Source organism: Vibrio sp. TRT 2004, from assembly GCF_050113735.1.
Lineage (GTDB): Bacteria > Pseudomonadota > Gammaproteobacteria > Enterobacterales > Vibrionaceae > Vibrio.
Genome location: NZ_JBNJOH010000021.1, coordinates 1 through 57,671 on the forward strand (window position 1 = coordinate 1; position 57,671 = coordinate 57,671).

The window sequence follows — 57,671 nt, forward strand, 5'->3', positions numbered from 1 at the left end:
AAGCGAGAAGCGAGAAGCGAGAAGCGAGAAGCGAGAAGCGAGAAGCGAGAAGCGAGAAGCGAGAAAATCTTGGAAGGTTGACGTTAAAGCGTCAACCTTTTTTCTGCATTTGAGATATAAGTCCTTAACATAAACCTCAGTATTATAGGCTTACTAAGCAGTTGAAGCGCTCACCTTTCGGAGCACGAAGTCCGGTCTCGCCCTACTTCGCCTCGATATGATCTATCATCAACTGCAGCGACTGATTACCACGAAACTCATTGATATCGAGCTTATAAGCTAAGCGAACCGTTTTAACTGATGCATCAGGCCAACGACGCAAGTCGACATTAAAGGCAATACCATCGATCAGAATGTTGGTCGGATGGCCTTTATGCAAAGGCTCGAGCATTAGTTTGAGGTGTTTTTCCCCCACCAGCTTTTGATGCAAAACTTTAAACTCTCCATCAAAAACAGGCTCGGGAAACGCCTGCCCCCAAGGACCACCTGAGCGCAACATTTCAGCAATATGCATTGAGAACTCCTCTGGCGCCAATTCGCCATCGGATAAAATCACACCTTTGAGCGCTGCATCATCTAAGTCCTGTTTTACCGCCTCATCGAATAACTGAGAGAAACGTGCAAAGTTTTTTTCCTCGATGGTTAAACCTGCCGCCATTGCATGGCCACCAAACTTAATGATCATTCCAGGATTCTGGGTATCAATGCGATCCAATACATCTCTCATGTGCAAACCGGGAATTGAGCGACAAGATCCCTTTATCGTCCCCTCACCTCCATCAGCAAACGCGATGACCGGACGGTGAAACTTTTCTTTGATACGTGAGGCCAGAATACCGATCACGCCCTGATGCCAGTCTCTTTGAAACAACACCAAACCATGTGGCATATCAGTTTCACCGAATTGCAGACGCTCACAGAAAGCCATCGCTTCCTGTTTCATGCCTTCTTCGATCTCTTTTCGTGTCTGATTCAGACCATCCAGTTCACTCGCCATACGACGAGCAGCATGAATATTGTTACTCAACAGCAACTCAACGCCAAACGACATGTCATCCAAACGTCCAGCCGCATTGATGCGCGGCCCTAGGGCGAAGCCGAAGTCAGACGCAACCAGCCGACGAGCATCACGCTTGGCTACCTCGATTAAGGCTTGAATACCTGGTCGCGCTTTACCTGCACGAATCCGCTGCAAACCTTGATGAACTAAGATTCGGTTATTTTCATCCAGTGGCACCACATCGGCAACCGTGCCTAATGCCACTAAATCAATCAGTTCCATCAGCTTCGGTTCAGCCATTCCTTGTTGGGTAAACCAACCATTTTTGCGCATATGTACACACAGCGCCATCATCAAGTAGAAGGCAACACCAACGCCCGCCAAAGCTTTAGAGGGAAAAGCGCACTCCTGCAAATTAGGATTGACCATTGCGTCAACCTCAGGCAACTGATGACCCGGAAGATGGTGATCAGTGACGAGAACCTGTAGACCTTGTTGCTTCGCATAGCGAACACCTTCAATCGATGATACGCCGTTATCGACCGTCATGATGACCTCTGCACCAAGCTCAATCGCTTGGTCGACCACTTCAGGGCTGAGGCCGTAGCCATCTTCAAACCGGTTTGGTACCAAGTAATCAACATTGCTTGAGCCAAGCATACGCAACGCCAGTACAGATAACGCGGAACTGGTAGCGCCATCGGCATCAAAATCACCAACAACAATGATGCGTTTGTTGGCTTGCAATGCGTTAAACAGCAACTCAACCGCTTTATCTATCCCATGTAACTTTTGATACGAATGTAATCCGCGGGCGGTGGTTTCCAACTGTTCGATGCTACGGATACCACGGGATATGTATATGCGCTTCAGTAAAGGAGCGATGGAGTCAGGAAGTAAACTTAAATCAGCTTCAGGTCTGCGTTGAATTTCTATCATAATAAATATTAGAGCCTCTAATTAGAGGCTCTTTTCAAATCATTGAGTTTGTTGAAGACGTTGGAGTAACTGTGCAGGAGGAAGATACCCTCCGACCATTTCACCATTTGGAAGGAAAATCGCTGGTGTACCGCTAATACCTAACTCACGTCCCAGTGCAAAGTGCTGCTTGATGATTTGCTGGTATTTCGCATAGTCCTCGCCTTGCTCAGGAAACTCACGATTCACTTTTCCGTTATGCATCGCTGACTGAGGATCTTTTGCGCCCCAGATTGCCGCCATTTGATCAGCAACAGAACCCGTCGCACCTTGGCGAGGGTATGCCATGTAGCGAACAGTAATACCAAGTTCGTTGTAACCCTTCATCTGGTTGTGCAGGCGAACACAGTAACCGCAAGTAATATCAGTAAATACGGTTACAACATACTTCTCGTTATCCGCCTTGAACTCAATCATACTGTCTTTGAATGCTTCAATCTTCGCCGCATTTAGGGGCGCCTGACGCTTAGCAAGAACATCTTCATATTGACCTTCTGCATCCAGCTTATACAAGGTACCCGCTAAAAAGTAATCACCCGATGGCGTTGCAAATAAAACACCACCACTGGTTTGAACTTCAACCAAACCTTCAACTTCAGCAGGAACCACATCTTTGACTTCAAGACCAAGCTTGGCAAAACGCTGCTCAAGCTGTTCCTTGTCAAACTTAACTTCAGCGGCAGAAACGGTCTGAGTAGCCAAAATAAATGGTAATGTCAGTAACGTCATTCGGCGTAATACGCTCATTCAATTCACCTTAAATCAATCATGTTATAACCAAGAGACACTATGCTCTTGGGTGGTGTTCACTATGCAGCTGCTTCAATCGCTCCGTCGCTACATGAGTATAAATTTGTGTTGTCGACAAGTCACTATGCCCCAATAGCATCTGCACGACACGCAGATCAGCTCCATAGTTGAGCAAATGTGTCGCAAAAGCATGTCGTAAAACATGGGGAGAAAGCTGCTCAGTATCAATCCCGGCTAACACAGCATAGTGTTTGATTCGATGCCAAAATGTCTGGCGCGTCATTTGACGAGCTCGCTTACTCGGGAAAACGACATCCGAAGTTGTTTCTCCAAGTAATTCAGACCTACCTTGCTGCAAAAAAGTTTCAATCCACTCGATAGCATTTTCACCCAGCGGAACTAAACGTTCCTTGCCACCTTTACCTGTGATTCTTACCACCCCTTGTCGCAGACTGATGTTTTCCATTGTCAGACTGACGAGTTCAGTGACACGCAATCCAGTAGCGTACAATAACTCAAGCATCGCTTTGTCACGTAACTCCATTGCATCATTGGGATCTGGCGCATTGAGAAGTGCTTCAACTTGTTCTTCACTTAAGTCTTTGGGTAGTCGTTTTGGCAGTTTGGGACTGATGAGTAGTGCACTGGGATCATCACCGCGAATTTTTTCTCTGTGTAGATACTGAAAAAGACGACGAATCGCTGATAGCATTCTTGCTCGCGAGGTTTGTTTATAGCCTGAGTCAGCAAGCCAAGACTGATAGTCTTGAAGTCCAGAGAGGCTGATAAAATCGAGACGATAGTTGTTTGCTGCCATCCACTTCAATAGTTTTACCAGATCATTACGGTATGAATCTAAAGTGTTTTCTGACAACCCTCTCTCCATCCACATTGAATCTAAAAACTGCTCAACTATTCCTTGATCAGGTGACATTTGTTCAGACACAGCAAACCTCTTTATTTCGTTATGCGCTCAAATGTAAGTTCCTAAGAGTAATAAAGCTATAAAAATTCATCCTACCGACGGATATTCGCTGCAAAGCTCGCCATTTTGTGTTTAGAATTCACCATCAATTCTCCAATACAGAAAAGAATACTATGAAAATCGGTCTATTTTACGGCTCAACCACTTGTTATACCGAAATGGCAGCAGAGAAGATCCGTGCCATTATTGGTGAAGACCTTATTGATATTCACAATGTTAAACAAGCGCCTCTGTCTTTAATGGCTGACTATGATTTTCTGATTTTGGGGATTTCAACATGGGATTTTGGCGAGATCCAAGAAGACTGGAACGAACTTTGGGATCAAATAGAGAGCCTGCCACTGACAGGAAAAACCGTTGCTCTGTTTGGTCTGGGCGATCAAGAAGGTTACGGCGAATGGTATTTAGATGCCATGGGCTTTCTGCACGATGAAGTGAAAAAAGCGGGGGCTAACGTCGTTGGATATTGGCCAAACGATGAAAACTATCAGTTTGAAGCTTCGAAAGCTCTCACTGAAGACAAAAGCCATTTTGTCGGCCTTGCACTAGATGAAGACTCACAATATGAGTTAAGTGATGAACGTATCGCTACTTGGGTTGAGCAAATTCTGGTTGAATATCAAGAGACGCTGTAGCGTCGAGCGTCGAGCGTCGAGCGTCGAGCGTCGAGCGTCGAGCGTCGAGCGTCGAGCGTCGAGCGTCGAGCGTCGAGAAAAGCTTGAAGGGTTGGCACACTGCGTCAACCCTTTTCTTTTAAGTAAAATAAACAACAATGTCCGTAAACGGAGGTTCACGCTCAATAACCGCCTCTCGAAAGGCGAAGCCCGCTCTAAATTCTCGCAGGACGAAGTCCGTTCTCGACTCTCTAAGCGCTGCGCTCTAGCTATCTATAGAGCGCAGTCCGTTCCTAAACCTAGCCCAATCAAACACTAGCCCAGGGTCTGTCTTACGCAGTGGCGCTATATACTGATGTCCTGTGATGCGCGGAAGTGTGATTAAAGGATACTCGTGCTGAATCTGCTGAGTTAGTTCAGTCAATGCTTGATATTGCGCATCGGTGTAGGCGACAAAGTCACTGCCTTCTAGCTCAATGCCTATCGAATAATCGTTACACTTTTCACGCCCAGCAAAGCTCGACTTTCCCGCATGCCAAGCTCTAGCTGTAAATGGAACAAACTGTACGACCTCACCATCACGACGAATTAAGCAGTGCGCCGAAACCCCCATTTGATGGATGACCTTAAAGAATGGGTGCTGCTCAGGATCCAACTTGCCAGTAAAAAACTGCTCAATATAAGGACCACCGAACTGCCCAGGCGGGAGGCTGATGTTATGTACCACCAGCAAAGAGATGTCTTGTGGCTCGCTTCTTTGATCGAAGAATGGAGATTCAACTCGTCGCGCTTTACTGTACCAACCCTGCTCATCAATCATTTTGCTGCTCGTCATATTATCAGTCCTCACGATTTTATCTGTTTGACCATGAAATGCGAGATTAATGGCTGAATTTCACTCTCAGTCAGCGTATCATGCCCACCTCTTGTCCAACTGCGTATTAGATTTGCGATGAAAAACACACACAATAGCCAAGAACGTCTCGAATATTTGAAACAACAACTTCCCCTAGAGATCTCCCGAGCAGTCGCGGATACCATCAAAGAAGATCTTGGTGGCACACTTGACCCTGCTGCTGATATTACCGCAAGTCTAATTCCCGCAGATGCCCACAACGAAGCAACCATTATCACCCGCGAACACGGTGTCTTCTGTGGCAAAGCTTGGGCTGATGAAGTGTTTAAGCAGCTAGGTGGCGAAGTCACCATCGAATGGAATGTCGAAGATGGTGACAAAGTAGAGCCAAATCAGGTTCTTTGTACTCTTTCAGGTCCTTCTCGCGCGCTACTTACAGGTGAACGTAACGCGATGAATTTCATCCAAACACTTTCTGGCTGTGCAACTACCACCGCTCAATATGCTGAAAAGCTGGAAGGTACTGGCTGTCGTTTACTTGATACCCGCAAAACCATTCCAGGTCTACGCAGCGCACTAAAATATGCGGTAGCTTGTGGTGGTGGCTTCAACCACCGCATCGGAGTTTTCGACGCCTACTTGATTAAAGAGAACCACATCATCGCTAATGGTGGTATCACGCAAACAATCAAAACGGCTAAAGAGCTAAATCCAGGTAAACCTGTCGAGGTTGAAACAGAAAGTCTTGCTGAGCTACAAGAAGCGATTGAAGCAGGTGCAGACATCATTATGTTGGATAATTTCACAACCGATATGATGCGCGAAGCCGTGAAAATTAATGCAGGTCGTGCCGCACTAGAAAACTCCGGTAACGTCACTTTAGAGACTCTACGTGAGTACGCGGAAACGGGTGTGGATTACATCTCTGTTGGAGCATTAACTAAACATATCAAGGCGATGGATCTTTCCATGCGCTTTAAATAAAAACATCAGCACTAACTGATCACAATAGAGGCCTTCAAGCCTCTATTTTTTCCCACAACGTCAAATCCTTCTGACACTTATGTGCAAAAAAGGATTATTTTGCTCTCTTCTTGTCCAGAACAACTCACTGCTACATACCTTATCCATTCTCTCCCTCGTATTCTTTTGCCACACCCCAAAAAAACTAGAGATGAGAAAGATGGCAACGAAGCAAAAGAATAAAGGCTTTACCTTAATCGAATTGATGGTCGTTGTTGCGATTGTGGCGGTACTTGCAACATTAGCGATCCCCAGTTATCAAAACTACGTAACCCGCGCTCATGCCAGTGAAATGCTCAATGCATCCATGACCATCAAGACTGCGGTTTCCATTTGTCTCATCCGAGGGGAGCCCAATTGCACCTCTGGTAATGGCGACGTTCCTTTAGCACAAGATCTTGGCGACTTTTCAGTCGCGTCAATTACCGACGCAACAAGCGGGCGACAGAGAGTGCGAGCGTCAATCAATCCCTCAAAAACAAAAGGTAGGTTAAAAAATGGTGATATGGTGGACTTAATCCCTGAAGTGTCTTCTGGGGGAGTGATATGGAGTGTTGTATGCACATCGATTGATGGTACTGCGGATAACTGGTGCCCTAAAAACTAATGCTAACCACATTGCCTTCAATATTAAGACAAGCAAGTATTCTTAATCACCAACAAGAATCCTTACTACTTAATCACATCAAAGCTTCTGGTCAGTCGGCACCCGAAGCTTTGATATCATTGAAGTTATTGAGCTCTGGTCAGCTAACTAAAGTGCTCTCCCAGCTTTTCGAGCAGCCAGAAACCAACCTCGAACAATTTGAATATGCGAAGTTGTGTAACACGTTAGGCTTAAGGGAACTCATCACACGATTTTCTGCGTTACCAATTGAGCAAATTGGACAAGTTCTAACGGTCGCCGTCACCGATATTACACATAGTGAAATTGAAGAGGAGTTTCGTTTTGCTACCGGATTTCAAATAGATCTCGTCTTAGCCGACTTCCAACAACTTCAAGGCGCTATACGGCGCGTTTATGGAAAAGCAGATGTCACTCTGCACGCTAATTTTGGACGAGACATTAATGAGCAGGAACTGGCTTCATTGGTTGACATTACTCAGGAGGAAATGGCATCGGTTGAAGATCTTAGCCAAGATGACGCGCCTGTAAGTCGCTATATCAATCAGATCCTTTTAGATGCGGTCAGGAAAACCGCTTCAGATATTCATTTCGAGCCCTATGAACAATCATATCGTGTCCGTATGCGTTGTGATGGACTACTGGTAGAAAGTCAGCAGCCACCTCATCATTTAAGCCGACGACTCACCACCCGACTCAAAATACTTGCCAAGCTCGATATTGCGGAGCGACGGCTTCCGCAAGATGGCAGGATAAAACTGAAGCTAAGCCAACATGCAGCAATAGATATCCGAGTGTCTAGCTTACCGACATTATGGGGAGAAAAAATTGTGGTTCGTCTGCTAGATAGTCGTTCTACGACCCTCGACCTTGATTCACTGGGATATACGCCTCATCAAAAGCAGATCTATCTTCAAGCCCTCAACAAACCTCAAGGACTCATTGTGGTTACAGGACCGACAGGAAGCGGGAAAAGTGCCTCCCTGTATACTGGCTTAAAAATTCTCAATACCCCCCAGATTAATATCTCCACAGCAGAAGACCCGGTAGAGATCAACCTAACGGGTATTAACCAAGTTCAGATTCAACCGCATATCGGTCTCGACTTTTCTAAGACTCTTAGAGCATTTCTGCGCCAAGACCCAGATATTATTATGGTGGGTGAAATACGAGATCGTGAGACAGCAGAAATTGCCGTTAAGGCCGCTCAAACGGGCCATCTGGTATTAACCACGCTTCATACCAATTCCGCTTCCGAAGCCGTTTCTCGATTAAAAAATATGGGGATTGAATCTTATAATCTTTCTTCATCGCTGAGTCTGGTGATTGCACAACGCCTCGCTCGCCGTCTATGCCCTCACTGCAAACAACGCCTCAATCCGTCAGCGTCTATAAGAAAACAGTTTGAACTACCAGACGACACCACTCTCTACCAAGCTCACGAGCAGGGATGCAGTGAATGCAACAACGGTTATTCCGGCAGAGTAGGACTCTATGAGTTGATGGCATTCAACGAGGCTTTACTTAATGCGGTCGGTGCTGAGAGAAGCAGTCAAGAAATTGAAAACCTTGCCAGAGAACAAGGCATGATGACTCTGAAACAAGCAGGTGTGGAAAAGTTGCTCTGCGGAATCACAAGCTACCAAGAACTTCAACGTGTGCTCTATTTATAACGTGGAGAAATGATGACGCTTAAACACCGACCTCAAATAAAAGCCTTTATCTGGAAAGGCATCAACCACTCTGGGTCAAGAGTTACGGGGCGTAGTTTTGCCTATAGTGACTTCGAGGTAAGACGTGAACTCAAGCTGAATCATATAAACGAGATTCAAATAACCGTACGTCCATTATCCATGGTCGAACGCTTCACTCAGCAAGTAAAAGCGAAAGATATTACGATTGTGACCCGTCAAATCGCGACTATGCTCTCCACTGGCATGCCGATTATCTCAGTCCTTAAATTGGTCGCGACGAACCAGAACAAAGGAGAAATGAAATCGATACTCATGAAACTTTCCGCAACAATTGAAGTCGGCGTTCCTCTGTCTCAGGCACTGGGGATGACCAGCGTTCATTTTGATCCTATGTATCGCGATTTAGTGGTAACTGGAGAGCAGACCGGCAAACTCACTGACGTATTTGAGCGATTGGCCAGCCATAGAGAAAAATCCGATCAACTCAAATCCAATGTGGTTAAAGCATTAATATACCCAAGCATGGTAGTGCTAACCGCGCTAATCGTCTGTTACTTAATGCTGACACTGGTTATCCCTCAGTTTGAATCTATATATGCTGGCTTCGGAGCCGACCTTCCTTGGTTAACTAAGCAGGTACTGCACATATCTTCGCTCAGCCAAGATTATCTCTGGGTGATCTTGCTACTCTTCTTTCTGATCTGTCTGACTTTCAAGTCTGTTAATAAGCGCTCTACGCGCTTCACCTTACTATGGAATCAATGGCTACTCGCTGCACCTATCCTTGGCAAAGTACTAGGACAAGCCGCCATCGCTAGATTTAGCCGCACAATGGCGACAAGCTTTAGCGCTGGCCTACCTATTCTTTTATGTTTGGAAACGGCGGCGCGAACAGCGGGAAATCTCTACTATCAAAAAGCACTGGAGCGTGTCACGACAAACACTGCATCGGGTATGCCGATGTATGTCGCGATGAGACAGTGTGAAGCATTTCCAGAGATGGTTTTACAAATGGTCATGATTGGTGAAGAAGCAGGAAAATTGGATGATATGCTCAACAAAATAGCGGATATATACGAGGCAAGCGTAGAAAGTAGTATTGACACCCTTGGCAAAACGCTAGAGCCACTTATCATTATTTTCCTTGGCTCGACAGTCGGAGGGCTAGTTGTGGCAATGTACCTACCAATCTTTAACTTAATGAATGTCTTAGGGTAGTATACTCAGGATATATGTGTGAAATTGGACAGTTGACTCCTATATGGACATTTTTGACTTCAATCCTTGGCTTTTCCCTACTTTGGCGACAGTGTTTGGTCTGATCATTGGCAGCTTTCTCAACGTGGTTATTCATCGCCTGCCGCTCATTATGGAACGGGAATGGCGTCATGAATGTGCTGAAAGCTTTCCTGAGTACAATATCGAGCCACCACAGGGGACTTACAATCTGAGCGTACCACGCTCGAGCTGCCCAAAGTGTCAAACGCCGATTCGTTTCGTTGATAATATTCCTATCATCAGCTGGCTGATACTCAAAGGTCAATGTCATCAATGTCATGCGAAAATTAGCGCACGTTATCCATTGGTAGAACTGATCAGTGCTGCGCTCTCATTCTTGGTTGCCTATCAACTTGGCTTCAGCTATTTCACGATTGCCCTAATTTTCTTCACCTTTGTTCTGATTGCAGCCACATTCATTGATCTCGATACCATGCTGCTTCCCGATCAACTCACCCTACCTTTGACTTGGGCCGGTATCCTACTCTCTCTGCTCCACATTAGCCCTGTATCACTGCAAGATTCAATTATAGGCGCGATAGCTGGTTACCTATCTTTATGGTCTGTTTATTGGTTATTCAAATTGATAACTGGCAAAGAAGGCATGGGGTATGGTGACTTCAAACTTCTTGCGGCGCTGGGGGCTTGGCTGGGATGGCAATATCTGCCAATGGTTATACTGCTATCTTCTGGCGTAGGACTCATTTTTGGTTTAATCCAACTCCGACTGAAGCAACAAGGTATCGACAAAGCATTTCCATTTGGCCCGTACCTAGCTATCGCAGGCTGGATTTGTATGATGTGGGGAAATGACATTTTGGATTGGTATCTGAGCAATTTTCTAGGAATTTAATATGACACTCGTCATCGGACTCACTGGCGGCATCGCGAGTGGAAAAACAACCGTCGCAAATATTTTCCACCACGAATTTGGAATTGAAATTGTTGATGCAGATATCGTCGCTCGTCAGGTCGTAGAGCCAGGTAGTGATGGATTACAGCAGATTGCGCAACATTTTGGATCTGAAGTTATTCAATCAGATGGTGCGTTAAATCGTGCTAAGCTGAGAGAAATTATCTTTGCCGATCCCACTCACAAGGAGTGGCTTAACAACCTACTCCATCCAATGATCAGACATAAGATGCTAAACGATCTTGAAAATGTCCGCTCTGAATACGCACTGCTTGTCATTCCATTGATGGTAGAAAACAACCTGCAAACCTTAGCTGATAAGGTGATTGTGGTGGATGTCGACCCAGAAACTCAAATTCAGCGTACGGTTAAACGTGATCACGTAGGCAGCGAGCAAGCCAAAGCAATTCTCGCCTCTCAAGCGACACGCGAGCAGCGACTCGCTATCGCCGATTACGTGATTAAAAATAATACAAAAAACCAAAAACTTTTGTATCAAATCACAGAATTACATAAAAAGTTTCTAGAAATATGTAGGGTAAATCTGTGAGAATAAAGGATGAATAATCCAGAGCTGCCGATTAATGACAACGCATTATTTTGAACATCCACTGAACGAGAAAACCCGTATATATTTGAGGGTTGAGGCTTTACTCAACCAACTAAATATTGCCGCTCAGTTCAGCGATAATATGCAGCATCTGATCTTCTACCGTTCACTGTTTGACTTACTGGAAATCTTTGAACAGATTCAGTTGAAAAGTGAGTTGGCTAAAGACATCGAAAAGCAGCGCCTCGCTTACCGTTCTTGGTTAAATGTCGAAGGCGTCGATCAAGAGATGCTGCGAGAGGTTCTGAACGAAGTTGATAGCGTTCACAGTGAACTGATGGCCGCCGAGCGTTTTGGACAAAGTCTCAAAGAAGATCGCTTTCTTAGCGCCATACGCCAAAGGTTTAATCTTCCTGGCGGCTCATGCTGCTTTGATCTTCCGGCTCTCCATCATTGGTTACACCTACCACTTGAGCAGAAAAAAACTGATGCTCATCAGTGGTTGAGTACCCTTCAACCCCTAGTAAAAGCACTGAATCAGTGGCTAAAACTAACCCGAGAAGCTGGCCATTTTAGAACCATACATGCCAACTCTGGTTTCTACCAAAGTGACGCTGACGAAGCCAATATCTTACGCCTTGAAATACCGATGCATTTCGGCGTCTATCCTATGATTTCTGGCCATAAGAACCGTTTTGCGATTAAATTTATTGAATTCAAAACAGGCCAAGCTTCCATCGCGAACGTTGAATTTCAACTTGCCGTTTGTTGCTAAACACAATCACTAGTTAACGCGTTATACTACTTCAATACTATTTTTGGGTATTTAGAGAATCATCATGTCAAAAATTACTACCGTACCCTGCCCTCAATGTGGCACCGACGTTATTTGGGGAGAGCAAAGCCCTTACCGTCCATTTTGCAGTAAACAGTGCCAAATGATTGATTTTGGCGAGTGGGCTGACGAAGAAAATACGATTCCCGGCGCACCGGATATGTCAGATGCTGACGGTTGGTCGGAAGACCAATATTAAGTAGCGAATAGCGAGTAGCGAGTAGCGAGTAGCGAGTAGCGAGTAGCGAGTAGCGAGTAGCGAGTAGCGAAAATACTAAACATTGAAGAGCTGATGTGAAAACATCGGCTTTTTTCTTGCCTATCTTTCTATATTTTATAGCGATATGCGCAGGAGAATTTTACGAGAGCAAGAAGGAGGAACGGAGTTTACGCCAGTAAATGAGTACCGACGCCGACGCTATCGTGAAATGCCACCAGCATAGTGCCTAAAATAAAAAAACGGAGCCATATGGGCTCCGTTTAATATGAGAACGCTAGTTATAGCATTACTTCTTAGCAAGTTTCTCTTTGATACGAGCTGACTTACCAGAACGCTCACGTAGGTAGTACAGTTTGGCACGACGTACTGCACCGCGGCGTTTAACTTCAATGCTATCAACCATTGGAGAGTGTGTTTGGAACGTACGCTCTACACCTTCACCGTTAGAAATCTTACGTACTGTGAATGCAGAGTGTAGACCACGGTTACGGATTGCGATTACAACGCCTTCGAAAGCCTGTAGACGCTCACGCTCACCTTCTTTTACCTTAACTTGAACAACAACTGTGTCACCAGGTGCGTAGTTAGGTAGGTCTTTTTTCATTTGCTCTTCTTCAAGAGCTTTGATGATGTTACTCATTTTCAATATTCCTAGAATAAACTGATACTAAATTTAATAGGTTACTAAGTTCGAGATTCAGAAATGAATTCGGCTAGTAATTGTTCCTGTTCGTCAGTCAGAGCTAGGTTTTCCAGGAGCTCTGGTCTTCTTAACCAAGTGCGGCCTAACGACTGTTTTAGTCGCCAGCGACGAATATCCCTATGGTTTCCAGATTTGAGTACCGCTGGCACTTCTTTACCATCTAGAACCTCAGGCCGCGTATAGTGAGGGCAATCTAACAAACCATTTGCGAAAGAGTCTTCTTCCGCTGACGCAAAATCTCCAAGCACACCCGGAACAAACCGAGAGACTGAATCAATTAGCGTCATGGCTGGTATTTCACCACCCGTCATCACAAAATCACCAATCGACCATTCTTCGTCGACTTCAGATTGAATGACACGCTCATCTACCCCTTCGTAGCGGCCACAAATCAGAAGCAAGTTCTCGTTTGTTGCCAGCTCTTCGACACCTTTTTGGTCAAGTTTTCGACCTTGAGGTGACAGGTAGATTACCTTCGTCTTACCTGGTGATGCCTGTTTGGCTGCGTGGATAGCATCGCGCAAAGGCTGAACCATCATAAGCATGCCAGGACCACCACCATAAGGTCTGTCATCGACAGTGCGATGTTTGTCGTGCGTGAAATCACGAGGATTCCATGTCTCAATCGACAAAAGACCTTTTTTAACCGCTTGACCTGTTACTCCGTAATCAGTAACGCTGCGGAACATCTCAGGAAATAGGCTAATTACGCCAACCCACATTGTTCAATCGCTCCGTTACTTGGAGTTAGAATCCAGGATCCCAGTCAACTTCGATCCGTTGAGCTTCGCGATCAATATGTTTGATCACTTGCTCTTCAAGGAACGGAATTAGTCGTTCCTTTTGCCCAAAAGCATCTTTTAGATTTGCTTTAATCACCAAAACATCGTTGGAGCCAGTTTCTAGCATGTCAGAGACAATGCCTAGATCGTAACCTTTATCGGTTACTACTTGCATACCAATCAAATCACGCCAATAGAACTCGTCTGATGGCAATTCTGGTAATACAGCAGGGTCAATAGAGATTTCAAAGTTAGTCATCAGTTGCGCGTCTTCACGTACATCAAGACCTTCCAGCTTTACCACCAAACCTTTGTTATGGCGCTTCCAGCTTTCTACTTTGTACTCGACCCACTTTTCACCTTGCTTGATAAACCAAGGAGTGTAATCAAATATGCTTTCGGTATTGTCTGTGTAGGAAAAAACCTTGAGCCAACCACGAATGCCGTAAGTAGCACCAAACTTGCCTACAACAATCTTTTCGTCACTCATTGTTTCTTTACCTTTCATCGACATAAGCTAATTTCTACTTCTAAAAAGAATTAAGCCGCTTTTTGAGCGTCTTTAACTAGCTTAGCTACGCGGTCAGATAGAGATGCGCCTTGACCAACCCAGTGGTTAACGCGATCTAGGTCTAGACGTAGACCTTCTTCTTGACCTTGAGCTGTTGGGTTGAAGAAACCAACTTTCTCGATGAAACGGCCAGTTGCTGCATTGCGGCTGTCCGCTACTACGATTTGATAAAATGGACGCTTTTTAGCGCCGTGACGTGCCAAACGAATGGTTACCATGTCGTCCTCTTTGCTTTCTCAAAAATAAAATTAACCCCAGAAACCATTTATCTCTAAATAGTTTGGGGCTCGTGCCAAAATAAAGCTCCGGAATTTTACTCTTATTCCGGAGCAATGCAAGGTCTTTAGCTACTTTTTCACCAACATAAAACGAGTTCTAAGTTTGTGACACAGCTAACACCTTGAAATATTGTTGCTGACTAAGTTTAGCGACCAAATGGGTTGAAGCCACCGCCCCCCATTCCGCCCATGCCACCCATCATGCCTTGCATGTTACGCATCATGCCCTTCATGCCACCTTTTTGCATTTTCTTCATCATCTTCTGCATCTGGGTGAACTGTTTCAGCAAGCGGTTAACGTCTTGTACCTGAGTACCTGAACCCGCTGCGATGCGCTTTTTACGTGAGCCTTTAATCAATTCTGGGCGTTGACGCTCTTTCATCGTCATAGAGTTGATGATCGCTTCCATCTGTTTGAACATCTTGTCATCAACTTTATCTTTGATGTTGTCTGGTAAGTTGCTCATACCTGGCAACTTATCCATCATTCCCATCATACCGCCCATGTTTTGCATTTGACCTAACTGTTCACGGAAGTCTTCGAGATCAAAACCTTTTTTCTCTTTAAACTTCTTAGCGAGCTTTTCGGCCTTTTCTGTATCTACGTTGCGCTGCAGGTCTTCAATCAAAGACAGTACATCGCCCATACCCAAAATACGAGAAGCAACACGATCAGGATGGAACGGTTCTAGTGCATCGTTTTTTTCACCGACACCTAAGAATTTGATTGGCTTACCTGTAATATGACGAACAGAGAGGGCCGCACCGCCACGCGCATCACCATCAACTTTTGTCAGGATGACACCCGTCAGAGGCAATGCATCACCAAATGCTTTGGCCGTATTCGCCGCGTCTTGACCCGTCATGGCATCAACAACGAATAGGGTTTCTACAGGATTAATCGCAGAGTGGAGGTCTTTAATCTCCGCCATCATTAGCTCATCTACTGCCAATCGACCCGCAGTATCGACAACAAGAACGTCGTAGAACTTTTTCTTTGCGTGATCAATTGCAGCATTGGCAATATCAATCGGCTTCTGGTCAGCAGAAGATGGGAAGAAATCAACACCAACATCAGCAGCAAGGGTTTCTAGCTGCTTAATTGCCGCTGGACGGTATACGTCGGCAGAAACAACCAAGACTTTCTTCTTGTCTCTTTCTGTCAGTAGCTTAGAAAGTTTACCTACCGATGTGGTTTTACCCGCACCCTGCAAACCTGCCATTAAGATAACAGCAGGTGGTTGAGCCGCTAAGTTTAGCGCTTCATTTGACTCACCCATGACACCTTCAAGTTCATTTTGAACAATCTTAATGAACTCTTGGCCAGGAGTGAGCGATTTCGACACTTCTACACCAACGGCTGCTTCTTTAACGCGTTTAATAAAATCACGTACAACAGGCAATGCAACGTCCGCTTCAAGAAGTGCCATTCGCACTTCGCGCAACGTATCTTTAATATTATCTTCGGTCAGGCGACCTTTACCGCTGATATTTTTCAGCGTTTTGGATAAGCGATCCGTTAAATTATCAAACATCTTAGTCTCTTTACCTAGACGGTTTGCAAGGAGCTTCGCCCTTTAAAATGGCGACAAATTACTATGAGTATACCTTAGCCAACCCATGCTTGACACTGCCTAGATGAGTTTTGACCTCTCAAGTCACGCAAATGAACGAGATAAGTCATAGCTCAAGCCGTTGATGCAGGGTATAATTTGTTAAAAATCCACCAGCTTATAGAGAATAATGGACAACCTAATCGCCGTTGTTGCTGCAATACTCTATCTATTAGCGATTGCAACTATAGTCCCGGGCCTTGTTCACCAAACAGGCATCCGTGTCAAAACTGTCTTTGTCAGTGCATTTGTTGCGTTGGCATTTCATGCTTGGCTGCTTAGCGATCTCATTTTAGGTAGTTCGGGGCAGAATCTTAGTATTCTAAATGTCGCCTCACTAATCAGTTTTATCGTGTCGCTGGTGATGAGCGGAGCGATGCTCAAAACTCGCCTGTGGTTTTTATTGCCAGTCGTCTACAGCTTTGCTGCGATTAATCTTATTGCCGCCGCTTATCTACCAAGCACCTTCATTACTCATCTTGAACAAGATCCAAAGCTGCTGATACATATCTCGTTCGCTTTGTTCTCCTATTCAACCTTGACCATTGGTGCACTGTACGCTCTGCAATTAGCTTGGCTTGATCATAAATTAAAAGCGAAGAAAGCGTTGGCGATTAATCCAAATCTGCCACCTTTACTTATGGTGGAGAGACAGCTCTTTAATATCATTTTGATCGGAAACCTGTTACTCACCGGAACACTTCTAACCGGTTTTGTCTTCGTGCAGGATATGTTCGCACAAGGTAAAGCACACAAGGGCATTCTTTCCTTCATTGCTTGGATTGTTTACTCAGTGCTTCTATGGGGCCACTATCGTAAAGGTTGGCGTGGTCGTAAAGTTACATGGTTTGCCGTCGCTGGCGCAACCTTACTGACCCTTGCCTATTTTGGCAGTCGCTTTGTTCGCGAGATAATCTTGAACTAGTTGATTAAGAAAGGTGCATCTGATGCACCTTTCTTTTACAATGTTCAGTTCTTTTTTTGAAATTGACTTCACTGACAAATTAGGTCATAAATTAACCAAACATAACAAGGAAAAGATAAGCTTTGGACGACATATCAACGGGTATCTTATTTGCGCTACTCGCGTGTCTTATTGTTATTTCAGGATATTTTTCAGGTTCAGAGACAGGGATGATGTCTCTAAACCGCTACCGACTCAAACACCTTGCCAACCATGGTCATAAAGGTGCTAAACGCGTAGAAAAACTGCTTGATCGCCCTGATCGACTGATTGGTTTAATCTTAATCGGCAATAACCTAGTAAATATTCTTGCCTCAGCGATTGCCACTATTCTCGGTATGCGTTTATTTGGGGATTTAGGCGTCGCTATTGCGACCGGTGCCCTCACCCTCGTCATACTCGTCTTCGCAGAAGTGACCCCAAAAACCCTTGCTGCTCTGTATCCTGAAAAGGTTTCTTACGCTAGTAGTATCTTGCTCACGATTCTAATGAAGGTGCTGTCACCTCTTGTTTTACTGGTCAATTTTATCACCAATGGTTTTATCCGCTTACTTGGCATAAAGGCAAACCACGGTGCCGAAGACCCGCTGAGCTCTGAAGAATTAAGAACCGTTGTAAATGAAGCCGGCAGTTTAATCCCTCGCCGCCACCAAGACATGCTGATATCGATTCTCGACCTCGAGCATGTCACCGTTAACGACATTATGGTGCCTCGCAATGAGATTACCGGTATTGATATCAACGATGACTGGAAATCTATCGTACGTCAGTTAACCCACTCTCCGCATGGTCGAGTTGTTCTATATCGCGATAAGATAGATGAAGTGGTGGGTATGTTACGTTTACGTGAGTCTTACCGCCTGATGTTGGAAAAAAATGAGTCGACGAAAGAGACACTTTTGCGTGCGGCGGATGAAGTCTACTTTATTCCAGAAAGTACGCCTCTCAATGTCCAATTACTCAAGTTCCAACGCAATAAAGAGCGCATCGGTTTAATTGTCGACGAATATGGCGATATTATCGGCTTGATTACCTTAGAAGATATTCTTGAAGAGATCGTAGGGGAATTTACCACCTCTATTGCACCAAGTCTGTCCGATGAGATCAGCCCACAAGGTGATGGTAGCTTCCTGATTGAGGGCAGCGCCAATATCCGAGATATCAATAAAGGACTTAAGTGGTCTCTACCGACTGATGGACCTAGAACCTTGAACGGCCTAATCCTTGAGCATTTAGAAGATATCCCAGAAAGTCACCTCAGCGTGCAAGTATCTGGACACCCGATGGAGATCGTCGAGTTGGAAGAGAACCGCATCAAGCAGGTAAAAGTCTTTCCAAAACTGAAGTCGAAATAAATCGATTTCATTGAACCACATTCAAGATCAAAAAAGCCTTGGACTGACCAAGGCTTTTTAATACTCAGAGGAAAACGTTAGTCTTCAGTAACACTGAATAAGTTTTCCATATTCAGACCTTGCTTGATAAGAATTTCTCTTAATCGACGTAGGCCTTCTACCTGAATTTGGCGCACTCGCTCGCGAGTTAGATTGATCTCACGTCCTACTTCTTCGAGCGTTGAAGGCTCATAGCCAAGTAGGCCAAAGCGACGGGCTAACACTTCTTTCTGCTTAGGGTTAAGTTCGTCTAACCAATGAATCAGAGAATCTCTAATATCGTCATCCTGCGTGGAGACCTCTGGATCTGAGTTATTGACATCCGGAATGATATCCAGCAAGGCTTTTTCGCCATCCCCACCGATCGGTGTATCAACCGAGCTTATACGCTCATTCAAACGCAGCATCTTACTGACATCATCAACTGGCTTATCGAGTTGTGTTGCAATCTCTTCAGCGGTTGGTTCATGATCGAGTTTCTGTGATAGTTCACGCGCTGTGCGCAGATAGATGTTTAGCTCTTTGACAACATGGATAGGTAAACGGATAGTGCGAGTTTGATTCATCAAAGCACGTTCAATGGTTTGGCGGATCCACCAAGTCGCATAAGTAGAGAATCTAAATCCACGTTCTGGATCAAATTTCTCAACCGCTCGGATCAAACCAAGATTGCCCTCTTCGATAAGATCTAATAGAGCAAGGCCACGATTGCTGTAACGTCGGGAAATTTTTACAACTAGACGCAGATTACTTTCTATCATGCGTTTACGTGCAGCCTCATCGCCACGAAGAGCGCGCCTCGCGTATAGAACTTCTTCTTCTGCTGTGAGTAGTGGAGAAAAGCCAATTTCGCCTAAGTAAAGCTGTGTCGCATCCAAGCTTTTGCTTGATGCATCAAACTCTTCTTTGACGTCCTCAGTTAAATCTAATTTGGTGGATTCGGTAGTTTGAAACGTATCCATCGTTTCGTCACTAACTTCGAATGGTTCGACTTTCGTTGCTGCATTGCTGATACTCATAGCGCCTCCCCCTGGCGAGCTAGCAAGACATTACTACGTCTAATGTCGCTATTTTACTCTAAACAGTAAATTTTATGGTAAGTAGCGTTTTGGATTGACTGACTTACCTTGATAGCGAATTTCAAAGTGCAAACGAACACTACTGGCTCCGGAGCTGCCCATTGTTGCAATCTTTTGGCCTGCTTTTACACTCTGTCCTTCGTGTACTAGCAACCGATCATTATGTGCATATGCACTGAGGTAATTGTCGTTATGTTTAATAATCACGAGATTACCGTAACCGCGTAGCGCATTGCCTGAATAAACGACGGTGCCACCTGCTGTTGATACGATAGATTGACCACGCTGTCCTGCGATATCAATACCTTTGTTCCCTTGATCTCCAGCAGAGAAGTTTTTGATTACTCTCCCTTTTGTTGGCCATAACCACTTGGAAATTTTGTTGTTGTTTGAAGTTGATTTACTGGCTGTGTTGGTCACTTTTTGTTTGTCGTTAGAACCAACATACTCCTTTGATTTCGATTGATCAACCTTCTTAGGAGGATCTTTTTTAACCTGTGTTTGATTGTTTTTTGTACTACTTGGAGTAACCTTTTGATTAGAGTTTTTACTCGATACCGTGCTCGTTTGTGGTTTCGACGGTACTGCTGCAACCGCGATTGCAGCTCCAGCACCTGTGCCACCATAGGCTGGAGCATTGTATGCAGGTTGCCATAGCTTAAGCTTCTGACCGGGGTAAATCGTGTAAGGCGCTTTTAATGAGTTGTAGCTAATTATCTCATTAACATCCTTATCAGTAACATAAGCAATGAAATATAGCGTGTCGCCTTTTTCTACCTGATAGTAACTACCTCGATAACTGCCACGAGAAACAGAGCCATAGTCTTTTTGAAGACCAGATACTGGTGCAGGCGAATGAGCAGCACATCCAAATAACATACTGCTTAATCCAAGAATGAGAAGTAAGACGATACAACGCTTCATTACTATGCAAGGTCACCCGCGACTAAAGGAACAAAACGCACCATCTCAATGATCTCTGAACTGAATTGATCATCTTGGCGAGTGATCTTTAACAGTTGCTGCTCTTCTGTTCCAACCGGGATAACCATAATACCTTTATTATTCAGTTGCTCTAGTAATGCAGAGGGCACCGATTCGGCTGCCGCTGTGACGATAATGGCATCAAACGGTCCCTTGGCTGGCCAGCCTTGCCAACCATCGCCATGCTTAGTCGATACATTATATATATCTAACTGTTTAAGGCGCCTTTTCGCTTCCCACTGCAATGCTTTAATACGTTCGATAGAGTAAACATGATCGACAAGCTGCGCTAACACCGCAGTCTGATAACCCGACCCCGTTCCTATCTCAAGAACACGACTGTCTCTGCTTAGCTCTAACATTTCTGTCATTTTAGCGACAATGTAGGGCTGTGAAATTGTCTGTCCCTGACCAATAGGCAACGCGTTATTATCATAGGCTTGGTGCATCATCGCTTGAGAGACAAATTGCTCTCTAGGAAGGCGATAAATAGCATCAAGTACCTTTTTATCTTGTATGCCACTCGCGACAAGAAAGTCGATTAATCTGTCAGCATGTGGATTGACCATTGTTACTTATCCTTTAACCAATTATCCATACTCGCAAGAGACTCATGGGCCGTAAGATCGACTTGAAGCGGAGTGATGGACACGTAACCGCGTTCAATGGCAAAAAAGTCGGTACCTTCACCCGCATCTTGTTCTTTGCCTGGAGGACCAAGCCAATAAATATCATGACCACGCGGATCTTTCTGCTTAATCATTGCTTCTGCGTGATGGCGCGCACCAAGTCGAGTCACCACAGTGCCTTTCAGCTGTTCAGGCTTCACATCAGGAACATTAACATTCAGTAAACGGTTCGTTGGGATCGGTGATCGAGCATGCTGAGCAACCATTTGACGCGCAATATTGGCGGCAGTTCCAAAATGATGTTTGCCAACTAAAGAGAAAGCAATGGCTTGAACACCAAGAAAATGACCTTCCATCGCTGCCGCAACCGTGCCTGAATAGAGCACATCATCACCGAGGTTCGCACCATGATTAATGCCCGTTAAAACAAGATCAGGCAGTTGATCTTTCATCAATTCGTTGAGAGCAAAATGAACACAATCCGTCGGCGTACCTTGCACAGAATAGACCTGTGGAGCTATTTGATTCACTCGCAAAGGCTGCTCTAACGTCAGAGAGTTGGAAGCTCCTGAACGGTTACGGTCAGGGGCAACAATCGTCACCTCTGCCATATCACGTAGCGCATCTGCCAGAGTATGAATGCCTTCTGCATGCACGCCATCATCGTTACTGATCAATATTCTCAGACGTCTATCGCTCATTGGTATTGGCGCTCCACTTCGATCTCTTCAATGAGTTCTCGAATAATCGCTGTCGCGAAACAACCAGCGTCCAGAGAGAAGGTTAGCGTTACATTATCTCCCTCGACTTCCCAACTCAGATCTTGAGGCATCAAGCCAATTTCACGACGATCATGGCGCATTCTATTGCCACGAATCAATGCCATCAGATCGGGTTCCGCATCTAAATGAGGTTGCTCAAGCGTTAAAGCCTGATTCTTGGTAGGCAGTTCATTGTCACCGGCCAAAGCCGCTGTAAGCTGGACATCCCCTTGCATCAACTGGCTATTGACTTGATCTAAGCTGTCAAGTTCAACGGTTTGTAATGCGTTATCTTGTAGGATCAAATCACCATCGACAGCTTGCGTGAATAGACCTTTTTCAATCCGCTCAGAAACAATGCGGTTAAAAATCCATGAACGAGCCGCAGAAAGGTACAGACTGCGTTTGTTTTGGTTGCGCGTGCGAACATTTTCACGTCCCCAGCGTCTTGCCTCGCTAAGGTTGTTGCCTTGATTACCAAAACGCTGACTACCAAAATAATTTGGCACACCGGCTTTACTCACCGCTTCTAGGCGCTGTAAAACATCAGCGACATCGGTGACTTCCGAGAGAGTGATAACAAATTGGTTCCCAACCAGATCGCCTGGACGTAACTTCTTGTTATGTCTATCTGTCGCCAATATCTCTATGTTCGGATATTGAGCAAGGAACGAAGAGAAGTCAGGCGTATCACCTTTAGGTAGATGAATGCTCAACCACTGCTCTGTAACAGCATGGCGATCTTTTAGACCAGCCCAACTGACATCCTTAGATTTTACACCACATACCTTTGCCAACTCGTTAGCGACAAAGCTGGTGTTTTCCCCACTTTTACGGATGCGCACCATTAAATGCTCACCACTGCCAGTAAACTCAAAACCAAGATCTTCATTAACTTGGAAATGTTCTGGTTTGGCTTTTAGCTTACCTTTAGACGTTGGCTTACCATTTAAGTACGCCAATGAAGATAGAATATCAGACATAGTATTTTCCATACTGAACGAAGGATTGCTGTCGCATCCCCACGTTCAATAAGCTTTGTTATTCTTTAACAAGCAACACAACTGCTTCCGTTGCGATGCCTTCTTTTCGCCCAGTAAAACCAAGGCGTTCTGTGGTTGTTGCCTTGACATTAATATTAGTCAAATCGGTCTCAAGGTCTTGGGCTATAACTTGACACATAGCGTCGATATAAGGCGCCATTTTAGGGGCTTGGGCAATAATCGTAATATCCACATTACCTAAAATATAGCCTTGTTGACGTACTCTCCGGTACACATCACGCAGCAAATCTCGACTGTTGGCGCCTTTCCATTTGTCATCCGTATCTGGAAAGTGTCGACCAATGTCTCCAGCAGCAATCGCACCAAGCAATGCATCACATAAAGCATGTAAAGCCACATCACCATCGGAATGAGCAATCAACCCTTGTTCATAGGGGACCTCGACACCGCCAATAACAACGGGACCTTCTCCACCAAATTTATGTACATCAAAGCCGTGGCCAATTCGAATCATGAGTTATCCTTTATTTCTCGTCAGATAAAACTCGGCTAACGCTAAATCTTCCGGTTGAGTTATTTTTATATTGTCAGCTCGGCCATGAACCAAAGCTGGCTTCTCCCCAAGCCATTCAATAGCAGACGCTTCGTCAGTAATTGGGACACCTTGGTCTAGTGCTTGCGACAAAGCATATCTAAGCGGTTGAGTTTTAAAAAGTTGTGGTGTTAATGCATGCCACAATGCTTCCCTATCAACGGTGTGGTCGATATTTTGTTGAGCATTCGCTCGTTTCATCGTATCTCTGACTGGCGTAGCAAGAATGCCACCGAGTTGATTGGTAACCGCTACTTCAATCAGATTATCGATGTCATTTAGGTCAACACAAGGTCTCGCCGCATCGTGAACCATTGCCCACTGCGCTAACTGATTACTCTCGATGTAATCAAGGGCTGATAGCACAGAGTCCGCTCTTTCCTTGCCTCCAGAGACTCTTATCACCTCTGGATTATTCGCCAAACTGAGTTGAGGAAAATATGGGTCATCATCACTGATGGCGACAATAACTTTGTCGACTAATGTGTGAGTTAAGAGCTTCTCAACAGTATGCTCAAGAATGGTTTTTCCTGATATTTTAAGATACTGCTTTGGACGATCTGCCTGCATGCGACTGCCGACACCCGCAGCAGGAACCACCGCCACAATGGAGAGTGAAGAGGTTAACGTCATTTAATTATTCTCTCCAACGATACGATAGAAAGTCTCACCTTCTTTAATCATACCTAGCTCATGCCTAGCACGTTCTTCGATAGCATCTAGGCCTTGGCGTAAATCGTCTATTTCTGCGAACATTTCATTGTTTCTAGCTTGAAGATTGTTATTCACTTGATGCTGAACCTGCGTTTCAGCGTTCACGGCTTGAAAATCTGAAATACCGTTTTTGCCAAACCACAGTTCAAATTGTAGCCAGCCAAGAATCAAGCATAAGGTCAGTGCAAAAATTCGCATATGATTAATCAAAGAAGAGAAAGATCAAGACCACATATATACCACAATGTCGCTGCTGGCGCGAGATTGGGCTATGTGGTCTTAGTTAAGATCATGTTGAAAATGAGTTCGTTAGTTCAGTGTCAAAAACGCAATAAGTCCGACACCAAGTAGCAAACGGTAAATCACAAATGGGGTCATTCCCATACGAGAAATTAATTTCAAGAAGAAGTGAATACAAATATATGCACTAATAAATGACGTAACGATTCCCGTCATCAGGAAGCCGAAATGAATGGGCTCACCACTAGTTACTAATTTGAGACCTAAGTAACCACCCGCAAGCAGAATAATTGGGATAGACATTAGAAATGAGAAACGCGCTGCCGCTTCTCTAGTAAATCCGAGATAAAGTGCGGCGGTAATTGTCGCACCTGAGCGAGAGGTTCCAGGGATCATTGCCAAAGCCTGGCTGATACCGATAAACAGAGCTTTCTTCCAATCGGCACTATATTCATCATCCACTAACTTGGCATTTTTATCGACAAACCACAGCAGCAAGCCAAAAACGATGGTTGTTGTCGCAATGACCCATGCGCTACGCAAGTAGATTTCAATAAAGTCCTTCATCAGTAGGCCAAAGACACAAGCCGGAATCGTCGCTAAAACTATCATCCACGACAGTTTTGACTCTTTGCTTCGCTCTCCCTTAAAAATGGAGGCAAAGAAAGCAGAAAGAAGACTAATAACTTCATTGCGGAAGTAAATCACCACCGCGGCTAACGTACCAACATGGACGGCAACATCAAAAGCCAGGCCTTGATCTTCCCAACCTAAAATTGCCGAAGGTAGAATTAGATGCGCTGAACTCGAAATGGGCAAGAATTCCGTCAAACCCTGAATTAGAGCCAGAATAAAGGCTTCAAAGTAACTCATTAAAATCTCATCTTTTTTATTAGCTAAACCACATAGGAACAGGCTCTAGAACAACATCAAAATGGGATTGCTGCCAGATTTGTTCAATCGTTCGTCCATCTTGAGGCACAACCAGCTGTGGACAAAGCTCCACCAAAGGCTCGAGAACAAAAGCATATTTAAAAATATCGCTGCGTGGTAATTGCGGCTTTTCGCTGGAAACCTGTTCACCAAACAAAATAATGTCGAGGTCGACCGTTCTTGGCTCAAACTTACCCGCGTCCACCGCGCGCCCCCATTTCAGCTCAATATCTCTCAATTGACGTGAAAATTCTGTCAATGTAAGTGATGTTTTGATCTCTGCCACTAAGTTGTAGAAGGCATGGCTTTCAAAACCAACGGCTTCGCATTCGAAAATCGTCGAAAGACGAATATCCTGCCCGAGAGCGCTAAGCTCTTCAATCGCCGCTTGAATATGCTTGCGTCGATCGATATTCGATCCTATGCCAACATAAGCGGTTATCATGCAACGCCTCGTTCGATGATAACACCCACTCCTTTAGCTTGTGGTACAGCTCCTGGCTTGGTTAAACGAATCTTAATCCAAGGCACATTGAAACGCGTCATGATCAACTCAGCGATCTCTTCTGCAACACGCTCAACAAGCAGGAAACGTCCACCTTCAATATACGATAGAACGGCGGAACTCACCTGAGCATAATCGAGAGCATCAACAACATCATCGCTTTTACCTGCCGGACGATTGTCATGAGCCATTTCAATATCAAGCACTAACTTTTGCTTAATCTCTTGCTCCCAGTCGTATACACCGATCGTAGTAATTACTTCCAATTGCTCGATAAATACTTTGTCCATCTGTTACTTCCTTAGAGGTCGGATACCCAAATCAGGTAAAAAGTCGTACAATTTCTGCCTCAAACCTCGTACATGTGTAGTTTGAGAGCGTCAAGCGCGATATGATATCAGTTACTTGCTTGGCTAACACCTGTTTCGGACGAGTTCTCTACTATGACCCCACTAGCACTGGTTATGATCATTTCAGCCTATCTACTAGGCTCGATCTCGAGTGCGGTTTTAATTTGTCGTATTTTGAGATTGCCGGATCCACGAGGAGTGGGTTCGAACAATCCGGGCGCAACGAATGTTCTTCGAATCGGTGGCAAGAAAGCCGCGGTTGCTGTCTTACTCTGTGACATGCTGAAAGGCACCATACCCGTTTGGGGTGGTTACTTTTTAGGTATTGATCCCATTATGCTAGGCGTGATTGCCATAGCGGCTTGCTTAGGACATATGTACCCTATTTTCTTCCATTTTAAAGGCGGAAAAGGCGTAGCAACTGCACTGGGCGCGATCGCTCCTATTGGATTAGATCTGACCGCTATGATTATTGCTACGTGGATCGCTGTTGCTTTTTTGTTTCGATATTCTTCACTCGCGGCACTTGTCACTGTATTGCTCGCACCGTTCTACACTTGGATGATAAAGCCACAATATACTCTGCCAGTCGCCATGCTGTGCTGTCTGATCATTTTCAGACACCATCAGAATATAAAACGCCTATTGGAAGGTACTGAACCTAAAGTCGGTGAAAAGAAGAATGGATTAAATAAAGCCTCATAACGAGGCTTTATTTTTGGATGGCGAACAACTTTAAGCGTGAATTCTGTCTAGGAAATTTTTCAGCATTTCTGTGACAAATTCCGGCTGTTCAAGATTCGAGATATGCCCAGCCCTCGGGATCTGAATGAGTTCTGAACCACTAATGCAATCGTGCATAAGATAAGACTCTAGCACTGGGCGAGGTTTATCTTCCTGCCCAACTGCAATCAGCACCGGCAGAGCAAACTTCTCAATATCCTCAATCTGATCTCGACGACCAAACACCATTCGCCCTACGCGTGCGACCTCTACAGCTTTCTCACCTTTCAATGCCAGCAGAGATTGAACGAACTGATCCATCAATTGAGGGTTATCTTGTTGAACATTATTGGCAAAAAATAGCGGCGTGACGGCTTCGGCAATCGGTGCAGGCACCGCTTGTGCCTGACAGATGGCATCGAGCATCGCAAAATACTTTTTATGGGTAACTTCAGGCTCCAAGCCAACAAATGTATCCATAAGAACTAAGGCATTCACACGCTGCGGCGCGAGTGAGACAAGTTCAGTCCCCCACATTCCCCCAACCGATAAACCAACCAGTGAGAAAGTTTCAATATCTAGGTGATCCATCAACGCAAGAATTTGCTGAGCGTAGTCAGTCAGTGAGCGTGTTGAACTAGGAGCAAAGTCAGAATCACCATGTGCCCACAACTCAGGGACAATACAACGATAGTGTTGGCTCAATGCCTCAACCTGCGGAGCCCACATTTGGCTGTCCCACAAGTAGCTGTGACCAAAAACAATCACAGGTCCTTGACCTACATCCTGATAGGCCATTTCACAGCCATCAATGGCAAACTTATTCATCTTTTGTATTCCAGATATTATTTCAAAAGTGCAGCCTATCATTATTTGGGTAATGAAGAGCTCGGAGCTTAGATATAGCAAGGTCGCCCAATGAGGCGACCTTTTTTATGCATCGTTAGATTATGCAATAGACTCAAGTTGGTCGATCGGCCAACGTGGCACCGCTTGAACGGAAAGATCGGCGACTTCACCATTTTTTAGACGCTGCATACCTGCGTAAGCGATCATCGCGCCATTGTCGGTACAGAACTCGGTTCTAGGGTAGTAAACTTCGCCGCCGATTTTCTTCGCAAGATGTTCTAAATCGGCACGTAATCTGCGGTTAGCACTAACGCCACCAGCAATTACGATACGCTTGAATCCTGTTTGTTCCAGTGCACGCTTACACTTGATAGTTAAGGTTGCACACACTGCCTCTTCAAACGCAAGGGCGATATCTGCACGCGTTTGCTCATCATCGCCATTCGCTGCAATGGTATTCGCGGTAAAAGTTTTTAAACCAGAAAAACTCATATCTAGACCCGGACGATCTGTCATTGGTCGTGGAAACTTGAAGCGACCAGGCGTGCCTTTTTCGGCCAATTTCGATAGCAGTGGACCTCCAGGATAATCGAGCCCCATCAGTTTCGCGGTTTTGTCGAACGCTTCACCTGCTGCATCATCAATCGATTCACCCAGAATCTTGTATTCACCGATGCCTTTAACTTCAACCATCATAGAGTGTCCACCCGACACTAACACCGCAACAAACGGGAAAGGAGGTGGATTGTCTTCCAGCATCGGAGCAAGTAGGTGGCCTTCCATATGATGCACAGGAACCGCCGGAACTCCCCAAGCATAAGCAAGGCTGCGACCGATTGTTGCGCCGACTAACAACGCCCCCACAAGACCAGGGCCTGCCGTGTAAGCAACGCCGTCAATATCTTTTGGAGTCAGATTTGCCTCAGCCATAGCGGCCTTGATCAACGGAATTGTTTTCTTAACGTGATCACGAGAAGCCAGTTCAGGAACGACACCACCGTAATCGGCGTGAAGTTTTACCTGACTATAAAGCTGATGAGAAAGTAGCCCCTTCTCATCATCATAAATAGCAATTCCCGTTTCATCACAAGAGGTTTCGATACCAATAATGCGCATGGTTTACCCTGGATGTCTTTGTCTCAAATTCAAAATTGGCGCAATCTTACCGCGCCTTAGCTTCTCAAACAAATTTTGTGCAAACTCTACCCAACAAAATACTTTACAAAGCCAGTGTGATCGGATTAAAATTCCGCACCATTTTTGATCAAGCTGATTGTAGACCTAGCGACTAAGTTAGGTACTGTGAAGTCAGCATTAACGAATTAACCCCTGAGGTGAAAGGCATATGCCAGTAGTTAAAGTACGTGAAAACGAACCGTTCGACGTTGCACTACGTCGTTTCAAACGCTCTTGCGAAAAAGCAGGTATCCTTTCTGAAGTGCGTCGTCGTGAGCACTACGAAAAACCAACTACAGTTCGCAAACGCGCTAAAGCAGCAGCTCAAAAGCGTCACGCTAAGAAGCTTGCTCGCGAAAACGCTCGTCGCGTTCGCCTGTACTAATAACTAAGTCCTAAAGGATTCTAGTTATGGCTCTGATTGAAAAACTCAAAGAAGAGCAAAAATTAGCGATGAAAGCCAAGGACAAAGCGCGCCTTGGCACTATCCGTTTAGCTCTGTCAGCAATTAAGCAACGTGAAGTAGACGAACAGATTACTCTGAACGACGACGACATTCTTGCTGTTCTGACTAAAATGGTTAAACAACGTCGCGACTCTGTCGCTCAATTTGAAGCAGCTAATCGTCAAGATTTAGCTGATGCAGAGAAAGCTGAAATTACCGTACTTGAGGAATTTATGCCTCAACCACTCACTGACGATGAGGTAGCAGCATTGGTTGACAATGCGATTGCTGAATCAGGTGCTGCGGGCATGCAAGACATGGGTAAAGTAATGGGCGTTCTTAAACCTCAAATTCAAGGGCGTGCAGATATGGGTAAAGTAAGTGGTTTAGTTCGCTCTAAACTGGCTTAATCTCCCAAATCAATTGCAACAAGCCGTGCTATCCTTCGGAATGCGCGGCTTGTTTGTATCTACTCTTTCATTTTTTGTTAGTGCGTTTTTCTAAGGTTTTATGGCAGGACACATCCCTCGTAGTTTCATTGATGACCTCCTCGCTCGACTCGATATTGTCGACATTGTTGACGCTCGCGTAAAACTTAAGAAAAAAGGCAAAAACTACGGCGCTTGCTGCCCTTTCCACAACGAAAAAACGCCGTCTTTCAGCGTCTCTCAAGAAAAACAGTTCTATCATTGCTTTGGCTGTGGTGCACACGGTAACGCCATTGATTTTATGATGGAGTATGAACGCTTAGAGTTTGTCGAGGCGATTGAAGAACTCGCCTCTTACCTCGGATTGGACGTTCCTAGAGAACAAAGACAAGGCGGTGGTTTTCAATCCAACCAACCGCGAGCCAATACGGAACAAAAGCGTAATCTATACGACATTATGGGCAGCATTGCTCAGTTTTATCGTGATCAGCTCAAACTGCCTAAAAGCAAAATAGCCATTGATTATCTGAAAGATCGTGGGTTGTCCGGCCAAATTGTACAGAAATTTGGTATTGGATATATAGCCGATGAATGGGACTTAGTACGCAAGAATTTTGGTCAAACACAGCAAACGCAAGATATGTTGGTTACTGGCGGTATGCTGATCGAAAACGATAATGGCAATCGCTACGACCGTTTTCGTGGACGTGTGATGTTTCCAATTCGAGATCGCCGTGGACGAGTGATTGGATTTGGTGGCCGTGTTATTGGCGACGGCACGCCTAAATACCTAAACTCTCCAGAGACGCCGATCTTCCATAAAGGCAAAGAGCTTTACGGCCTTTATGAAGTCATGCAAGCATACCGAGAGCCACCACAAATCTTAGTGGTTGAAGGCTATATGGATGTGGTTGCTTTGGCCCAGTATGGCGTGGATTACTCCGTCGCTTCGCTAGGTACATCGACAACAGGTGATCATATACAGCTGCTTTTCCGCCAAACAAATACCGTGGTGTGTTGTTATGATGGTGACAGAGCGGGTAAAGAAGCCGCGTGGCGCGCTCTTGAAAATGCGCTTCAGTATTTAAAAACCGGTAACACGCTTAAATTTTTGTTCCTACCTGATGGCGAAGACCCCGATAGCTTTGTCCGTGCACACGGTAAAGAAGCATTGGAACAAAAAATTGAGCAGGCTACTCCACTTTCAAGCTATCTATTTGATAACCTGATCGAAATCCATCAGTTAAACCTTGGGAGCCATGAAGGTAAGTCGGCGCTAAGGGCACACGCCAGTGCGCTTATTGACAAGATTCCAGATCCCTATTTTCAAGAGTTACTTGAAAAACTCTTAGATGAAAGAACAGGATTTGATAATAGGCTTCGCCAAGCTCGCAAAAAAAACACAGAGACTCGACCTCAGCCACATAAAGAGATCAAGCGCACACCAATGCGTGAAGTGATCGCTTTGCTTATTCAAAATCCGAACTATGCTGATATGGTACCGGATCTCTCAACTGTGAGAGAGTTAACAGTGCCTGGTCTAAGTTTATTTGTCGAAGTGCTTGAATATTGTCACCAGCACCCCAATATAACTACGGGCCAGCTACTTGAGCGCTGGCGAAATAGTAGCCATGAGGCATTGTTGTCACGTCTAGCTGGGTGGGAAATCCCCCTCGACGAAGACAACGAAAAAGATATATTTTTAGACTCGCTGGACAAAATTCTTGCCCAGTGTGTTGAAAAGCAAATTGAAAATCTGCAGGCCAAAGAAAGAAGCGTCGGTTTATCAACCGAAGAGAAACGGGAGCTACTAGCGTTAATGCTAGATTTAAAAGCGTAACCCTATTCAGATAGTCAGCAATCAATTAATTTGTTAAGATGTGTGGTTTGCAACTCGCATACTAATTCCTTCACCAGATACTAAGTTGGATACCGTCTATGGATCAAAATCCGCAGTCACAGCTAAAACAACTTGTCATTAAAGGCAAGGAACAAGGCTATCTGACCTACGCAGAAGTAAACGACCACCTGCCAGCAGAAATCGTCGATTCAGAGCAGGTCGAAGATATCATTCAAATGATCAACGACATGGGCATCCGAGTAGTAGAAACTGCTCCTGATGCTGATGATCTTGCACTGAATGATGACGATACAATTACCGATGAAGATGCTGCAGAAGCCGCAGCGGCTGCGCTATCTAGCGTAGAAAATGAGATCGGCCGTACTACAGACCCTGTTCGCATGTACATGCGTGAAATGGGTACTGTTGAACTATTGACTCGTGAAGGCGAGATCGATATTGCTAAGCGTATTGAAGATGGTATTAACCAAGTTCAAAATGCAGTGGCAGAGTATCCGGGCACTATCCCATACATCCTCGAGCAATTTGATAAAGTTCAAGCTGAAGAGCTACGTCTGACCGACCTAATTACCGGTTTCGTTGATCCAGATGCAGATGAAACAACAGCACCGACAGCGACGCACATCGGTTCTGAGCTTGCTGAATCTGATCTTGAAGATGAAGACGCAGATTCAGACGACGAAGATGTGGATGACGACGAAACCGAAGAGGAAGAAGATACAGGTATTGATCCTGAACTTGCTCTAGAGAAGTTTACTTCGCTACGTAACACTTTCCAAAACTTCCAGCTAGCGTGCAATGAATACGGTGGTGAAAGTTCAAAAGCACAAGCCGCTCACGAGCTTGTGTTAGATGTGTTCAAAGAGTTCCGTCTAACTCCAAAACAGTTCGACTACCTAGTTGAAGAGCTACGCACTTCAATGGAACGTGTACGTACTCAAGAGCGTCTTATCATGAAGGCAGCGGTTGAGTATGGCAAAATGCCGAAGAAATCATTCATCACGCTATTCACGGGTAATGAATCAAGTGATGCATGGCTTGACGAGATCTTAGCGTCTGATAAACCATACGCCGAAAAAATTCGTCGCAGTGAAGAAGATATTCGCCGTTCAATTTCAAAACTGAAAATGATCGAAGAAGAAACTTCTCTGACAGTTCAAAGCATCAAAGATATCAGCCGTCGTATGTCTATCGGTGAAGCGAAAGCTCGTCGTGCGAAGAAAGAGATGGTTGAAGCGAACTTACGTCTGGTTATTTCTATCGCTAAGAAATACACCAACCGCGGCCTACAATTCTTGGATCTTATCCAAGAAGGTAACATCGGCCTGATGAAAGCAGTAGATAAGTTCGAATATCGTCGTGGTTACAAGTTCTCAACTTACGCCACTTGGTGGATTCGTCAGGCAATTACTCGCTCGATTGCAGACCAAGCTCGTACGATTCGTATTCCGGTTCACATGATTGAAACCATCAACAAACTGAACCGTATCTCTCGTCAAATGCTACAAGAGATGGGCCGTGAGCCTCTGCCAGAAGAGCTAGCAGAGCGCATGCAAATGCCTGAAGATAAGATTCGTAAAGTACTTAAAATCGCTAAAGAGCCAATCTCTATGGAGACACCAATCGGTGACGACGAAGATTCGCATCTAGGTGATTTTATCGAGGATACTACGCTAGAACTGCCTCTAGACTCTGCAACCGCAACCAGTCTAAAAGTAGCAACTAAAGATGTTCTAGCAGGTTTGACTCCGCGTGAAGCGAAAGTACTGCGTATGCGTTTTGGTATCGACATGAACACTGACCATACTTTAGAAGAAGTAGGTAAGCAGTTTGACGTAACTCGTGAACGTATCCGTCAGATCGAAGCAAAAGCACTGCGTAAACTTCGTCACCCTAGCCGCTCAGAAACTCTACGCAGCTTCCTAGACGAATAGTCGATAGCTTATTTTCTCGACAATTGATTAAAAGGTGGGCTAAAGCTCACCTTTTTTATATCTATTCGATTTAAGTGGATAAAAACTAAGCGCATTTATACCCGTTACTGGCTAGACAGCTAGATCCTCATCCCCTATAATCATTGCCCTATAAGGCCCCTTAGCTCAGTGGTTAGAGCAGTCGACTCATAATCGATTGGTCCCCAGTTCAAGTCTGGGAGGGGCCACCAAATTCTAGAAGGTTAGTAAGCCTAGTGTTTACTAACCTTTTTTTTGTACCTGACGATTTTGGGTCAGGTAAGCCCCGATCGCGCACTCTTCTCTGTTTTCTCCGAATACTACGCTGTTGCCAAATGTGTCCTTCTGGATGATAAAACTCTCTCATAGAGAACGAAGAGAGGTATTAAACTCGCAAACCAACCATAAGTAACTTAAATTGCACTTATAGACAATTTCTTATACAGTCAATACAAAAGTGAGTTATAGTGAACTTATATATTAAGACGAACCCAATAGTGACAAAAGTACATTAAAAGGCACTTATGAAAAAAGGCAAGATGGTAAAGGCACAACCTATGCCTGATTTGAATACCGAGTTCAGTATGGAAACGCTGGGGAGCGCCATTCGCTCAAAGCGTACCGATAGAGGCTGGCGTATTGATGATCTCGCTTCAAAAGCCAACTTATCTCGTAGAACCGTCATGAAGGTAGAAAAAGGCGATACCAGTGTCACCTTTGCCAATGTACTCGTCCTCATGGACATCTTAGGGCTATCGCTACGCCTTATCGATTTAAACCTATTTGTTCGTCCACATAGCCAAATAACCTCCCAAGCTGAAAACAGCGTGAGAAGCAATGAGGACGGTTGGTATGAGTAAGTTACAACAGTTAGACGTGTTTATCGGTACGAATACCAAAATTGGTCGCTTGATTCTTCCTGTCGGAACAGAGACAGAATTCTCATTCATCTATGAAGATGAATGGAAACACACTGGTTTCCCGATTTCGCCACACATCCCTTTCGATGATCGGGCTTCGCCACGTAGTATTGAGAACTACCTCAGAAATCTCCTTCCTGAAGGAGAAGCCTTTGAGGAAATGATACAAAACACCACTATCTCCAAAAGCAACACGTTCGGGCTGATTCGTAAGCTTGGTGCGGAAACATCTGGCGCACTATCTTTTCGAGTTCCAAGCTCGGAACTTGGGGAAACCAGTTTTAGATCTGTTCCTGATGATGAACTAATAGAACGACTAGAGCGAAATCTAGCGCCATTAGTGTATTGGGACGGTAAGGTTCGCCTTTCGGTTGCTGGTGTGCAAAACAAGTTAAACTTACTTAAGCGCGGTGATGAATGGGGGTTTGGTGAAGGCAAATTAAGTTCGAACTACATTCTGAAGTTTGAAAGCGGTAGAGCACCGTGTATTGCTGTTAATGAGTTCTTTTGCATGACATTAGCCAAGCTAGCAGGTTTGGACGTCGCTAATGTTGAGTTAACTCGCATTGGGAGGACTAGGACACTGATCATAGAGCGGTTCGATCGTGCCTATATCGAGGCTCGTGATGTCGTTCAACGAAGACATGTGATTGATGGCTGTCAGGCAACTGACTTACCTCCAGGTTACAAATACGAGCGTCAGAATGGGGATGAAGGCGATGGCGTATATATGCGTGATGGCGTTTCTTTCCCACGCCTACTGAGCGTCAAAACCATAGACACGGTCATCACTAACCTAAAGCTCACTCAATGGATGCTCTTTAATCTAGCAACGCTAAACTACGATGCTCATGGTAAAAATATTAGCTTCTTCGTCACCCCTAAAGGCCTTGAACTGACCCCTTTTTATGATTTAGTCAACATAGAAGCTATCGCTCAAGAGGGAGCAAAACGCAACTCACAAAGCGGTAAATTGTCTGCTGATGAGGGGCGTGCCGCCAGTATCCCTCAATATTTTGCAATGTCGATTGGGGATTGGGAAAGCGAAGACTTTCAAAATCCGCCGAAAGGTAACTTCAAACGTCCTATCACCAGCTATGATCTAGCTGAATTCGGCGCTCTGCTGGGTTATTCAGGCCCCAAAATGGCTTCCATAATGGTAGAAACCGTTAGTGTTATAAAAAATGCCCTGAAGAAAGCGATTGATCTTACCGAAGCTCAAGGAATCGATGACGGAGAGCGTGAACACATAGAACTATGTGTCTCACTAATCCAAACAGAGTGTGAATACTTGCTAGCGCAAGCCGACAGCGTGCCAGAAATGAGTGAGCTTCTTTAATGGAAAAAAATACTAAAATACTAAAGACAGTACTAAAAGGACAGGTACTGAAGTATCCCCACATGTCCTTTTTTGATGTGTCCTTTTTTGCTAATACAACCCTTCTAATGGGTCTCTCTCAGGATAACGCTGGATGATCGTATCAAGTTGGATTTGGTGCTTACGTAGAGCATTAACACAGTCCGCATCAAGCTTGCTATCAAAAACCATTTTCTCCAGCTCTAAAAGAGCGTAAGGCACGGAACAAGCCTGTTTATAGGGTTTATGGGTGGTAAGGGCATCAAATATGTTAGCAACACACACTATCTTCGCACTGATAGGAATCGCTCCGGCACATAATTGATGAGGGTAACCGCTCCCATCTAAGAACTCGTAGTGAAAAGAAACAATATCTCGAAACAGCTCAGCACTGCGGTGATTCTCTGCTCCAAGCTCAGTGATAAATTTCGCGACTAAATCTTCACCATAGGTAACATGGCGACGTAACTCAGCGACTTCTTCCGCTGCAAGCGCTTGCTGCTTACAAAGTAATTCAGGTGATATAATTACTTTACCCAAATCATGATATTGAGAGAACAAAGTTAAGTGCTCCACAAATTCATCGTCAAAGTCGTATCTATCCGCCAATTCTAAAGCAATGAGGTTGGTGTAGCGTGAAACACGCTGCTTATGGCTAATTGATTCTCTTTGATAAACAGGAGAGCGCGCTACCAGCTTGTTAGCTTTTTCGACCAACCGGTCAACCAACTGATACTCAGAAAATATGGTCGCCTCAAGCATGCTAAGGTAAGGCTTAACAGCTTCAATCCCACTTTCATTAAATGCGCCTTTGTGATGAGAGTTGAGGAACACAAAACCTCTAAATTGCTGAGCATTAAACGCAGGGATAGCGACTGAAGATTGATAACCGTCTTCGACAAGTGAATTGATATAAGGGGAAGAACGCAAACAATCGATATCAGGCAAGATCGTCGCTGTTCTACTTTCTATACACCGCTTAAGATACGGTAGTGAACTCAGTGGAGCTTCAAAATGTATCAGACTCAACGACAGAGAAGAACTATCGGCATAACTTCTAAGCAGATGCTCTCGAGTATCATAAAGTGCAAAACATATTTTATCTAATTTCGGTAGATGGACTTTTATTCGCTCCTGGAGGTGAGCTAACTGCCGATTAAGCAGGTGATGACAAGTGATGTTTGCCTCTACTTTCCTAGTTGTTACTTCCATTGTTTCTAACCGCTCTAGCTTCCATTCAAAGGTAAGTGTAGATGCAGTTTTCAGCTCCTTACCAAGAAGATGCTGCCTAATCTTAGACTAAATTGATCCAACACAAAAAGCGTCATAAAAAGAGCCTCGATCGTTAACCATCTAACCGGTTAAAACATCGATATATTCAATGAAATTACTGTGAGAAAGGGAACAAGAGAGTGCTAAATCGCACTCTCAGGGGGGCACTTTATGAGTATAAACCAGCAGCGGTCAGAAACCTTTGGCTTTCTTAATGACATCATAAGCATTCTGGATCTCTTGAGCCTTCTCTTTAGCAACATTCATCATCTCAGGGGGTAGACCTTTTGCCATCAACTTATCTGGATGGTGTTCGTTCATCAGTTTACGATAAGCACGTTTCACACTCTTAGCATCTGCGCTGCTATCAACGCCCAAAAGTTTATACGCGTCACTCAACTGGTCTGCTGTTGAAGCCTGCTGCCAACTACCGCCTGACTGATTAGAATAGCTGCCACCGGATTGGCCGCCAAAACCGCCTTGCTGAAAGCGGAATGCCGCCTCTTGCATACGTAATCGTTGTTCTAGCTGATCAGACGAAAAACCAAGGCCACGGGCTATCTTATGTAAGACGTTACGCTCACTAGGGTGAACATCTCCATCGGCAAATGCCGCTGAGATCTGCAGTTCGAGAAAGAACTGCATTAGATCGAAACGACCACCAGCAGAAATCCGCACGCGTTCTAAAACGGTCTCCAGTGGGAAGTCACTCTCTTTGCCTTCTCGAAATGCATCTTGGGCAGCTTTGCGCTGTGAACCATGCAGATTCATGCGATCCATCATGGTTGTAGCAAGTTGAATCTCTTCGCGCGTAACTTGCCCTTTCGCTTTGGCAACATGCCCCATCACCGCAAATGCCGCTTTAAAAAACTCTTCTTGCCGTTCGGCTTGACTCGGGCCACTGCCAAAACCGCTATTAAAGCCCGCCATACGTAAACGTCGTGCTTTATCGAATTGGTGCCCTAAAAATAAACCAAATACAGCACCAAAGGCTCCCCCAAATAGGAAACCGAAAAATGTGCCGAGAATTTTGCCGAAAATATGCATTATGTGCTCTCAATCTCTGAATTTTTTCTTCACGAAGCGGTCTGATAGTGCCGTAAGCTGTAAATTACTTTATTATAAGGACCGTTTTATTCTACATTCGGTCACCTATTCACCGGATATATCAAGTTCAACAGGATAGTAAAACTCGATGTTACGTTTTCCACGCACCTTGTTAGCCGCTTCAATCAGTGCTGCTTTTGTAGTGCCTCAGACTCAAGCAGAAACTATGTTAGACGATAGTGTGCAGGAACTGCCCGCTATAGATCAATGTTTGATCAACGAACCTGAGCCAGATAACCCAAATCAACAGCCGGTCAATGTTGAAGCCGATAGTTTAGAAGCCATAAATGGTGATAAAGCAACCTATCGGGGTAATGTTGTCGTTGTTCAGGGCAAAAAGCGCATGCAGGCTGACAACGTGACTTTGCACCAGAAAGAAAACATCGTCGTCGCTGAAGGTAATGTGACTTTCAGCGATGGTGAAGTCAAAACTATTTCTGATAAAGCGACCAACAACCTCAACACTGATTACGTCACTTTAGAAAATACCAACTATCAGTTCTTATGTGAGCCTGGCCGAGGTGAAGCCGTATATGTAGCGAAGACTGGCAAAGCTGTCTATGAAATTGAAGACGGCACCATCACTTCATGTCCAGAAGGTGATAGTTCGTGGCGCATGCGTGCTTCAAGCATTGATATTGACCAAGATGAAGAAGAAGCCACTTTCTACAATCCACGCTTTGAGATTGTCAACGTACCTGTATTTTATCTGCCATTTCTCACTGTACCTATTGGTGATACGCGTAAAACGGGTTTCCTCTATCCAACCGTTTCGTATGGTTCGAGTGATGGCTTTGAAATGGAAGTTCCAATCTATTGGAACTTAGCGCCAAACTACGATTTGGAAACCACGCTCAAGTATATGCAGGAACGTGGCACTCAGTTAAACAGTGAATTTCGTTTCTTGTCTGATTTTGGCTACAGCACGCTGAAATCTGAATACCTCCCAGATGATAAAAAGTATCCTGAGTACGGCGATCGCTGGGGCTTCCAGTTAGAGCACAGCGGTATTTACCAAGAGAACTGGAAGTTTACTGCTGACTACTCCAAAGTGAGTGATATCCGTTATTTCACCGATATCGATTCAAGCATAGGTAATAAAGAAGATGGTCAGCTTATCCAAGAAATGGAGGCCACTTACCGCTCTGATAACTGGGATGCGTCATTGTTAGCTCGAGACTTCCAAGTGCTAACAACTAGCAATAACTTGCCTTATCGCTTATTACCTCAATTACAGTTTAACTATTACGCACCAGAATTGATGCGCTATTTAGACTTTGATATGACCAGCCATATCTCTCGTTTTGATACCGATGCCCAAGGTAAACCATCTGCGACTCGCGTTCACGTAGAACCTGGGCTGACGGTGCCAATTGGTACGACTTGGGGAACTTGGACAACAGAAGCGAGACTACTTGGTACCTACTATCAACAGGACTTGGATGGCGTTGACACTATAAGTGGTGACAAAATATCTAACCCTTATTACGGCCTTGAAGAGAATGTATCACGTGTGATTCCTGAGTTTCGCTCTCACGCAGCCGTTGTATTGGAGCGAGATACGGTAGTGTTTGACAATTACACCCAAACACTTGAACCGCAAATTCAATATGTGTACGTGCCTGAAAAAGATCAAAACAATATTGGTGACTACGACACAACTCTATTGCAAACCGACTACTATGGGCTATTCCGCAGCCGCAAATATAGCGGCGTAGACAAAATTGCGGAAGCAAACCAATTTAGTTATGGTGCTTCCACTCGCTTCTTTGATAACGGATATAAAGAAAGACTCAATATCTCATTTGGTCAAATTTTCTACATCGACAAAAACGTCAGAAAAAACACTGGTGAAACAGACAAACCAGATACTACATCTAAGTCCAATTATTCCGCTTGGGCGGTTGAAGTCGACTTCAACTATGATGACTATTTGTTCTATCACGGTGGGGTTCAATACGATATTGACACAAGCGAAGTTCAGTTAGGTAACAGTACACTAGAATACCGTTTCAATGGCGGTTACCTCCAAAGCAACTATCGTTATGTATCCAAAAAGTATCTAGATTGTACAGTGGGTGAATGTGCTGATGAAGGTAAAGGAAATATCAATGTAAAAGATATAACCGTTGATGGCATCTCTCAAGTAGGCTTGCTCGCTGGATATCAGATTAATCGCAACTGGAATACCAGTGCACAATACTTCTATGACTTAACGACCGAAGAAGCGTTAGAGTGGCTAGCACGCTTGAACTACACATCAGATTGTTGGTACATCGGCTTTACCTACAGCAAGCAGCTGCAAAATTGGGATCCTAGCTTCTCAAGTTACCCCAATGCTAACCCAACCTACGAAAACAACTTTAGTCTGAACTTCGGCATCATAGGCTTTGGGACTAAGATTGGTGCAGGTTCTGGTTTAGCGGGTCTAGACAGTGCTGGTAACTCTCTAGGTTACGGTCGCCCATTTTTCTTAAACAACTAATTCGAGAGCCTGCTGTCTAACCCCGCAGGCTCGATATATTTTATAGGTTCTTGAATGAAATTTTGGAAACACGCGTTATTGGCTATGTTTGCAAGCAGTACGGTAAATACTGTTTATGCACAGCCCGTTGCACTAGATAACATCGCTGTCATTGTGAATAGCGGTGTTGTGCTACAAAGTGATATTGAAACATCACTAAAAACGCTAAAGGCAAATGCAAAAAAAAGCGGTCAGGCTTTACCCTCTGAGCAGATACTAAGAGAGCAAGTCACTGAAAAACTGATTGTCGACACCATTCAGCAGCAAGAAGCGCAACGTATCGGTGTGCGTATTGATGATAGCCGCTTGAATGAAGCAATCGCAGAAATTGCCAAAAATAATCAGCAAACAATCGAACAACTTAGTGTCTCTATTGCAGAAGAGGGTCTGAGTTATGCTGAGTTTCGTGAACAAATCCGCAAAGAAATCGCCGCAAGTGAAGCGCGTAATGCTCTTGTCCGCCGCCGCATTAACATTTTACCCGCAGAAGTGGATAACCTAGCCAATATCTTAGCCAAAGAAACGAATGCAACGGTTCAATACAAAATTGGGCATATCCAACTGCGCGTCAATGATGGTGACGATAAAGCCGCCATCGAGAAGCAAGCCAAGCAGTTAGCGGAGCAACTGAAAAACGGGGCCGACTTTAGCACCATGGCTTACACCTACTCTAAAGGCCCTAAAGCACTACAGGGTGGTGACTGGGGGTGGATGCGTAAAGAAGAGATGCCGACTATTTTTGCTGACCAAATCAATTTACAGAATAAAGGCAGTATTATCGGGCCCTTCCGTAGTGGCGTTGGCTTCCATATCCTGAAAATTGAAGACATCAAAGGCTTAGAAACGGTCGCTGTGACTGAAGTTAATGCTCGCCATATTCTGATTAAGCCAACGGTCATCTTAAGCGATGAAGGCGTCCAGAAAGAGCTAAAAGAGATCACTCAACGTATTACTTCAGGTAAGGCGACATTTGGTGAAATGGCACAGCAATATAGCCAAGATCCAGGTTCAGCCGCCCAAGATGGTGAACTAGGCTATCAAACTTCAGAACTCTATGTACCTGAGTTCAAACATCAGATTGATACTCTGCCTGTTGGTCAAATCAGCCAACCCTTTAAAACGGTTCACGGGTGGCACATTGTAGAAGTTCTTGATCGTCGCGAAGTAGATCGCACGGATTCAGCATTAAAGAACAAAGCTTACCGCATCTTGTTTAACCGTAAGTTCAACGAAGAAGCGAGCGCTTGGCTTCAGGAAATGCGCGCCAGTGCCTACGTTGAAATCATTAAAGATGAGACTCAAGATGAGCGTTAAACGCATCATAGTTACCGCTGGTGAACCTGCGGGTATCGGCCCTGATTTGGTATTGGCTCAGTCGAAAGAGAGTTGGGCTCACCAAATCGTGGTTTGCGCAGACAAATTTATGCTGGCAGAACGAGCTAAGCAGTTGAATATTGATGTCGAGCTGATTGACTACCAGTCTGAATCGCCGATTGTCCCTCAGCAAGCAGGCTCATTGGTGGTTGACCACATACCTTTAACCAACCCAGCCGTTGCGGGGAAGTTGGATGAAGCCAATGGCCATTACGTGTTAAAAACACTAGAAAGAGCCGCTTTAGGCTGTATGAATGGTGAATTTGATGCTATTGTCACCGGCCCTGTGCATAAGGGGGTCATTAACCGCGCAGGCGTCGCCTTTAGTGGTCATACTGAATTCTTTGCTGAGAAGTCAAACACACCACTAGTCGTAATGATGCTTGCAACGGAAGGTTTACGTGTCGCTTTGGTGACAACGCATATCCCACTGGCTTATGTATCTAAAGCGGTGACAGAGGAAAGGCTAGAACTCATCATAGATATTCTGAACAAGGATCTCGTTGAGAAATTTGCAATAACGTCACCTAAAATCTATGTGTGTGGACTTAATCCACATGCAGGAGAAGATGGCTGCCTCGGAAGAGAGGAAATAGAAACCATCACTCCCACATTAGAAAGACTGCGTCAGACGAAAGGAATCAACCTAATTGGTCCTTTACCTGCCGATACTATCTTCAATGAGAAATATCTTGAAGATGCTGATGCCGTACTTGGGATGTACCATGATCAGGTACTTCCTGTATTAAAATACAAAGGCTTTGGCCGCTCAGTGAATATCACTTTAGGCCTGCCATTTATTAGGACCTCCGTTGATCACGGCACCGCTCTTGACCTAGCAGGGACAGGCAATGCGGATACAGGAAGCTTCCGAACGGCTTTAGCTCATGCAATAGAGCTAGTCGATAAGAAATCGAATTAACTTGAGAATACTATGAGAAACGATGTCCACTTAGGGCACAAAGCAAGAAAACGCTTTGGTCAAAACTTCCTTAACGATCCATACATCATTGATGGAATAGTCTCTGCGATCAACCCAAAACCGGGTCAGAACCTAGTAGAAATCGGCCCAGGTCTTGGTGCTATCACTGAACCTGTTGGTAAAGAAGTAGACAAGTTTACGGTTATAGAGCTTGACCGCGATCTTGCTGAACGTCTGCGCAATCACCCTGACTTGGGCGACAAACTGACGATTCACGAAGGCGATGCGATGCGCTTTGATTTTGCGCAGTTAGTGAAGCCAAACAACAAGTTACGTATTTTTGGTAACCTGCCATACAACATCTCAACTCCGCTGATGTTCCATCTTTTTGAATTCCATAAAGACATCCAAGACATGCACTTTATGCTTCAAAAAGAGGTGGTAAACCGCCTAGCCGCAGGCCCTGGTACGAAAGCTTACGGTCGTCTTACCGTCATGGCACAATACTTCTGTAAAGTCGTACCAGTACTCGAAGTACCCCCTACGGCGTTTGTTCCACCACCTAAAGTCGATTCAGCGGTAGTTCGTTTGGTGCCTTATGAAAACCTTCCTCACCCAGCAAGCAGTCTAAAATGGTTAGATCGCGTTTGCCGTGAAGGCTTCAATCAGCGCCGTAAAACCGTGCGTAACTGCTACAAAGGCTTATTAAGCGCTGAGGAACTAGAGCAACTAGGCATTAACCCAGGAATGCGCCCTGAGAACCTAACGCTAGAACAATTCGTTGGAATGGCAAACTGGTTAGATGCTAACCACAAATAATTTCAGCTAATATAAAAAGGTGGTAGACCCATGGTTTATCACCTTTTTGACTTTACATAGGAGTTCACATGGAAGCTACCCCGTGTATAAAAGTCCAAGTTCATACCAAATACATTGCCGACCAATCCCATCCGGATGCAAAACGTTACGTTTTTGCTTATATCATCACCATCAAAAATCTCAGTCAGCAATCAGTACAACTCATCGCTAGACGCTGGCTAATTACCGACGCTAATGGCAAACAGATGACCGTAGAAGGTGAAGGTGTTGTAGGTCAACAACCCGTCATCGCGGCCAATGATGAATACACCTATAATAGTGGCACCGTTATCGAGACCCCTGTTGGTGTAATGCAAGGCCAATACATTATGCACGATGCCACTGGACAAGAATTCGTTACCGAAATCGAACCTTTCAGACTCGCTATCCCAAATATTTTAAATTAGGACATCACTGTGGCGACATACATTGTCGGCGATCTTCAAGGTTGCTTAGACGAACTCTTACTGTTACTTGATAAAGTCAAATTTGATCGCAAGCATGACTCACTCTGGCTTGCGGGCGATCTTGTCGCCCGAGGTCCAAAGTCACTTGAGGTATTGCGTTTTGTTCGCTCGCTAGGCCCCTGTGCTAAGGTGGTACTAGGAAATCACGACCTCCATCTCCTTGCCGTTTCACTTGGGCTATTCAAAGTCAAAAAGAAAGACAAAACCGCAGCGATCTTTGCCGCGGAAGATAAGCATGAGTTGCTCAATTGGCTACGCCATCAACCTCTCTTTGCGGAACATGATGAATTTGTCATGTGCCACGCAGGAATATCTCCCCAGTGGACATTAGATCAAGCGCGTGTCGCTGCCAGAGAAGTGGAAGCCACCCTACACAGTGACGAGTGGCCTTGGTTAATAGAGAATATGTACGCTAACCAACCTGATCTCTGGTCCAATAAACTACAAGGCATTGAGCGTTACCGCTATATCATCAACGCATTCACCCGCATGCGCTTTTGCGATGCGCAAGGAAGATTAGACATGGAGTGCAAACTCCCGCCCAAAGAAGTCAAGAATCACAGTCTGGTGCCTTGGTTTAAACTGCAACAAAGAATCAAGTTAGATAAAACCGTACTGTTTGGTCACTGGGCAGCATTAGAAGGCTACGAAGGTAAAGAGGTGATAGGCTTGGATACTGGCTGTGTCTGGGGTGGGAAACTGACCATGTTACGCTGGGAAGATAAGCGTTTCTTTACGCAAGAAGCGTTAGCGAGTAGCGAGTAAGAAGCCGGCACGGCCTGCAACTTTAGACTCCGAAGTCCGTTCTAAATTGTCGCTAGACGCGCCCGCTCTCATCACTATCTTTCTAAAACCACAAAACGCATGTCATAAGCGTTGTTCTCGTCCGCCTGATAAGCTTCAGAATGGACTTCTTGAAAATCATCACTCCAAGCTGGGAATTGAGTATCACCATCAACTTGCGCATCAATATGCGTCACATATAGCTTTTGCGCTTTTGGCAAGCAGGCTTGGTAAATGGTTCCTCCCCCAATGATCATCACTTCTGCTACATCACCAGCAACGGACAGAGCCTCATCGATTGAGGTCACGGTTGTAACACCTTCGATAACCAGTGAGGCATCGCGACTGATCACGATATTCTCTCTTCCAGGAAGCGGGCGTCCAATAGACTCATAGGTTTTCCGTCCCATAATGACTGGTTTACCCATAGTACAACGCTTAAACCAAGCAAAATCAGCCGGAAGGTGCCAAGGCATCTGGTTATCTTTACCTATGATGCGATCATGTGCCATCGCAGCAATCATGCTAATGATCATTCTACTACTCTCCTGTATCCCTAAACGATTGGTTTGCGGCGGTAGAATAACACCCCTGGCATAGCTAAGCCAACCGCTAATCCTGCAATTATAAACATTGCCTTGAGAAAGTTTTCCATCAACATGGCAACTAATTCGGGGGAATAACCACGGTGGTTGAGCTCAACTAATGCAATCATAGCTTTAAAAGCAAAGACACCAGGCACCATAGGAATTAATGCTGCCACAGTGAAGACTTTGGGATGAGCTAAAAATCGAGCAGACCAATGGATACCAACCATACTCACCAGCATGGCAGCAAAGAACGTCGCCCACTCGATCGGAATACCAAAATGCATCATCAAATAACGCGAGCCATGACCGATAGCTCCACCAAGTGCGCAGTAGACCAGTGCTTTCTGTGGGACATTGAATACTAACGCGAATCCCACCGCCGGAATTGCAGCAAATAACATATCATTGATGAGACCAACAAGAAGATCAACAGAGATCATGCGACCCACCCCCAAACCCCAGCTAAACTCATTGCAGCTACGATGCCTAAACTGGTCGCTAAAGTGAGTAAACTTGCCATAACAAAACGAGCAATCCCCATGTTAACGTAACCCTTTAGCATGTCAGCGACCGAGTTGATTAGAGGGAATCCTGGAACAAGCATTAAGACAGACGAAGCCATCACCAATGACGGTGAATTCCCTAACTGGTAAATCACGGCTTGAGCTGAAACAACGGTTGTGACAAAGGCCGTCGCCGCAAAATTCATTAAAGGGTTAAAATGGCGGTGACCGATCTCTTGGCGAACAACCATACCAACAGCGGAAGCGATAAAAGTCATGGTAAAAACCAGCCAATCACCTCCAGCTAAACGGCTGAATGCCGCACAAGATAAACCAATCATAAAGACCACAAGCCAGCGGTTGTATCGCTCTGGGCTGACCTTATCAAGTTTCTGCTGGGCAAGAGGATAATCGATGATTCCTCGCTCCAGCATGATACAAATACGCTGTACCTGCGTAATGGCCCACATGTTAATGCCACGATCCGGGCATCGTCGCGCCGTTGTTATACAGTGTTCTTGATAAACCGTAGTAACCACTAGAGAGCTGGCAGAAAGAGAGACTTCCACCTCATCCATTCCAGCGGCAAGACCAAAGCGACGCATTAGGTCACCAACGAGAGTACTTTCTGCACCGTGTGCTAACAACATTTGCCCTGCTTGGGCAACTAAACGAGAAACCGCTCGCTGTTTTGATGCCATGATTTTTTTCTACTCCTTTATACCAACGTGAATGATTACCTAGTCATTCAAGCTGATCAAAACCACTCAGAGCCATGATAAGGTTTGTCACCAAATCAATAACGACACTCTCTATCCTGAGCCGAGCGATTTTTCCTGCACAGTTATCCAAACCGCTCGCCGTGTGGCAGAGTTTGAACTTGTATATTTTGCGTTGAAATACGCTTCGAAGATTTGATTTAGACACAAAAAAGCCGCAATTGATATTGCGGCTTTGAATATTATGCACGGTTAATCGCGAACGTAGACAACGTGACCGTCATCTTCTTCATCGTCCCAGTCATCCCAGTCGTCTTCATCTTCTGTGATAACATCTTTACCAGCCATCGCATCCTTATGGTAGTCATCCCACATAAAGTCGACTTTTTCTTCCTCAGAAAGTTCTTGTTCTTCACGAGGTAGATTTTCCATAAAGTCAGCAAGTTTGTAGCACAATTCTTTCGTGCCTTGTTTGTTCACTGCTGAGATCTTGTAATAATCATCTTCCCAACCTAGGGCATCCAGAATATTTTGGATCACTTCGTTGGCTTCTTCTTCAGGCATTAAATCAACCTTGTTGAAGATCAACCAACGTGGCTTCGCAGCCAACTTCTCACTGTATTGCTCTAGCTCATCAATGATCGTTAATGCATTCTCAACCGGATCACTTTGATCAATTGGCATGATATCGATCATGTGTAGTAACACACGACAGCGTTCTAGGTGCTTCAAGAAACGAATACCTAGGCCTGCTCCATCCGCTGCACCTTCGATCAATCCAGGGATATCAGCAACGACAAAGCTCTTTTCTGCAACCACACTTACCACACCAAGACTTGGAATTAGTGTCGTAAATGGGTAGTCTGCCACTTTCGGTTTTGCAGCCGAGACCGCACGAATAAAGGTAGACTTACCTGCATTAGGCAAACCTAGCATACCAACATCAGCAAGCAACAATAGCTCTAAACGAATCTCACGGATTTCACCTTTAGTACCTAATGTCTTTTGGCGTGGCGCACGGTTCACAGAAGACTTAAAACGCGTGTTACCTAAACCATGCCAGCCGCCTTTTGCAACCATGACTTTTTTGCCATGCTCAGCGACTTCAGCAACGATCTCATTTGTGTGGATATCAACCGCGCGTGTGCCGACTGGTACTCGTAGAACTTTGTCTTTACCACGCTTACCGGTACAGTTACCACCGCGACCATTCTCACCACGTTCCGCTTCATAGAAGCGCTGGAAGCGATAATCAATCAGAGTATTCAGGTTTTCATCGGCTTGGATATAGACATCGCCACCATCGCCACCGTCACCGCCATCAGGACCACCTTTCGTAACGAATTTCTCACGCCAGAAACTCACTACACCGTTACCGCCATCACCGGCTTGAACTTTTACTACCGCTTCATCAACGAATTTCATCTCTTACTCCGCCCTTATGCTATGTGTCATAGCTGCGTTGCAAATATCATCTCAAACTTCAATCATGGACACCGAAGTGAATGATATAAATTCTAGCAGATTCCATTTTCAGATCGATCACCTTGATCTTCGATCGTCCTGCCACTTAGGAATATATAATGAGGGACTTTTTTCAAAGTGCCTTAGTATCTATTCCTACTACCATAAATAAAAAACCCCGCCGAATCGGCAGGGCTTTTGAATTCAGCTTTAAAGCTAATAATTAAACAGGAGTTTAATTACTCAGCTTCGATGCTAACGAATTTACGGTTTTTAGGACCTTTCACTTCAAATTTCACTTTACCTTCAGTAAGAGCGAAAAGAGTGTGGTCTTTACCGATACCAACGTTAGTGCCAGCGTGGAACTTAGTACCACGTTGACGAACGATGATGTTACCTGCAAGAACAGACTCACCACCGAAACGCTTAACACCTAGACGTTTGCTTTCTGAATCGCGGCCGTTACGAGTAGAACCACCAGCTTTTTTGTGTGCCATTGTTAAACTCTCCTAATCGATTAAGCGTTGATACCAGTGATTTTCACTTCCGTGAACCACTGACGGTGACCCTGTTGCTTACGAGAGTGCTTACGACGACGGAACTTAACGATTTTAACTTTATCGCCACGACCGTGTTGTACTACTTCAGCAACAATTTTACCACCCTCTACTAGAGGAGCACCAACTTTAATGTCTTCACCGTTAGCTACAAGAAGAACTTTATCAAATTCAACTGTTGCACCAGTTTCAACGTCTAATTTCTCTAAACGAAGAGTTTGACCTTCGCTTACACGGTGTTGTTTACCACCAGATTGGAAAACAGCGTACATATCTTACTCCGCTTTTTCCGCACAGCCGTATGCTATTTTTTGAGCATTAAGGGTGTGCGCTAAACTAATCATCAATAGGGCGCAGATTCTACAGAAAGGTCGCACCTATGACAAGCCATATTTTGAAAAAATTGGCGAAAAGCTAATCGCCAATGAAAAGTGCCCAAATGATGCCCGTTAACCATGTATTAATCAACGTTTTTTAGTGTATTATTCAACGATTAAAGTAGATAAGAATACCTTACTAGTTCTAACCTCAGCCGGATTTACAATGGATTTTAAAGCTATCCAAGCACTCACCGCCGATGACATGGCAAAAGTGAACGAAACAATTCACGCTCAACTCAACTCTGATGTCTCTTTAATCAATCAACTTGGTTTCTACATCGTTAGTGGAGGCGGCAAACGTATCCGTCCATTACTTGCTGTTTTATCAGCACGAGCACTCGGTTATCAGGGAGAGGCTCACACCACTTCCGCAGCCTTTATTGAGTTCATTCACACCGCCACCCTACTTCATGACGATGTGGTCGATGAGTCTGATATGCGACGCGGCAAAGCAACGGCCAACGCTGCATTTGGTAACGCGGCGAGTGTGTTAGTTGGAGACTTTATTTACACTCGCTCATTCCAGATGATGACAGAACTGGGATCTTTGAAGATCCTCAAGCTGATGAGTGATGCGGTAAACGTGATTGCTGAGGGTGAAGTTCTACAACTAATGAACTGTAATGATCCCGACACGACTGAAGAAAGCTACATGCAAGTTATCTACTCGAAAACAGCACGTCTTTTTGAAGCCGCGACACAAATTGGTGCCATCCTCTGCGATGCACCCGCCGAAGTTGAACTGGCACTGCAAAACTACGGGAAATATCTAGGTACTGCATTCCAACTTATCGATGATGTTATGGATTACACCTCTGACGGTGAAGAGATGGGCAAAAATGTCGGTGACGACTTAGCCGAAGGTAAACCAACATTGCCTCTTTTATACGCAATGCAGCATGGCACGGCACAGCAAACCGCCATGATTCATGAAGCGATTGAAAAAGCCAATGGTATGGAGCGTCTTAACGACATTCTCGCAGCAATGGAAGAGACTGGTTCTTTGGAATACACCCGCCAAAAAGCTTATCAAGAAGCAGACAAAGCGATCGCGCAATTGGATGTGTTAGAAGAATCCGTTTACAAGCAGGCACTAATTACTCTCGCGCATATGTCGGTACACCGCACTAGCTAAGCACTCAATTGATTGAATCACAACAACGGGAACCTTACGGTTCCCGTTTTCTCTTGGTGACAAGAGTGTATCCCAGAGCAGCATAAACGAAGGTAAACTTGACTTGGTACTGCACATAACTTGTTTTGACCAAGCTTTTAGCAACACCTTACCCGCTTAATAAAACTAGCAGTATTCCTTATATAGTCATAACTAAAACAAATGATTTGCGATCCAGCCATTTTAAATCTGAAATGTTAAGTTGGTTTTTCATCTTTTCTAGACATAAAATCACGTAACAAGAGCGTCATCGCTTTGTCACCAATTCCTCATTGAAATGCAGCCTTATTGAAACTTCGCTTATCTATTCTCACAACGAATACAGCCGTAGAGAGAATAAAATGCAAACCTCTAGCCCATTTCGTCTACCAAAAAAAACGCCATTTCGCTTCGCCGAGTCCATCGCTGAATGGGCAACAGGACTAAGTAAACTCGAACGGTTTTATGCCCAACGCCCCGCAGGTTGTGATACCCAAGCATTTATCAGATTCACTCTCGAAGTGCTTGGTATTGATTATCATGTCAGCCATGGCACTAAAGGAGGAATTCCAGCTTCTGGCGCAACGGTGATCGTTGCAAACCACCCCCTTGGATGCGTAGAAGGGGTGATACTTGCTGAACTACTGCTCACCATTCGTCAAGATGTAAAAATTCTCGCCAATCAATATCTAAAAACGGTTCCTGAGCTCGATGAACTCTTTATTGGTGTCGATGTGTTTGCGGGTCATAGCGCTCAGAAAGCGAACTTAAAAGCACTTCGTCAAGCCCATCAGCATCTTGCGAATAATGGGCTAATCCTGCTGTTTCCCGCCGGTGAAGTTTCTCAACTCGTCGATAGTAAAGCGCAGCGCTTAGAAGACAAAGAGTGGAGCCGCTCTGTCAGCAGTTTAATCCGCAAATCAGGCGCTACCACAGTGCCAGTTTTTATCAATGGACAGAATTCAAAACGCTTCTATTTGGCGGGGAAGGTACATCCCCTACTTCGTACCTTAATGCTGGGCAGGGAACTGCTTAACAAGTCAACACAGACTATAAAGATCGCTATCGGTTCTGCGATTCAATACCGCGAAGTAAAAGGATTAACCGATGTTCAAATGACCAACTATTTGCGTCTCAATACATACCTGCTTCAACACTTAGTCCAATCTAAGTCTATCGATTCATCGTCATCGCAAAACGAGTTTCCCGTCGCTCAGCCTTTGCCGCTAAAAGATCTACTTGAAGATCTCGATAATCTGCCCAGTGATCATCGGCTACTTTCAAGTGGTGAACTCGATGTGTACTGCACCTTCTCAGAGAATATCCCTTCGCTACTGCATGAAATAGGCAGACTCAGAGAAACTAACTTTAGAAGAGCGGGTGAAGGTACAGGGCTAGCGTTGGATCTTGATCAGTTTGATCACTATTACCGTCATCTATTTGTTTGGGACAGAGAAAACCAATGCTTGGTCGGTGCTTATCGACTTGGATTAGTCGACGAAATTCTAAGTGCCATAGGGACTGAGGGTCTTTATTCCCGTACATTGTTTCATTACGACATGCCATTTATAGCCAGTATGGGCAAATCCATTGAGATGGGAAGATCCGTGATTGATCTACCGTATCAAAAAAGTATGACCGCTCTATTGCTACTATGGAAAGGTATCGCGACGTTCGTCTCTCACCATCCTGAATACACGCATCTGTTCGGCCCAGTCAGTATCAGCAACGATTATAGTGAACAGACCCGACAGTTGCTCGCCGAGTGTATGACATTACACTATTGTGATGCAGCAAAGGCAGAGCATGTCTCTCCATCGAACCCACTCCCTAAATCAGACAACAGTTGGAATACCAGCATGCTAACTGCGCTGGGGGATCTTCAACTCTTGGCTCGAGTCGTTGCTCGTATTGATCAAGGAAAGGGACTACCCGTTTTATTGCGCCAATACCTCGCCTTAAACGGCAAACTTATCTCTTTCAACGTTGATCCTGACTTCAACAATGCCTTGGATGGCTTAATCGTTGTCGATCTCAGACAAGTTGATAGTAAGACATTGGCGCGATATATGGGGCTTGAACAAGCTCAACACTATCTCAATTATCATCAAACCTCAGAATAGCTATCTAACGACTCAGTGCTGCGTGACACATGCAGCACTTTTGTCAGCGGAATTATTCTCTAAATAACCCCTTGCTTCCTATCATTTAGGTGCATATAAGCCCCTAACTCCACCACTACATTCTAATAATTATCTTTCATGTAGTCATACACTCCAATCCAAGTGCAATCCGACGAACAAAAATTAGATTGACGAAAAAATCAACAGAAGAAAAGCTAGCTCTAGACACACAAAACAACAAGGAAGTCGTATCGTTATGCTGCCAATAAAAATAACACTTCGTACAGTGCTCGCTGGAGTGCTGACGAGTTCATTAGCTCTAGGGTCATTTTCAAGTCTCGCCGCAGAGAAAGTCTACCGACTCACGCTCGCCGAAACATGGGGGCCAAATACTCCTATATTAGGCGATGCCACAAAAAACATGGCGAGGCTGGCAGATGAAATGTCTAATGGCAGACTACAAATTCGTATCGACTCTGCAAACAAACATAAAGCACCACTTGGCATTTTTGACTTAGTAAAATCAGGCCAATACGACTTAGGTCACTCGAGCTCTTATTACTGGAAAGGAAAAGTGCCCAATACACTTTACTTTTCTTCGATGCCTTTCGGTATGATTTCAACCGAGCAGTATGCTTGGTTTTACCGTGGTGGCGGTATGGAGTTAATGGAAAAAGTCTATGCACCACATAACCTATTGTCGTTTCCAGGTGGCAACTCCGACATTCAAATGGGCGGTTGGTTTAAAAAAGAGATTAATTCAGTAGAAGATTTACAAGGGCTTAAGATTCGTATTCCGGGCTTTGCCGGCGAAGTCATGGCAAAAGTTGGCGCTGCGCCAACAAACATTGCTCCGGGGGAACTTTATACATCACTTGAACGCGGAACCATCGATGCACTTGAATGGGTAGGACCCGCGTTTGATCTACGTATGGGATTTCAAAAAATTGCTCCCTACTATTACACCGCGTGGCATGAACCAGGATCCGAAACACAATTCCTAGTCAACAAGAAGACTTGGGACAAGCTTCCTAAAGATCTGCAAACCATTCTCGAAACGGCATTTCGTGTCAGTGCGTTTGATATGTATACCCAAGCGGTAGATGCGAACGCAAATAGCTGGGCAACTATGAGTGCAGAGTATCCTGATATAAAAGTGAGGGATTTCCCACCTGAAGTACTTCATGCAATGCAAGCTGCTACATCTGAACTACTCGCAGAGCAAGCCGAAAAAGATGTGTTAGCTAAAGAAATTATCGAATCTCAAAAGCAATACTTAGCTAAAGTGCGTGCGTGGACAGATATCTCATCAAAAGCCTATCTAGATAGCACGCAATAATCCTATCGGGCAGAGACTTACTCTGCCCCTCTTTTCATACCAGACCAAGTCCAGTTCATATCGACACTCAGGCTTTTGTTAATTGTTACTTTGCTACAAAAACAACGAAATTAGACATGGATCACTATTTGATTGAATTTCACACAGATATCAATTGAGACAAACATCACATTAAGTAACAAATCCCGAAAAAATCATACTCATTAAGAGATCTAAATCACATTCAATCACAGCCATGACATTTAATTATTGAGATGTAAAACATTAAAATGTTATTGACAATTTTGTATCTTTGAATTTGTAGCAAAATTACATTGTCAGAAAGGGTAATAGGTCACTAAAAAAAGGGTTGATATAGGCGAATTTAGAGAGGGATATCACAAAAAACCCGTTGTCAGTTCTAAAAGAAAGTTGTGTGGTAAATTGATTAGGTACTAAGCAATCAAGCGGTTTTGGCGAACCGTACTACTACAATATTCATCAGAACATCAAACGGGGAACTCCTATGATATCACCAGATGCGAAGATCAAGATACAAAATTTTGGTCGTTTTCTGTCTAATATGGTAATGCCTAACATTGGCGCGTTTATCGCGTGGGGCTTTATTACCGCACTATTTATCCCAACAGGCTGGCTGCCAAATGAGACACTAGCATCCATGGTTGGGCCTATGATTACCTATCTCCTGCCATTACTGATCGGCTATACCGGCGGTAAGTTAATTGGTGGAGAACGAGGAGCTGTTGTCGGCGCAATCACCACTATGGGTGTGATTGTCGGCACAGACATCCCAATGTTCATGGGCGCTATGATGGTTGGTCCACTCGGTGGCTGGGCAATCAAAAAATTCGACAACTACATTGACGGTAAAGTGAAAAGTGGTTTTGAGATGTTGGTAAACAACTTCTCAGCGGGCATCATCGGCATGATTTGCGCCATTCTTGCTTATCTATTTATCGGTCCGTTTGTCAAAGTTCTATCCGGTGGCCTAGCGGCTGGCGTAAACTTCTTGGTGTCAGCACACCTTCTACCTTTGACCTCCATTTTTGTTGAACCCGCGAAGATCTTATTCCTTAACAACGCCATTAACCACGGTATCTTCTCACCACTGGGGATCCAGCAAGCATCAGAAGCAGGACAATCTATTTTCTTCCTGATCGAAGCTAACCCAGGTCCTGGTTTAGGAATTCTGCTTGCGTACATGGTGTTTGGTAAAGGAACCGCACGACAAACAGCCGGTGGTGCTTCGATTATCCATTTCTTTGGCGGTATTCATGAGATCTACTTCCCGTACATTCTAATGAATCCACGCTTAATTCTTGCAGCAATTGCAGGTGGTATGACAGGTGTCTTCGTTCTTGTGATGTTCAATGCAGGAATTGTATCTCCGGCTTCTCCTGGTTCTATCTTCGCGATTTTACTGATGACACAAAAAGCTTCCATTGTTGGCGTACTGGCCTCAATTGCCGCTGCAACCGGCGTATCATTTGCTGTAGCAGCCGTGCTAATGAAGACACAAACATCAACAGAGGAAGACGGTGATGAGGCTGCGCTAGAAAAAGCAACATCACAGATGAAAGATATGAAAGCGGCATCTAAATCAAATGGTGCTGCACACAGCCAAAGCAAAGGCAATACAGAACTTGCCGATGTAAAAAGCATCGTAGTGGCATGTGACGCAGGTATGGGCTCCAGCGCGATGGGGGCAAGTATGTTGCGTAAAAAAGTTCAATCCGCGGGTCTCAACATCAGCGTTACCAATCTTGCTATCAACAGCTTAACAGAGAGTGCCGATATCGTGATTACTCACAAAGATTTGACCGATCGAGCTCGTAAACACGCACCAAATGCACAACACATTTCATTGACTAACTTTCTAGACAGCGAAATGTACAACCAGCTAGTCATGAAGCTGCTTGCAGCACAGAAACAATCGGCAGCGAACGATGACAAACTTACCAAAGTCTCTGTACTTGCTGCTAACGATGATAACTATGAACCACAGCAGCCATCAGTATTCCAGATTGAACGTAAAAACATTCATTTAGGTTTACAAGCGAACAGCAAAGAGGAAGCAATTCGTTTTGCGGGAAACAAACTCGTGGAACTGGGTTACGCAGAACCCGAATACGTTGACGCGATGTTTGAGCGTGAAGCGCTTGCACCCACTTATCTTGGTGAGTCAATTGCAGTACCACACGGTACGGTTGAAGCAAAAGACCGCGTGAAGAAAACAGGCATCGTTATCTGCCAATACCCCGCAGGTATCCAATTTACAGAAGACGACGAAGATATCGCCAAACTTGTTATCGGCATTGCAGCCAAAAACGACGAACACATTCAAGTCATTACCACCATCACAAACGCGCTTGATGAGCCTGAAGCAATTGAAAAACTGACAAGCACTAAGGACATAGAAGAAATTCTCACCATCCTTGGCGGTCAACAAGCAGCCTAATTGCTTCTTATATTTTGCTCCTGAGCAAACTGAGGTCAGCTGTCACCCCCTATGCGGTTGACCTCAACCTAGATTCGATTTCGTCTAATTTTAGATTTTGGCAGGTAAGTATTATGAAAAACGCAGTCCATTTTGGTGCAGGCAACATTGGTCGTGGCTTCATTGGTAAATTGCTGGCAGATGCAGACGTAGAAGTCACTTTTGCTGACGTTGACGTCCCTTTGGTAGATCAACTTAGTCATAAGCAAGAATATAAAGTCAAAGTTGTTGGTACAGAGTGCAAAATTGACACAGTAACTCATGTCACCGCAGTGAACTCGGCGAGTGAAGAGGTGATTGATCGTATTGTTAAAACCGACTTGGTGACAACGGCGGTTGGACCAAATGTACTAGACATCATTGCCAAAACCATTGCGGCAGGTATTACTAAACGTTTTGCCGTTAATAACGACAAGCCACTCAACATCATCGCATGTGAAAACATGATCCGAGGTACGACTCACTTAAAAGGCCAGGTATACAAGCATCTCGATGCATCGCTTCATTCGAAGGCTGATGAGCTAGTCGGATTTGTAGACTCGGCTGTCGATCGCATTGTTCCACCAGCGGAAGCAGCGAATGACGACCCACTCGAAGTGACGGTGGAAAGTTTCAGTGAATGGATCGTCGATGAGCAGCAGTTCAAAGGAGAAATTCCTGATATTTCAGGCATGGAGAAAACCGATAACCTAATGGCGTTTGTAGAACGAAAATTATTTACGCTCAATACAGGTCATTGCGTCACCGCCTACTTAGGCTGCCTTAAAGGTCATCGCACAATCCGCGAAGCGATAGAAGATCCCGAAATTTACGCCGATGTTAAACAAGCAATGCGTGAGAGTGGTGAAGTCCTCATTCGTCGTTATGGTTTTGCCCCAGACATGCACAACGCATACATAGAAAAGATCCTC

At 44.7% G+C, this 57,671-nt stretch carries 59 protein-coding genes and 1 tRNA gene (1 of these 60 running past the window's edge); 30 read left to right on the forward strand and 30 right to left on the reverse strand.

Annotated features, from left to right (window positions below):
* Nucleotides 1–202 precede the first annotated feature (202 nt).
* Genes recJ through xerD form a run of 3 tightly spaced genes read right to left on the reverse strand, consistent with a single transcriptional unit; the run spans nt 203 to nt 3,662 of the window.
* Nucleotides 203–1,939: a single-stranded-DNA-specific exonuclease RecJ gene (recJ, locus tag ACQEXR_RS10290; RefSeq protein WP_331416911.1), complete on the reverse strand. Its 1,737-nt coding sequence runs from the start codon at nt 1,937–1,939 to the stop codon at nt 203–205.
* A gap of 39 nt (nt 1,940–1,978) precedes the next feature.
* Nucleotides 1,979–2,725: a thioredoxin fold domain-containing protein gene (locus tag ACQEXR_RS10295; protein WP_426952960.1), complete on the reverse strand. Its 747-nt coding sequence runs from the start codon at nt 2,723–2,725 to the stop codon at nt 1,979–1,981.
* A gap of 40 nt (nt 2,726–2,765) precedes the next feature.
* On the reverse strand, nt 2,766–3,662 hold the full coding sequence (xerD, locus tag ACQEXR_RS10300) for a site-specific tyrosine recombinase XerD (RefSeq protein ID WP_269377546.1): 897 nt from the start codon (nt 3,660–3,662) through the stop codon (nt 2,766–2,768).
* 164 nt (nt 3,663–3,826) lie between these two features.
* Between xerD and fldB the strand changes: the two genes are divergently transcribed.
* A complete protein-coding gene (gene fldB, locus ACQEXR_RS10305) occupies nt 3,827–4,348 on the forward strand; it encodes a flavodoxin FldB (protein ID WP_331416915.1) in 522 nt (173 codons plus the stop codon).
* Nucleotides 4,349–4,592: 244 nt separating this feature from the next.
* Here the strand turns inward: fldB and ampD are convergent, their stop codons facing one another.
* Nucleotides 4,593–5,147 (reverse strand): 1,6-anhydro-N-acetylmuramyl-L-alanine amidase AmpD, encoded by a 555-nt coding sequence (gene ampD, locus ACQEXR_RS10310; protein WP_331416951.1) that lies wholly within the window; start codon nt 5,145–5,147, stop codon nt 4,593–4,595.
* Between the two features lie 132 nt (nt 5,148–5,279).
* On the opposite strand from ampD, the gene nadC reads away from it, so the two are divergent.
* From nadC to yacG, 8 genes are all read left to right on the forward strand, one after another.
* On the forward strand, nt 5,280–6,167 hold the full coding sequence (nadC, locus tag ACQEXR_RS10315) for a carboxylating nicotinate-nucleotide diphosphorylase (RefSeq protein WP_138971383.1): 888 nt from the start codon (nt 5,280–5,282) through the stop codon (nt 6,165–6,167).
* Nucleotides 6,168–6,366: 199 nt separating this feature from the next.
* Complete coding sequence (locus ACQEXR_RS10320) at nt 6,367–6,813, forward strand: pilin (protein WP_138971384.1); 447 nt, start codon at nt 6,367–6,369, stop codon at nt 6,811–6,813.
* A complete protein-coding gene (gene pilB, locus ACQEXR_RS10325; protein WP_331416918.1) occupies nt 6,813–8,504 on the forward strand; it encodes a type IV-A pilus assembly ATPase PilB in 1,692 nt (563 codons plus the stop codon). Before ACQEXR_RS10320 ends, pilB begins: the two co-directional genes overlap by 1 nt.
* A gap of 9 nt (nt 8,505–8,513) precedes the next feature.
* Complete coding sequence (locus ACQEXR_RS10330; RefSeq protein WP_331427991.1) at nt 8,514–9,743, forward strand: type II secretion system F family protein; 1,230 nt, start codon at nt 8,514–8,516, stop codon at nt 9,741–9,743.
* A gap of 43 nt (nt 9,744–9,786) precedes the next feature.
* Entirely contained in the window at nt 9,787–10,656 is an 870-nt protein-coding gene (locus tag ACQEXR_RS10335; protein ID WP_331427992.1) for an A24 family peptidase, read from the forward strand.
* A 1-nt stretch (nt 10,657) separates the two neighbouring features.
* The gene (gene coaE, locus ACQEXR_RS10340; protein WP_427020290.1) at nt 10,658–11,266 is read left to right on the forward strand and encodes a dephospho-CoA kinase; all 609 of its coding nucleotides are present in this window, start codon (nt 10,658–10,660) and stop codon (nt 11,264–11,266) included.
* 34 nt (nt 11,267–11,300) lie between these two features.
* Nucleotides 11,301–12,041 (forward strand): cell division protein ZapD, encoded by a 741-nt coding sequence (gene zapD / locus ACQEXR_RS10345; protein ID WP_331427994.1) that lies wholly within the window; start codon nt 11,301–11,303, stop codon nt 12,039–12,041.
* A 64-nt stretch (nt 12,042–12,105) separates the two neighbouring features.
* On the forward strand, nt 12,106–12,300 hold the full coding sequence (yacG, locus tag ACQEXR_RS10350) for a DNA gyrase inhibitor YacG (RefSeq protein ID WP_269377476.1): 195 nt from the start codon (nt 12,106–12,108) through the stop codon (nt 12,298–12,300).
* Nucleotides 12,301–12,607: 307 nt separating this feature from the next.
* Here yacG and rplS read toward each other — a convergent pair whose 3' ends face one another.
* The 5 genes from rplS to ffh all read right to left on the reverse strand — a co-directional run bounded on the left by rplS (nt 12,608) and on the right by ffh (nt 16,190).
* Nucleotides 12,608–12,961: a 50S ribosomal protein L19 gene (gene rplS / locus ACQEXR_RS10355; protein WP_138971390.1), complete on the reverse strand. Its 354-nt coding sequence runs from the start codon at nt 12,959–12,961 to the stop codon at nt 12,608–12,610.
* A 44-nt stretch (nt 12,962–13,005) separates the two neighbouring features.
* Nucleotides 13,006–13,746, reverse strand: coding sequence for a tRNA (guanosine(37)-N1)-methyltransferase TrmD (gene trmD / locus ACQEXR_RS10360; RefSeq protein WP_138971391.1), 741 nt, complete (start codon nt 13,744–13,746; stop codon nt 13,006–13,008).
* Nucleotides 13,747–13,771: 25 nt separating this feature from the next.
* Complete coding sequence (gene rimM, locus ACQEXR_RS10365; protein ID WP_138971392.1) at nt 13,772–14,320, reverse strand: ribosome maturation factor RimM; 549 nt, start codon at nt 14,318–14,320, stop codon at nt 13,772–13,774.
* A gap of 26 nt (nt 14,321–14,346) precedes the next feature.
* Complete coding sequence (gene rpsP / locus ACQEXR_RS10370) at nt 14,347–14,595, reverse strand: 30S ribosomal protein S16 (protein ID WP_004410028.1); 249 nt, start codon at nt 14,593–14,595, stop codon at nt 14,347–14,349.
* 206 nt (nt 14,596–14,801) lie between these two features.
* Nucleotides 14,802–16,190, reverse strand: a complete 1,389-nt coding sequence (gene ffh, locus ACQEXR_RS10375) for a signal recognition particle protein (protein WP_427020291.1) — start codon at nt 16,188–16,190, stop codon at nt 14,802–14,804.
* A 208-nt stretch (nt 16,191–16,398) separates the two neighbouring features.
* On the opposite strand from ffh, the gene ACQEXR_RS10380 reads away from it, so the two are divergent.
* Both ACQEXR_RS10380 and ACQEXR_RS10385 read left to right on the forward strand, forming a co-directional pair.
* On the forward strand, nt 16,399–17,193 hold the full coding sequence (locus ACQEXR_RS10380; protein ID WP_138971394.1) for a cytochrome C assembly family protein: 795 nt from the start codon (nt 16,399–16,401) through the stop codon (nt 17,191–17,193).
* Nucleotides 17,194–17,315: 122 nt separating this feature from the next.
* Nucleotides 17,316–18,587 (forward strand): HlyC/CorC family transporter, encoded by a 1,272-nt coding sequence (locus ACQEXR_RS10385; RefSeq protein WP_138971395.1) that lies wholly within the window; start codon nt 17,316–17,318, stop codon nt 18,585–18,587.
* A 77-nt stretch (nt 18,588–18,664) separates the two neighbouring features.
* Here ACQEXR_RS10385 and rpoS read toward each other — a convergent pair whose 3' ends face one another.
* From rpoS to folB, 11 genes are all read right to left on the reverse strand, one after another.
* Entirely contained in the window at nt 18,665–19,645 is a 981-nt protein-coding gene (gene rpoS, locus ACQEXR_RS10390; RefSeq protein WP_331416929.1) for an RNA polymerase sigma factor RpoS, read from the reverse strand.
* A gap of 72 nt (nt 19,646–19,717) precedes the next feature.
* Nucleotides 19,718–20,629, reverse strand: coding sequence for a murein hydrolase activator NlpD (nlpD, locus tag ACQEXR_RS10395; protein ID WP_269377484.1), 912 nt, complete (start codon nt 20,627–20,629; stop codon nt 19,718–19,720).
* Between the two features lie 2 nt (nt 20,630–20,631).
* A complete protein-coding gene (locus ACQEXR_RS10400; RefSeq protein WP_138971397.1) occupies nt 20,632–21,258 on the reverse strand; it encodes a protein-L-isoaspartate(D-aspartate) O-methyltransferase in 627 nt (208 codons plus the stop codon).
* Between the two features lie 2 nt (nt 21,259–21,260).
* Complete coding sequence (gene surE / locus ACQEXR_RS10405; protein WP_331416932.1) at nt 21,261–22,019, reverse strand: 5'/3'-nucleotidase SurE; 759 nt, start codon at nt 22,017–22,019, stop codon at nt 21,261–21,263.
* The gene (truD, locus tag ACQEXR_RS10410; RefSeq protein WP_427020292.1) at nt 22,016–23,062 is read right to left on the reverse strand and encodes a tRNA pseudouridine(13) synthase TruD; all 1,047 of its coding nucleotides are present in this window, start codon (nt 23,060–23,062) and stop codon (nt 22,016–22,018) included. Before truD ends, surE begins: the two co-directional genes overlap by 4 nt.
* A gap of 58 nt (nt 23,063–23,120) precedes the next feature.
* Nucleotides 23,121–23,597, reverse strand: coding sequence for a 2-C-methyl-D-erythritol 2,4-cyclodiphosphate synthase (ispF, locus tag ACQEXR_RS10415; protein WP_331416935.1), 477 nt, complete (start codon nt 23,595–23,597; stop codon nt 23,121–23,123).
* A 3-nt stretch (nt 23,598–23,600) separates the two neighbouring features.
* Nucleotides 23,601–24,308 (reverse strand): 2-C-methyl-D-erythritol 4-phosphate cytidylyltransferase, encoded by a 708-nt coding sequence (gene ispD, locus ACQEXR_RS10420; RefSeq protein ID WP_427020293.1) that lies wholly within the window; start codon nt 24,306–24,308, stop codon nt 23,601–23,603.
* Entirely contained in the window at nt 24,309–24,587 is a 279-nt protein-coding gene (gene ftsB, locus ACQEXR_RS10425; protein WP_138971402.1) for a cell division protein FtsB, read from the reverse strand.
* 111 nt (nt 24,588–24,698) lie between these two features.
* A complete protein-coding gene (locus ACQEXR_RS10430; RefSeq protein WP_427020294.1) occupies nt 24,699–25,502 on the reverse strand; it encodes an undecaprenyl-diphosphate phosphatase in 804 nt (267 codons plus the stop codon).
* A 19-nt stretch (nt 25,503–25,521) separates the two neighbouring features.
* Nucleotides 25,522–26,007 carry a 2-amino-4-hydroxy-6-hydroxymethyldihydropteridine diphosphokinase gene (folK, locus tag ACQEXR_RS10435; RefSeq protein ID WP_426952952.1) on the reverse strand — a complete coding sequence of 162 codons (486 nt, stop codon included), beginning with the start codon at nt 26,005–26,007 and terminating at the stop codon, nt 25,522–25,524.
* A complete protein-coding gene (gene folB / locus ACQEXR_RS10440; protein WP_138971405.1) occupies nt 26,004–26,357 on the reverse strand; it encodes a bifunctional dihydroneopterin aldolase/7,8-dihydroneopterin epimerase in 354 nt (117 codons plus the stop codon). The genes folK and folB overlap by 4 nt, the downstream gene beginning before the upstream one ends.
* 153 nt (nt 26,358–26,510) lie before the next feature.
* Between folB and plsY the strand changes: the two genes are divergently transcribed.
* On the forward strand, nt 26,511–27,122 hold the full coding sequence (gene plsY, locus ACQEXR_RS10445; RefSeq protein ID WP_426952951.1) for a glycerol-3-phosphate 1-O-acyltransferase PlsY: 612 nt from the start codon (nt 26,511–26,513) through the stop codon (nt 27,120–27,122).
* 30 nt (nt 27,123–27,152) lie between these two features.
* On the opposite strand, the gene ACQEXR_RS10450 is transcribed toward plsY, so the two are convergent.
* On the reverse strand, nt 27,153–27,968 hold the full coding sequence (locus ACQEXR_RS10450; RefSeq protein WP_427020295.1) for an alpha/beta fold hydrolase: 816 nt from the start codon (nt 27,966–27,968) through the stop codon (nt 27,153–27,155).
* A 120-nt stretch (nt 27,969–28,088) separates the two neighbouring features.
* Nucleotides 28,089–29,105 carry a tRNA (adenosine(37)-N6)-threonylcarbamoyltransferase complex transferase subunit TsaD gene (gene tsaD / locus ACQEXR_RS10455; RefSeq protein ID WP_427020296.1) on the reverse strand — a complete coding sequence of 339 codons (1,017 nt, stop codon included), beginning with the start codon at nt 29,103–29,105 and terminating at the stop codon, nt 28,089–28,091.
* Nucleotides 29,106–29,334: 229 nt separating this feature from the next.
* Here tsaD and rpsU point away from each other — a divergent pair, with 229 nt between their 5' ends.
* From rpsU to ACQEXR_RS10490, 7 genes are all read left to right on the forward strand, one after another.
* Complete coding sequence (gene rpsU, locus ACQEXR_RS10460) at nt 29,335–29,550, forward strand: 30S ribosomal protein S21 (RefSeq protein ID WP_001145625.1); 216 nt, start codon at nt 29,335–29,337, stop codon at nt 29,548–29,550.
* A gap of 26 nt (nt 29,551–29,576) precedes the next feature.
* On the forward strand, nt 29,577–30,020 hold the full coding sequence (locus tag ACQEXR_RS10465; RefSeq protein WP_331428000.1) for a GatB/YqeY domain-containing protein: 444 nt from the start codon (nt 29,577–29,579) through the stop codon (nt 30,018–30,020).
* 100 nt (nt 30,021–30,120) lie between these two features.
* Nucleotides 30,121–31,878 (forward strand): DNA primase, encoded by a 1,758-nt coding sequence (dnaG, locus tag ACQEXR_RS10470; RefSeq protein WP_331416942.1) that lies wholly within the window; start codon nt 30,121–30,123, stop codon nt 31,876–31,878.
* Nucleotides 31,879–31,976: 98 nt separating this feature from the next.
* Nucleotides 31,977–33,833 (forward strand): RNA polymerase sigma factor RpoD, encoded by a 1,857-nt coding sequence (gene rpoD, locus ACQEXR_RS10475; RefSeq protein WP_331428002.1) that lies wholly within the window; start codon nt 31,977–31,979, stop codon nt 33,831–33,833.
* A gap of 154 nt (nt 33,834–33,987) precedes the next feature.
* Nucleotides 33,988–34,063 (forward strand) — tRNA-Ile (locus tag ACQEXR_RS10480).
* 312 nt (nt 34,064–34,375) lie between these two features.
* The gene (locus ACQEXR_RS10485) at nt 34,376–34,711 is read left to right on the forward strand and encodes a helix-turn-helix domain-containing protein (RefSeq protein WP_020904247.1); all 336 of its coding nucleotides are present in this window, start codon (nt 34,376–34,378) and stop codon (nt 34,709–34,711) included.
* Entirely contained in the window at nt 34,704–36,110 is a 1,407-nt protein-coding gene (locus ACQEXR_RS10490; RefSeq protein ID WP_427020297.1) for a HipA domain-containing protein, read from the forward strand. Before ACQEXR_RS10485 ends, ACQEXR_RS10490 begins: the two co-directional genes overlap by 8 nt.
* A gap of 90 nt (nt 36,111–36,200) precedes the next feature.
* On the opposite strand, the gene ACQEXR_RS10495 is transcribed toward ACQEXR_RS10490, so the two are convergent.
* Both ACQEXR_RS10495 and djlA read right to left on the reverse strand, forming a co-directional pair.
* Nucleotides 36,201–37,076, reverse strand: coding sequence for an HD-GYP domain-containing protein (locus ACQEXR_RS10495; RefSeq protein ID WP_427020298.1), 876 nt, complete (start codon nt 37,074–37,076; stop codon nt 36,201–36,203).
* Nucleotides 37,077–37,592: 516 nt separating this feature from the next.
* Nucleotides 37,593–38,447: a co-chaperone DjlA gene (gene djlA, locus ACQEXR_RS10500; protein ID WP_138970729.1), complete on the reverse strand. Its 855-nt coding sequence runs from the start codon at nt 38,445–38,447 to the stop codon at nt 37,593–37,595.
* 148 nt (nt 38,448–38,595) lie between these two features.
* Between djlA and lptD the strand changes: the two genes are divergently transcribed.
* From lptD to apaH, 6 genes are all read left to right on the forward strand, one after another.
* Nucleotides 38,596–40,992: an LPS assembly protein LptD gene (gene lptD / locus ACQEXR_RS10505; RefSeq protein WP_427020299.1), complete on the forward strand. Its 2,397-nt coding sequence runs from the start codon at nt 38,596–38,598 to the stop codon at nt 40,990–40,992.
* 54 nt (nt 40,993–41,046) lie between these two features.
* Complete coding sequence (gene surA / locus ACQEXR_RS10510) at nt 41,047–42,345, forward strand: peptidylprolyl isomerase SurA (protein WP_427020300.1); 1,299 nt, start codon at nt 41,047–41,049, stop codon at nt 42,343–42,345.
* Nucleotides 42,335–43,327 carry a 4-hydroxythreonine-4-phosphate dehydrogenase PdxA gene (gene pdxA / locus ACQEXR_RS10515; RefSeq protein ID WP_427020301.1) on the forward strand — a complete coding sequence of 331 codons (993 nt, stop codon included), beginning with the start codon at nt 42,335–42,337 and terminating at the stop codon, nt 43,325–43,327. Before surA ends, pdxA begins: the two co-directional genes overlap by 11 nt.
* Before the next feature lie 12 nt (nt 43,328–43,339).
* Nucleotides 43,340–44,146: a 16S rRNA (adenine(1518)-N(6)/adenine(1519)-N(6))-dimethyltransferase RsmA gene (rsmA, locus tag ACQEXR_RS10520; RefSeq protein WP_138970725.1), complete on the forward strand. Its 807-nt coding sequence runs from the start codon at nt 43,340–43,342 to the stop codon at nt 44,144–44,146.
* Between the two features lie 68 nt (nt 44,147–44,214).
* Nucleotides 44,215–44,592, forward strand: a complete 378-nt coding sequence (gene apaG / locus ACQEXR_RS10525) for a Co2+/Mg2+ efflux protein ApaG (protein WP_331418198.1) — start codon at nt 44,215–44,217, stop codon at nt 44,590–44,592.
* Nucleotides 44,593–44,601: 9 nt separating this feature from the next.
* Entirely contained in the window at nt 44,602–45,417 is an 816-nt protein-coding gene (gene apaH / locus ACQEXR_RS10530) for a bis(5'-nucleosyl)-tetraphosphatase (symmetrical) ApaH (protein WP_427020302.1), read from the forward strand.
* Nucleotides 45,418–45,491: 74 nt separating this feature from the next.
* On the opposite strand, the gene folA is transcribed toward apaH, so the two are convergent.
* From folA to rplU, 6 genes are all read right to left on the reverse strand, one after another.
* Entirely contained in the window at nt 45,492–45,971 is a 480-nt protein-coding gene (folA, locus tag ACQEXR_RS10535; protein WP_138970722.1) for a type 3 dihydrofolate reductase, read from the reverse strand.
* A gap of 20 nt (nt 45,972–45,991) precedes the next feature.
* A complete protein-coding gene (locus tag ACQEXR_RS10540) occupies nt 45,992–46,465 on the reverse strand; it encodes a threonine/serine exporter family protein (RefSeq protein ID WP_427020303.1) in 474 nt (157 codons plus the stop codon).
* Nucleotides 46,462–47,229 carry a threonine/serine exporter family protein gene (locus ACQEXR_RS10545; protein ID WP_427020304.1) on the reverse strand — a complete coding sequence of 256 codons (768 nt, stop codon included), beginning with the start codon at nt 47,227–47,229 and terminating at the stop codon, nt 46,462–46,464. Before ACQEXR_RS10545 ends, ACQEXR_RS10540 begins: the two co-directional genes overlap by 4 nt.
* 270 nt (nt 47,230–47,499) lie before the next feature.
* Nucleotides 47,500–48,672 carry an Obg family GTPase CgtA gene (gene cgtA / locus ACQEXR_RS10550; protein WP_138970719.1) on the reverse strand — a complete coding sequence of 391 codons (1,173 nt, stop codon included), beginning with the start codon at nt 48,670–48,672 and terminating at the stop codon, nt 47,500–47,502.
* A gap of 278 nt (nt 48,673–48,950) precedes the next feature.
* Nucleotides 48,951–49,208, reverse strand: coding sequence for a 50S ribosomal protein L27 (gene rpmA, locus ACQEXR_RS10555; RefSeq protein WP_004409945.1), 258 nt, complete (start codon nt 49,206–49,208; stop codon nt 48,951–48,953).
* 20 nt (nt 49,209–49,228) lie between these two features.
* Complete coding sequence (gene rplU, locus ACQEXR_RS10560; RefSeq protein ID WP_005383096.1) at nt 49,229–49,540, reverse strand: 50S ribosomal protein L21; 312 nt, start codon at nt 49,538–49,540, stop codon at nt 49,229–49,231.
* Nucleotides 49,541–49,811: 271 nt separating this feature from the next.
* On the opposite strand from rplU, the gene ispB reads away from it, so the two are divergent.
* The 5 genes from ispB to ACQEXR_RS10585 form a co-directional block, all read left to right on the forward strand.
* Nucleotides 49,812–50,783, forward strand: coding sequence for an octaprenyl diphosphate synthase (gene ispB, locus ACQEXR_RS10565; RefSeq protein ID WP_138970718.1), 972 nt, complete (start codon nt 49,812–49,814; stop codon nt 50,781–50,783).
* A 380-nt stretch (nt 50,784–51,163) separates the two neighbouring features.
* Complete coding sequence (locus ACQEXR_RS10570) at nt 51,164–52,924, forward strand: lysophospholipid acyltransferase family protein (protein WP_427020305.1); 1,761 nt, start codon at nt 51,164–51,166, stop codon at nt 52,922–52,924.
* 256 nt (nt 52,925–53,180) lie between these two features.
* Nucleotides 53,181–54,263 carry a TRAP transporter substrate-binding protein gene (locus ACQEXR_RS10575; protein WP_331418192.1) on the forward strand — a complete coding sequence of 361 codons (1,083 nt, stop codon included), beginning with the start codon at nt 53,181–53,183 and terminating at the stop codon, nt 54,261–54,263.
* 505 nt (nt 54,264–54,768) lie between these two features.
* Complete coding sequence (locus ACQEXR_RS10580) at nt 54,769–56,721, forward strand: PTS mannitol transporter subunit IICBA (protein ID WP_427020306.1); 1,953 nt, start codon at nt 54,769–54,771, stop codon at nt 56,719–56,721.
* A 113-nt stretch (nt 56,722–56,834) separates the two neighbouring features.
* Nucleotides 56,835–57,671 carry the 5' portion of a mannitol-1-phosphate 5-dehydrogenase gene (locus ACQEXR_RS10585; protein ID WP_427020307.1) on the forward strand. 312 nt of this gene lie beyond the right edge of the window, so only the first 837 of its 1,149 coding nucleotides appear in the window; it begins with the start codon at nt 56,835–56,837; its stop codon lies off the right edge, out of view.

Coding starts and splice junctions, on each gene's coding strand:
- ffh (WP_427020291.1), bottom strand. CDS start 16,190: ATGTTTGATAATTTAACGGATCGCTTATCCAAAACGCTGAAAAATATC.
- dnaG (WP_331416942.1), top strand. CDS start 30,121: ATGGCAGGACACATCCCTCGTAGTTTCATTGATGACCTCCTCGCTCGA.
- rpsU (WP_001145625.1), top strand. CDS start 29,335: ATGCCAGTAGTTAAAGTACGTGAAAACGAACCGTTCGACGTTGCACTA.
- ACQEXR_RS10320 (WP_138971384.1), top strand. CDS start 6,367: ATGGCAACGAAGCAAAAGAATAAAGGCTTTACCTTAATCGAATTGATG.
- ACQEXR_RS10430 (WP_427020294.1), bottom strand. CDS start 25,502: ATGAGTTACTTTGAAGCCTTTATTCTGGCTCTAATTCAGGGTTTGACG.
- fldB (WP_331416915.1), top strand. CDS start 3,827: ATGAAAATCGGTCTATTTTACGGCTCAACCACTTGTTATACCGAAATG.
- ACQEXR_RS10465 (WP_331428000.1), top strand. CDS start 29,577: ATGGCTCTGATTGAAAAACTCAAAGAAGAGCAAAAATTAGCGATGAAA.
- folB (WP_138971405.1), bottom strand. CDS start 26,357: ATGGACAAAGTATTTATCGAGCAATTGGAAGTAATTACTACGATCGGT.
- rpoS (WP_331416929.1), bottom strand. CDS start 19,645: ATGAGTATCAGCAATGCAGCAACGAAAGTCGAACCATTCGAAGTTAGT.
- rimM (WP_138971392.1), bottom strand. CDS start 14,320: ATGTCGATGAAAGGTAAAGAAACAATGAGTGACGAAAAGATTGTTGTA.
- coaE (WP_427020290.1), top strand. CDS start 10,658: ATGACACTCGTCATCGGACTCACTGGCGGCATCGCGAGTGGAAAAACA.
- ACQEXR_RS10545 (WP_427020304.1), bottom strand. CDS start 47,229: ATGGCATCAAAACAGCGAGCGGTTTCTCGTTTAGTTGCCCAAGCAGGG.
- cgtA (WP_138970719.1), bottom strand. CDS start 48,672: ATGAAATTCGTTGATGAAGCGGTAGTAAAAGTTCAAGCCGGTGATGGC.
- ACQEXR_RS10335 (WP_331427992.1), top strand. CDS start 9,787: ATGGACATTTTTGACTTCAATCCTTGGCTTTTCCCTACTTTGGCGACA.
- ispD (WP_427020293.1), bottom strand. CDS start 24,308: ATGACGTTAACCTCTTCACTCTCCATTGTGGCGGTGGTTCCTGCTGCG.
- ACQEXR_RS10330 (WP_331427991.1), top strand. CDS start 8,514: ATGATGACGCTTAAACACCGACCTCAAATAAAAGCCTTTATCTGGAAA.
- ACQEXR_RS10540 (WP_427020303.1), bottom strand. CDS start 46,465: ATGATCTCTGTTGATCTTCTTGTTGGTCTCATCAATGATATGTTATTT.
- ACQEXR_RS10485 (WP_020904247.1), top strand. CDS start 34,376: ATGAAAAAAGGCAAGATGGTAAAGGCACAACCTATGCCTGATTTGAAT.
- djlA (WP_138970729.1), bottom strand. CDS start 38,447: ATGCATATTTTCGGCAAAATTCTCGGCACATTTTTCGGTTTCCTATTT.
- xerD (WP_269377546.1), bottom strand. CDS start 3,662: ATGTCACCTGATCAAGGAATAGTTGAGCAGTTTTTAGATTCAATGTGG.
- ispF (WP_331416935.1), bottom strand. CDS start 23,597: ATGATTCGAATTGGCCACGGCTTTGATGTACATAAATTTGGTGGAGAA.
- ACQEXR_RS10295 (WP_426952960.1), bottom strand. CDS start 2,725: ATGAGCGTATTACGCCGAATGACGTTACTGACATTACCATTTATTTTG.
- trmD (WP_138971391.1), bottom strand. CDS start 13,746: ATGTGGGTTGGCGTAATTAGCCTATTTCCTGAGATGTTCCGCAGCGTT.
- surA (WP_427020300.1), top strand. CDS start 41,047: ATGAAATTTTGGAAACACGCGTTATTGGCTATGTTTGCAAGCAGTACG.
- apaG (WP_331418198.1), top strand. CDS start 44,215: ATGGAAGCTACCCCGTGTATAAAAGTCCAAGTTCATACCAAATACATT.
- rplS (WP_138971390.1), bottom strand. CDS start 12,961: ATGAGTAACATCATCAAAGCTCTTGAAGAAGAGCAAATGAAAAAAGAC.
- folA (WP_138970722.1), bottom strand. CDS start 45,971: ATGATCATTAGCATGATTGCTGCGATGGCACATGATCGCATCATAGGT.
- plsY (WP_426952951.1), top strand. CDS start 26,511: ATGACCCCACTAGCACTGGTTATGATCATTTCAGCCTATCTACTAGGC.
- lptD (WP_427020299.1), top strand. CDS start 38,596: ATGTTACGTTTTCCACGCACCTTGTTAGCCGCTTCAATCAGTGCTGCT.
- rpmA (WP_004409945.1), bottom strand. CDS start 49,208: ATGGCACACAAAAAAGCTGGTGGTTCTACTCGTAACGGCCGCGATTCA.
- ACQEXR_RS10575 (WP_331418192.1), top strand. CDS start 53,181: ATGCTGCCAATAAAAATAACACTTCGTACAGTGCTCGCTGGAGTGCTG.
- ampD (WP_331416951.1), bottom strand. CDS start 5,147: ATGATTGATGAGCAGGGTTGGTACAGTAAAGCGCGACGAGTTGAATCT.
- recJ (WP_331416911.1), bottom strand. CDS start 1,939: ATGATAGAAATTCAACGCAGACCTGAAGCTGATTTAAGTTTACTTCCT.
- rpsP (WP_004410028.1), bottom strand. CDS start 14,595: ATGGTAACCATTCGTTTGGCACGTCACGGCGCTAAAAAGCGTCCATTT.
- ACQEXR_RS10580 (WP_427020306.1), top strand. CDS start 54,769: ATGATATCACCAGATGCGAAGATCAAGATACAAAATTTTGGTCGTTTT.
- pilB (WP_331416918.1), top strand. CDS start 6,813: ATGCTAACCACATTGCCTTCAATATTAAGACAAGCAAGTATTCTTAAT.
- ACQEXR_RS10450 (WP_427020295.1), bottom strand. CDS start 27,968: ATGAATAAGTTTGCCATTGATGGCTGTGAAATGGCCTATCAGGATGTA.
- rsmA (WP_138970725.1), top strand. CDS start 43,340: ATGAGAAACGATGTCCACTTAGGGCACAAAGCAAGAAAACGCTTTGGT.
- ftsB (WP_138971402.1), bottom strand. CDS start 24,587: ATGCGAATTTTTGCACTGACCTTATGCTTGATTCTTGGCTGGCTACAA.
- pdxA (WP_427020301.1), top strand. CDS start 42,335: ATGAGCGTTAAACGCATCATAGTTACCGCTGGTGAACCTGCGGGTATC.
- ACQEXR_RS10490 (WP_427020297.1), top strand. CDS start 34,704: ATGAGTAAGTTACAACAGTTAGACGTGTTTATCGGTACGAATACCAAA.
- zapD (WP_331427994.1), top strand. CDS start 11,301: ATGACAACGCATTATTTTGAACATCCACTGAACGAGAAAACCCGTATA.
- yacG (WP_269377476.1), top strand. CDS start 12,106: ATGTCAAAAATTACTACCGTACCCTGCCCTCAATGTGGCACCGACGTT.
- folK (WP_426952952.1), bottom strand. CDS start 26,007: ATGATAACCGCTTATGTTGGCATAGGATCGAATATCGATCGACGCAAG.
- ACQEXR_RS10380 (WP_138971394.1), top strand. CDS start 16,399: ATGGACAACCTAATCGCCGTTGTTGCTGCAATACTCTATCTATTAGCG.
- rplU (WP_005383096.1), bottom strand. CDS start 49,540: ATGTACGCTGTTTTCCAATCTGGTGGTAAACAACACCGTGTAAGCGAA.
- nadC (WP_138971383.1), top strand. CDS start 5,280: ATGAAAAACACACACAATAGCCAAGAACGTCTCGAATATTTGAAACAA.
- truD (WP_427020292.1), bottom strand. CDS start 23,062: ATGTCTGATATTCTATCTTCATTGGCGTACTTAAATGGTAAGCCAACG.
- surE (WP_331416932.1), bottom strand. CDS start 22,019: ATGAGCGATAGACGTCTGAGAATATTGATCAGTAACGATGATGGCGTG.
- rpoD (WP_331428002.1), top strand. CDS start 31,977: ATGGATCAAAATCCGCAGTCACAGCTAAAACAACTTGTCATTAAAGGC.
- ACQEXR_RS10400 (WP_138971397.1), bottom strand. CDS start 21,258: ATGGTCAATCCACATGCTGACAGATTAATCGACTTTCTTGTCGCGAGT.
- tsaD (WP_427020296.1), bottom strand. CDS start 29,105: ATGCGCATTATTGGTATCGAAACCTCTTGTGATGAAACGGGAATTGCT.
- ispB (WP_138970718.1), top strand. CDS start 49,812: ATGGATTTTAAAGCTATCCAAGCACTCACCGCCGATGACATGGCAAAA.
- nlpD (WP_269377484.1), bottom strand. CDS start 20,629: ATGAAGCGTTGTATCGTCTTACTTCTCATTCTTGGATTAAGCAGTATG.
- ACQEXR_RS10570 (WP_427020305.1), top strand. CDS start 51,164: ATGCAAACCTCTAGCCCATTTCGTCTACCAAAAAAAACGCCATTTCGC.